This window comes from Marichromatium sp. AB32 (assembly GCF_003718675.1).
GTDB lineage: Bacteria > Pseudomonadota > Gammaproteobacteria > Chromatiales > Chromatiaceae > Marichromatium > Marichromatium gracile.
The window spans coordinates 1-55,899 of the sequence record NZ_RHFJ01000020.1 but is presented as its reverse complement, the minus strand read 5'-3'; the positions used below and the strand labels follow the sequence as shown (position 1 = coordinate 55,899).

Here is a 55,899-nt window from a genome sequence, read left to right as displayed (position 1 = left end):
GACGAACGCCTCGGCCAGATGCAATGATCCGGTCAGACAGACAAGATTGCGCGTGGAGTCCAGATACCGACCAGGCTCGGCATACCAGGCCGCATGCACCAACATCTCCCCCCCGGCCAGCGCGGTCTGCAGCGTTTCCACCGAAGCGGTGAAGAGATCCTCGATCTCGATCAGTTCGACGCCGCGGGCCGGGAACAAGGCCGCGGCACGCGCAGGATCACGCACCAGCAGGCGCACCCCGACACCTCGCTCGAGCAACGCCTGGACGATGCGGCGTCCGACAAACCCGCTCGCCCCCGTCACGATGACCCGTTCATTCATGGTGTGTCGCCTCAACACTCGCAGAGTCGGGGCACCGCGACGACGAAGCGCGCGCCCCACTCGCGGACATAGCCGAGCTGCGCGGTGAGTTCATCGCGCAGGTTCCAGGGCAGCAGCAGCACCCGGTCGGGACGGGTCTCGCGCAGACGCGACTCGGCGACGATGGGGATGCGGCTGCCGGGGAGATGGCGGCCCAGCTTGCCGGGGCTGCGGTCGACCACATAGTGCAGCAGATCGGGACGCACCCCGGCGAAGTTGAGCAGGGTGTTGCCCTTGGCCGCGGCGCCGTAGCCGACCACCTGGAGCCCCTGGCGCCGCGCCCGGATGAGATAGTCGAGCAGCTCGAGACGCAACCGCTCGGCGCGCGCCTGCAGCCCCTGGTAGGTCGCCGCCCGCTCCAGCCCGGCGGCCAGCTCCTCGGCGCGCAGCGCCGCCACCCGGGGCGTGGTCGGACGCGCGCCGTGGTCGGCACGCTGGGCGAACACCCGCAGGCTGCCGCCGTGGGTCGGCAGGGTCTCGACATCGAACACCGCCAGGCCGTTGGCCGCGCACACCCGCCCCACCGCGCCCAGCGACAGATAGGAGTAGTGCTCGTGATAGAGGGTATCGAACTGGTTGCCCGCGATCAGCCGCAGCAGGTGCGGGAACTCGAAGGTCGCCACCCCGTCCGGGCGCAGCAGCAGGGCGATGCCGGCGACGAAATCGTTGATCGCCGGGACATGGGCGAGGACGTTGTTGGCGACCACCAGATCCGCACCCCAGCCCTCGGCGAGCAGCCGCGCGGCGAGCGCGCGGTCGAAGAAGGCCTCGACGATCTCCAACCCGCGCTCGCGCGCCGCGGCGGCGACCGCCGCGGTCGGCTCGATCCCCAGACAGGGGATGGCGCGCGCCTGCAGGTGCTGGAGCAGATAGCCGTCGTTGGCCGCCAGCTCCACCACCCGCGAGTCGCCGTCGAGCCCGAGACGCTCGACCATGGTCGCGACATAGCGCTCGGCATGGGCCACCCAACTCGTCGAAACGCTGCTGAAATAGGCGTAGTCGGCGTCGAACAGGGTCTCGGGGCGGGCGAAGTCCTCGGTCTGCACCAACCAGCAGCGCTCGCACACCAGCACCCGCAGCGGGTACCAGGACTCGGGGCGGTGCAGCGCCGCGGCGCTCAGATAGGCGTTGGAGGGCGGCGCGCTGCCGAGGTCGACGAAGGGCAGGCGCAGCGGCGCGCCGCAGTGACGGCAGTTCACGGCGCAATCCCCCGAAACTCGTCGTCGAGCAACGCCAAGGCGCGATCGCGCGCCGAGCGCTCGCCGAGCGGCAGCGGCCAGGGGATGGCCAGACGCGGGTCGTCGACGCGCACCCCGCCCTCGGCCTCGGGGACATGGGGCGCGGTGTGCAGATAGAGCAGCTCGCAGTCCTCCGTCAGCGTCTGAAAGCCGTGGGCGCAACCCTCGGGGATCACCAGCGTGGTCGGGCGCTCGGCCTCCAGCCGCTCGGCGTGCCACTGCAGGAAGGTCGGCGAGCCGGCGCGCAGATCGAGCGCCAGGTCCCAGACCGCGCCGCGCAGACAGGTGACGAACTTGGTCTCGGCGTGCGGCGGGCGCTGGTAGTGGAGCCCGCGCACCGTGCCGCGCGCGCGGGTCAGCGAGCGGTTGATCTGGACGATCGGACGCCCGCCGCCGAGCGCTGCCAGATCCATCGCGCAATAGAGCCGCTCGAAGACGCCGCGCGCATCGGCGAGCGGCGTCCGCGCGATCACCTCGACCCCGGCGATCGCGGTCGGGTGACGCACCAGGCGCGCGCTCATCGCGGTGGCTCCGTGGCCATGTAGTCGGCGATCTGCGCCAGGGTGCGCACCTGCATGTCCTCCCCGGCGCGCCAGGCGCGGTGCCAGTCGAGGGTGCGCGCCAGCGCCTGCTCCAGCGGCCAGCGCGGACGCCAACCGAGCGCGGCGCGCGCCTTGCTGCTGTCGAGTCGCAGCACCGATGCCTCGCGCGGCTGAGGACTGTCATCGAGCCGCCACTGCGCCCCCGGCACGGCGGCGCACAGCCACTCGACCAGCCAGCGCACCGGGCGCGCGTCCGCGGCCTCGGGACCGAAGTTCCAGGCGCCGATGTACTCGCCATCGTCCGCGCACAGCCGCTCGGCGAGATCGAGATAACCGGCGAGCGGTTCGAGCACGTGCTGCCAGGGCCGGATCGCCCCGGGCGCGCGCAGCACCACCGGCTCGCCGGCGTCGATCGCGCGCAACACGTCGGGGACCAGCCGCTCGGCGGCCCAGTCGCCGCCACCGATGACGTTGCCCGCACGCACGGTGGCGAGCGCCGTCCCGGCCTCCTCGAGGAAGGCGCGACGATAGCTCGCGCTGACCAGCTCGGCGCAGGCCTTGCTGCTCGAATAGGGGTCGTGACCGCCGAGGGCGTCGTCCTCGCGATAGGGCCAGACCCAGTCGTGGTTCTCGTAGCACTTGTCGCTGGTCACCACCACCACGGCGCGCACCCCGGGGTGCTGGCGCACGGTCTCGAGCAGGTCGACGGTGCCCATCAGGTTGACCGCGTAGGTCTCGACCGGGTCGCGATAGGCCGCGCGCACCAGCGGCTGGGCGGCGAGATGGAACACCACCTCGGGCGCGGCGGCATCGAAGGCGGCGGCGAGCGCGGCGCGATCGCGCAGGTCGGCGATGTGCTCGCCGGCGAGGCGCTCGCCGACCCGCGCCGCCCGGTACAGGCTCGGCGTGGTCGGCGGCGCCAGCGCATAGCCGTGCACCCGGGCGCCGAGCCGTGCCAGCCAGAGCGCGAGCCAGCCGCCCTTGAATCCGGTGTGGCCGGTGATGAATACCCGCCGTTCTCTCCAGAACTGCTGTTCCATCGTCGTCACCAGGTCTTCCAGGGCGCCGCCCCGGAGCGCCACAGCGCCTCGAGCTGGGTGCGGTCGCGCAGCGTGTCCATCGGCCGCCAGAAGCCCTGGTGCTCGAAGGCCATCAGCTCGCCCATGGCGCTGAGCCGCGCCAGCGGCTCGCCCTCCCAGCCGGTCTCGTCACCGGCGATCAACTCCAAACAGGCCGGCGAGAGCACGAAGAAGCCGCCGTTGATCAGCCCGCCGTCGCCGCGCGGCTTCTCGGTGAAGGCGGCCACCCGCGCGCCCTCGCGCTTGATCGCGCCATAGCGCCCGGGGGCCTGCACCGCGGTGACCGTGGCGAGATGGCCGTGGTCGCGATGGAAGGCGACCAGCGCGCCGATGTCGACATCACTCAGGCCGTCGCCATAGGTGAAGCAGAAGGGCGCCTCGGCGTCGAGATAGTCGGCCACGCGCTTGAGTCGGCCGCCGGTCTGGGTGTGCAGCCCGGTGTCGACCAGGGTCACGCGCCAGGGCTCGGCCTTGCGCTCGTGGACCTCCATGCGGTTGTTGGCGATGTCGAAGGTGACGTCGGACATGTGCAGGAAGTAGTTGGCGAAGTACTCCTTGATGACATAGCCCTTGTAGCCGCAGCAGATCACGAAGTCGTTGATGCCGTGAACGGAGTAGTGCTTCATGATGTGCCAGATGATCGGCATGCCGCCGATCTCGATCATCGGCTTGGGGCGCAGGTGCGACTCCTCCGAGATCCGCGTCCCGAAACCGCCTGCCAGAATGACCGCCTTCATCAGTGCTCCTCAATCAGGGTGTCGACCGCAACCGACGCATGCTGCGAATAACGGCACGACCGGCGACGAGATGAGCGATCGCCTCGGACGCCCGCCTCTATCTGGCCCCCATGATAACCAGCACGACGGGGATCGCACAGCATCGCGCGCGCGATACATCACTCCAGCCGCAGCAGTTGCTCGCGGTAATAGCGCAGCTCCTCGATCGACTCGCGAATGTCGTCGAGGGCGAGATGGCGCGAGGCCTTGCGCACCCCGGCGGCGACCTCCGGGGCCCAGCGCTGGGCGAGGATCTTGAGGGTGCTGACATCGAGATTGCGATAGTGACAGAACCCCTCGAGCCGGGGCATCCAGCGGGCGAGGAAGCGACGGTCCTGACAGATGCTGTTGCCGCACAGCGGCGAGGCACCGGCCGGCACCAGGTCGGCGAGGAACTCGAGGGTGGCGCGCTCGGCGGCGGCCTCGTCCTGTGCGCTCAGCCGCACCCGCTCGATCAGCCCGGAGGCGCCGTGGTGTTCGCGATTCCATTCATCCATGCCGGCGAGCTGCGCCTCGGACTGGTGGATCGCGATCACCGGCCCCTCGGCCAGCACCTTGAGCTGGGTGTCGGTGACGATGGTGGCGATCTCGAGGATGCGATCGGTGTCGGGGTCGAGTCCGGTCATCTCCAGGTCGATCCAGATCAGGTTCTGCGGGCTCTTGGTCATGAGCGTTCCTTGAGCAATGGGGCCTGTCGCAAGGCCGGGTGACGGAATCAAGCCGCAGTGTACTGCAAGGAGCGGCATCGTGCGGAGCGCCGGCGCTTTCCCTAGAATAGCCCCACCCCAGCCAGGAGCCCGAGCATGCACACCGACCACCCGCAGCCTCCCCGCCCCACCCCGCGCCAGCCGCGTCGGGTCGCCCGATGACCCGGCGGCGGCTGTCGAAGCGACAGATCGAGCGCATCCGCGCGATCCAGGAACGGCGCCGCGAGCGCCTTGCCAACCGTCCCGAGCAGGCGCTCGCCGACTGCGAGGCCGAGATCCCGCCCGAGGAGGGGCTGGTGGTGGTGCGCCACGGCGCGAGCCTGGTGGTCGAGGACCATGCGGGCGAGCTGCACCTCTGTGTCGCGCGCCAGCACCTCGGCCACCCGGTGTGCGGCGATCGGGTGGTGTGGCAGCGCGGCGAGCCCGGTCGTGGGCTGGTCAGTGCCATCCTCGAGCGCCAGACGGTGCTCAGCCGCCCCGACTACAGTGGTCGCGACAAGCCGATCGCGGCCAACCTCACCCGACTGGCGGTACTGATCGCCCCCGAGCCCGAACCGAGCGGCTATCTGGTCGACCAGTACCTGGTCGCCGCCGAGGGCATCGGCGTCGAGCCGATGCTGGTGGCCACCAAGATGGACCTGCTCGACGCCCCGGCGCGCGCGGCCTTCGAGCAGCGCTATGCCCATTATTGCGCGATCGGCTACCGCACCCTGTGGATCAGCCTGGAGCAGCCCGAAACGCTGGCCCCGCTGGTCGAGGCGCTGCGCGACCAGACCAGCATCCTCGTCGGTCAGTCCGGGGTGGGCAAGTCCTCGCTGGTCAAGGCGCTGCTGCCCGATCGCGACATCCAGGTCGGGCGCCTCTCGGCGGCCACCGGGCTGGGGCGTCACACCACCTCGGCGGCGAGCTGCTACCGCCTGCCCGGCGGCGGCGTGCTGATCGACTCGCCCGGGGTGCGCAGCTTCCGCCTCGGCGCCATCGGTCTGGCCGAGCTGCAGTGGGGCTTTCGCGAGTTCCGCCCGCACCTCGGCGGCTGTCGCTTCGCCAACTGTCGTCACGATCAGGAGCCGGGCTGCGCCATCCGCGCCGCGGTCGAGCGCGGCGAGATCGCAGCCGCGCGGCTGGACAACTTCCATCATCTGGCGCGGGGGGCGGGCGCATGACCCACTGGCTGTTCAAGTCCGAGCCCGGGGTCTTCGGCATCGACGACCTGGCCGCGCGCGGGGTCGAGCCCTGGGACGGGGTACGCAACTATCAGGCGCGCAACCTGCTGCGCGATCGCACCGCCGTCGGCGATCCGGTGTTCTTCTATCACTCCAACTGTGCCCGCCCGGCGATCGTCGGACTGGCCGAGGTCGCCAGCAGCCCGCGCCCCGACCCTACCGCCTTCGATCCCGCCTCGCCCCATCACGACCCCAAGGGCGACCCGGCGACACCGCGCTGGTATCTGGTCGACGTACGCTATCGCCGTCATCTCGCCCGCCCGATCACGCTGGCCGAACTCAAGACCCACGCCGAGGGCGCACTCGCCGGGCTGGCGCTGGTGCACCGCGGCAACCGCCTCTCGGTGATGCCGTTGAGCCCGGCGCAGTTCGACTTCATCCTCGCGCTCGAACACCGCCCGGCGCCCTGAGCCCGGGCGCCGGGGGCGGCGGCTCAGATCACCCCGCGCGCGGCGAGCAGCTCGACGACCTGCTCGGCTAGGGTCTCGGGGTCGGAGCCGTTGGCATCGAGGCGCAGCTCCGGGGCCTCGGGCGGCTCGTAGGGGCTGCCGATCCCGGTGAAGTTGGGGATCTCGCCGGCGCGCGCCTTCTTGTAGAGGCCCTTGGGGTCGCGCGCCTCGCAGGTGTCGAGATCGGCATCGACGAAGACCTCCAGGAACTCGCCGTCATCGAGTCGCTCGCGCGCCAGCCGCCGCTCGCTGCGAAACGGCGAGATGAAGCTGACACAGACGATCAGCCCGGCCTCGACCATCAGCCGCGCCACCTCGGCCACCCGACGGATGTTCTCCACCCGGTCCTCGGCGGTGAAGCCGAGATCGCGGTTGAGCCCGTGGCGGACGTTGTCGCCGTCGAGCGTCATGGTGTGACGGCCCATGGCGTGGAGGCGCTGCTCGACGAGATCGGCCACCGTCGACTTGCCCGCGCCCGACAGCCCGGTGAACCAGAGCACGCAGGGCTTCTGTCCCTTGGCCGCGGCGCGCGCGCTCTTGTCGATCTCCATCGCATGGTGGTGGATGTTGGCCGCGCGGCGCAGCGCGAAGTCGATCATGCCGCAGCCGACGGTGGCGTTGCTGATGCGATCGACGAGGACGAAGGCGCCGGTCTCGCGGTTGTCGACATAGGGGTCGAAGGGCACCGCGCGATCGAGCGCGAGGTTGCACACCGCAACATCGTTGAGCGCGAGGTGCTTGGCCGCGGTCTGCTCCAGGGTGTTGACGTTGACCTTGTGCTTGATCTCGGTGACCTGGGCGTTGAGCGCGGCGGTGGCGGTGCGCAGCAGATAGGGCCGACCGGGCAGCAGCGGCTGCTCGTCCATCCACACCAGGTGGGCGGCGAACTGGTCGGCGACCTCGGGGCGCGCCTCGGCGCCGGCGATCAGGTCGCCGCGCGAGACGTCGATCTCGTCGTCGAGCACCAGGGTCACCGCCTCGCCGGCACCGGCCCGCTCGCGCTCCCCGTCCATGGTGACGATGCGCGCGAGCGTCGAGCGCTTGCCCGCCGGCAGCACCACCAACGGCTCGCCGACGCGCACCTCGCCGCCGGCGACGGTGCCGCTGAAGCCGCGGAAGTCGAGGTTCGGCCGGTTGACCCACTGTACCGGCATGCGGAAGGGCCCGGCGCGCAGGTCGCGCTCGACATCGACCCCTTCCAGATAACCGAGCAGGGTCGGCCCGTCGTACCAGGGCATGCGTTCGGAGGCGGCGGTGACATTGTCGCCGGTGAGCGCCGAGACCGGGATGCAGGTGACCGCATCGATCCCGAGCCGCGCGGCGAAGGCGCGATAATCGGCGCTGATGCGCTCGAAGGTCTCGCGGTCCCAGTCGACCAGATCCATCTTGTTGACCGCCAGCACCAGATGGCGGATGCCGAGCAGCGAGACGATATAGCTGTGGCGCCGGGTCTGGGTGAGCACCCCCTTGCGCGCGTCGGCGAGCAGCACCGCGGCCTCGGCGGTGGAGGCGCCGGTGGCCATGTTGCGGGTGTACTGCTCGTGCCCGGGGGTGTCGGCGACGATGAACTTGCGCCGATCGGTGGTGAAGAAGCGGTAGGCGACATCGATGGTGATGCCCTGCTCGCGCTCGGCGGCCAGACCGTCGACGAGCAGCGCCAGATCGAGGTTGCCGCTGCCGGTGGTGCCGAAGCGCGCCGAGTCGTTCTCGAGGCTGGCGAGCTGGTCCTCGAACAACAGCTGGCAGTCGTAGAGCAGCCGTCCGAGCAGGGTCGACTTGCCGTCGTCGACCGAGCCGCAGGTGATGAAGCGCAGCAGCGTCTTGTCTTCCTGGGCGCGCAGATAGGCCTCGACCTCGGCGGTGGCGCCGGCGTGTTCCGGTGTCTGGGTCATCAGAAGTAGCCCTCCTGCTTCTTGGCTTCCATGGAGGCGCCGGCGTCCTGGTCGATGACCCGGCCCTGTCGCTCGCTGGTGCGCGCCAGCAGCATCTCGCGGATGATCTCGGGGAGCGTCTGCGCGCTGCTCTCCACCGCGCCGGTGAGCGGGTAGCAGCCGAGGGTACGAAAGCGCACCATGCGCGCCTCGGGCCTCTCGCCCGGGGCCAGCGGCATGCGCTCATCGTCGACCATGATCAGGGCGCCGTCGCGCTCGACCACCGGGCGCGGCGCGGCGAAATAGAGCGGCACCACCGGGATCTCCTCCTGATAGATGTACTGCCAGATGTCGAGCTCGGTCCAGTTCGACAGCGGGAAGACGCGGATGCTCTCGCCCTTGTTGATGCGGCCGTTGTAGAGGTTCCACAGCTCCGGGCGCTGGTTCTTGGGGTCCCAGCGGTGGCTGCGGGTACGGAAGGAGAACACCCGCTCCTTGGCCCGGCTCTTCTCCTCGTCGCGCCGCGCGCCGCCGAAGGCGGCGTCGAAGCCGTAGAGATCGAGCGCCTGCTTGAGCGACTGGGTCTTCATCACGTCGGTGTGCACCGCCGAGCCGTGGGTGAAGGGGCCGATGCCCTGCGCCACCCCCTCCTGGTTGATGTGCACCAGCAGATCGAGCCCGAGTTCAGCGGCACGCCGGTCGCGGAAGGCGACCATCTCGCGGAACTTCCAGGTGGTGTCGACATGCAGCAGCGGAAACGGCGGCTTGGAGGGATAGAAGGCCTTGAGGGCCAGGTGCAGCATCACGCTGCTGTCCTTCCCGATGGAGTAGAGCATCACCGGGTTGCGGAACTGGGCCGCGACCTCGCGCATGATATGGATGCTCTCGGCTTCGAGGCGTTGCAGATGCGTCTGATATGACATGGCTTCCCTGATCTCGTGCACGGATCGTGAGCGCCGACGGCGCACACAGGGCCCAATGGTAACGGTTCGGTGTGAACTGGAGAAAACCGTGACCGATTTCAAATCCCGCAAGGCACCGCTAGAGCAGCCGCTGCGCCTCGCCGCCGCGCAGCCCGAGCACCTGGCGCCCGAGCGTCAGCGCCTGCTCGGCGAAGGCGTCCGGGCCGTCCCAGGCCAGCCCCTCGGCCATCACCTCGTCGAGCAGCGCGCTGACCACCCGCAGCCGGTCGCCCTCACCACCGCGCTCGGCGCAGACATAGAGGCTCGGCTCGCCCTGACCGGCGGGGACGAAGGCGAGGATGAAGCGATAGGGACGCGGATCGGCGCTATCGATCTCGCCGAGCAGGGTCGCCTCGCAGCCGTCGAGGCGGTAGCGACGCTTGGGAATCGCGGTACGGATATGGGGTCGGTGCTCCATCGCCGGTGCTCCTCTCTTTGGTGACGGGGCTCAGCGCCCCCGGTAGAAGCGATTGGGGCGGACCATCACGGTTTCGATCCGGCGGCTGATATCGCGCAGACTCAACCGACGCACCGGCTGGCGACTGGCGGTACGCGCCGCCTCGGCGGTGTCGAGACGCGCCTTGACCACCCCGGCGAGGCGCTCGGCCAGCTCCGGGCGCGCGGCGACGATACGACGCACGCAGTCGAGATCGACACGGATCAGACTGACATCGCTCTTGGCGGTGAATTCGAGGAAGGAGGGATCGTTGGTCAACATCGAGGTGATGCCGAAGTGCTTGCCCGGCCCCAGCGTCTCGGTGACCTTGCGGCTGCGGTCCGGGAGGGTGACCACCGCCTCCACCAGACCACCGGCGACGACGTAGAAGGCATCGCTCTGAGCGCCGTCGGCGAGGATCACGTGACCGCTGTCGTAGTGACAGTAGACCCCGCGCGCGGCGACCTCCTCGAGTTCGTCGGCGGTGAGCAGGCCACTCACATCCAGCCCCTTGAGCGCGAGCAGGATGCTCGGCGGCTCGGCGTGACTGACATGGGCGCGACGGGTGCGCATCTCGCGCACCTCCGGGGCCATCTCGATGCCCGCGTCCTGGAGGCTGCGATGGATCTCGCGAAACAGCTCCTCGCGGGCGCGGAACATCGCCGGATAGTTCTTCAGATGCACCCAGACCATGTAGACGTAGGGCACCGTGGTGGCCTCGCTCAGGCGCACCACCGGATAGGGGAACTTGAGCACGCTCTCGCAGCGCATCGCCGCCTCGAGCATCAGCGCGGTGGCAAAGCGCGGATCGATCTCGGCGGGCAGCTTGACGAAGTACCAGGGGGCGTAGAGGTGCTGGTCGTCGTGCAGGTTCTTGATCGGCTGCCCGGCCATCTGCGAGTTGGGGATGATGTGGGTGGAGTTGTCCCAGCCGCGCAGCCGGGTCGAGCGCCAGTTGAGATCGATCACCTGACCGACGATGCCGTTGTTGAGCTCGACCCAGTCGCCGAGCCGGAAGGGCCGCTCGACGCCGAGGGCGATGCCCGAGAACAGGTCGCCCAGGGTCTTCTGCAGCGCCAGACCGAGCACCGCCGCGGCGACGCCGGTCGAGACCCAGATGCCGGTGAAGGAATAGCCGCGCTGCCACAGATAGATCGCCAGCCCGAAGAGCATCATCGCCACATAGATCAGACCGACCACCAGCTTGGGGACGCGCTCGGAGAGATCGTCGTCGGCGCGCACCAGCAGCACCACCTCGATCAGCCGCGCCACCGCCCAGCCGGCGGCCAGATGTGCCACCAGCAGGGTCAGCGAGCGGATGCCGGCATCGACGTCGGGCACCTCGAGCACCGCCGCGCCGAGCCTCAGCAGGGTACCGGCGACGATCACCATCCCCGGCAGCACCAGCAGGTCGAGCAGCGCCACCAGCGCGGGGAAGCGGCTGGCCACCGGGCGGTTGTCGACCCGCCAGGTGACGACGCGCGCCACCAGGAAGGCGAGCAGCACGCCGAGGAAGAGGTGCCAGTTGTCCTGCGCCAGGGAGTCGAACAGTGCGGTCATGTCGTGGGTCAGCCTGGATCTTGCGTGGGCTCGGGTCGGTCCGCCCGCCGCCGGGCGAGCCCGGCAACCGACGGCGCATCCGACCGGCGGGATCGTGCATGCGCACGGCGCCGCCGCCCGAGGGCGGCGCCGTCGCGAGCGCCCCGGAGCGGGCGCTCGCCTGGGCCGTTCAGCCCTTGCGCGCCTTGGCGAAGGCCTCGGCCATGGCGCCGCCGAGCGCGGCAGCGCCCTGCCCGGCGCCGCGCTGACGCCGCTCGCCGCCCTGGCGGCGCTCTCCACCCTGACGCGGCTTGTCCGACTTGGCCTTGGGCCGGGCCGGGCGCTGGCCCGACCTGGCCGCCTCGCCCGCGGCACGCGCCGGCGCCTTGCCGCGCCCGCTCGCCCCGCCCTTGGTGCCATCCTCGTCGCCGAGGCGCCGGGTGAGGGCGATGCGCTTGCGCTCGAGATCGACCTCGAGCACCTTGACCTTGACCAGATCGCCCGACTTGACCACCGCATGCGGGTCCTTGACGAAGCGATCGGCGAGCGCCGAGATGTGCACCAGACCGTCCTGGTGCACGCCGATGTCGACGAAGGCACCGAAGTTGGTGACATTGGTCACCGTGCCCTCGAGCACCATCCCCGGCTTGAGATCGGCCAGGGTCTCGACGCCCTCCTTGAACTGCGCGGTCTTGAACTCCGGGCGCGGGTCGCGACCGGGCTTCTCCAGCTCGGCGAGGATGTCGCGCACCGTCGGCAGGCCGAAACGCTCGTCGGTGAACGCGGCCGGGTCGAGCGCGCGCAGCGTTGCGGTGTCGCCGATCAGCGCGCCGATCTCCTTGCCGGTGTGCGCGACGATGCGCCGCACCACCGGATAGGCCTCGGGATGCACCGCCGAGGCATCGAGCGGCTCGTCGCCGTCGGGCACCCGGAGGAAGCCGGCGCTCTGCTGGAAGGTCTTGTCGCCGAAGCGCGACACCGCCATCAGCGCCTTGCGGTTGGCGAAGGCGCCGTGGTCCTCGCGGAACTGGACGATGTTCTCGGCCAGCCCGCGGTTGAGCCCCGAGACCTGGGCGAGCAGCGGCACCGAGGCGGTGTTGAGATCGACACCGACGGCGTTGACGCAGTCCTCCACCACCGCGTCCAGGGTGCGCGCGAGCTGACCCTGGTTGACGTCGTGCTGGTACTGGCCGACGCCGATCGCCTTGGGCTCGATCTTGACCAGCTCGGCGAGCGGGTCCTGCAGCCGCCGCGCGATCGACACCGCGCCGCGCAGCGAGACGTCGAGGAGCGGCAGCTCCTTGGAGGCGAACTCCGAGGCCGAGTAGACCGAGGCGCCGGCCTCGCTGACCACCAGCGAGCGCAGCCCCAGCTCGGGGTGACGCTCGATCAGCTCGCGCACCAGCCGGTCGGTCTCGCGCGAGGCGGTACCGTTGCCGATGCTCACCAGCTTGACCGCGTTCTGTCGCGCCAGCTCGGCGAGCCGGGCGATGGCGTCGTCCCACTGCTTGCGCGGCGCGTGCGGATAGATGGTGTCGGTGTCGACCACCCGCCCGGTGGCGTCGACCACCGCCACCTTGACCCCGGTGCGCAGCCCCGGGTCGAGCCCGAGGGTCGGCAGCCGCCCGGCCGGCGCGGCCAACAGCAGCGCCTTGAGGTTGAGACCGAAGACGCGGATCGCCTCGCCCTCGGCGGCCTCCAGCAGCCGCCCCTTGAGCTCCAGATCGAGTCGGGTGAGGAGCTTGACGCGCCAGCACTTGCGCACCGTCTCGACCAGCCAGTCGTCGGCGGCGCGGCCCTGCTGGGCGATGCCGAAGCGCGCGGCGATGCGCGCGCGGCAGGGGGCGTCGGGGTCCTCGCCGGGACCCGACAGCAGCTCCAGCGCGAGCACCCCCTGGTTGCGACCGCGAAACAGCGCCAGGGCGCGGTGCGAGGGGATCTTGGCGATCGCCTCGCGATAGTCGAAGTAGTCGGCGAACTTGTTGCCCTCCTGCTCCTTGCCCTCGAGCACCCGCGAGACCAGGATGCCCTGCTCCCACAACCGGTCGCGCAGCTCGCCGGCGAGTTCGGCGTCCTCGGCGAAGCGCTCCATGAGGATCTGGCGCGCGCCCTCGAGTGCGGCCTCGGCATCGGCCACCCCGCGCTCGGCCTCGACATAGGCCGCGGCGCACTGCTCGGGCACCTGGGTGGGATCGGCGAGCAGCGCCTCGGCCAGCGGCTCGAGCCCGGCCTCGCGGGCGATCTGCGCCTTGGTGCGACGCTTCGGCTTGTGCGGCAGATAGAGGTCCTCGAGCCGCTGCTTGGTCTCGGCCGCGACGATCTCGGCGTGCAGCTCGGCGGTGAGCTTGCCCTGCTCCTCGATGCTCTTGAGCACGGTAACGCGGCGCTCGTCGAGCTCGCGCAGATAGACCAGCCGCTCCTGCAGATGACGCAGCTGGACGTCATCGAGACCGCCGGTGACCTCCTTGCGATAGCGCGCGATGAAGGGCACGGTGGCGCCCTCGTCGAGCAGCCGCACGGCCGCCTCCACCTGCTCCGGTCGGACCGCGAGTTCCTGGCTGATGGTCTCGGTGATGCTGATCATTGACTCTCGTTCATCGTTGCGAAAAGGGAAAACCGGGCGCGGCGTCACGACCACGCCGGCGTCGCGCCCGTGGCATCATACCCGAGCACAGCGGCGGCGATCTCCCGGCGCCGCGCGACAGGACCCGAACGATGACCGACGAAGACCTCCACTGGCAACCGGCGAGCACCGCGCCCGCACTCGGCGACGACGAGATCCATCTGTGGCGGATCGATACCGGCGAGCACCACGGCCAGGCGCTCGAGACGGCGCGCGCCGTGCTCGAGACGGCGCACCTGGCGCGGCTCGCGCGCATCCGCGACCCGGCCCAGCACGCCCGCGCCGTTCGCGCCCAGGCCGGGCTGAGACGGGTGCTCGGGCACTATCTGGGCGAGCCGCCGCAACTGGTCAAGGGCGCCAACGGCAAGCCCTATCTCGACGCGAGGCAGGCGGCGCTCGCCTTCAATCTCACCACCAGCGGCGAGCTGGCGCTGCTCGGGGTGCGCCGCGGCAGCGGGCCACGGGCCGAGCTCGGCGTCGACTGCGAGTGGATCCGCCCGCGCGCGCGGCTCGCGGCGGTGGCGCGGCGGATGTTCGACCCCGCCACCTGCGCGGCGGTGCTCGCCCACCCCGAGGAGGCGCGGCTGGTGCCCTTCTGTCGCGCCTGGACCGCGCTCGAGGCCGATGCCAAGTGCGACGGGCGCGGGCTGATGCGCCCGCGCGCGGCGGCAAGCCCACTGCCGCGCATCGCCCACTGCCGCCCCGCCCCCGGCTACATCGCCGCGCTGGCCAGCCCGACCTTGCCGCCGCGCGCGCGCTGGCGCGCGCTGGCGCTCGTCGATGACTGATCGGCAGTATACTGCCGCCCCCGTATCCAGGAGTTACCCTTGGTGGACACCCTAGAGATCATCCTCCTCGCCCTGGTGCAGGGCGTCACCGAATTTCTCCCCATCTCCAGCTCCGGGCACCTGATCCTCACCCCGCTGCTGTTCGGCTTCGAGCTGCAGGAGCTGGCCTTCGACGTCGCCCTGCACCTCGGCACCCTCGGCGCCGTGACCCTCTACTTCCGCCGCGAGATCGCGCGCATGACGGTCGCCGTGCTCGGCTCGCTGCGTCACCGTCGGTTCGATGATCCCGACGCCCGGCTCGGCTGGATGATCGTGCTCGCCACCGTGCCGGTGGTGCTGCTCGGGCTGCCGCTCAAGCTGGTGCTGGAGTTCCTCCGCGACGACCCGACGCTGATCGCCAAGGTGATCGCCGCCACCAGCATCGGCTTCGGCCTGCTGCTGTGGTGGAGCGACTGGCGCGGCGCGCGGCGGCGCGACGAATACAGCCTGGGCTGGCGCGGGGCGCTGGTGGTGGGGGTGATGCAGGCGCTGGCGATCATCCCCGGCACCTCGCGCTCGGGCATCACCATCACCGCCGGGCTGCTGCTCGGGCTGACCCGGCGCGCCGCCTCGCGCTTCTCCTTCCTGCTGGCGATCCCCACCATCCTCATGGCGGGCACGGTCGAGGGTATCGAGCTGGCCGGACAGGGCGCTGCGGTCGACTGGATGGGGTTGGCGCTCGGCGCGGTGTGGTCGATGCTCTTTGCCTATCTCACCATCCATCTGTTCCTGCGCTTCATCGAGCGCGTCAGCATGTTGCCCTTCGTGCTCTACCGCGTGGCGCTCGGCGGGCTCATCCTGCTGCTGGTGTGGTAGCGTCGGGGAGCGGGCCGCCATCCGGTGACCACGCGCCAACCGCCCCGAGGAGAAGGCATGACCCGACCCGAGCCCCGCTCGCTGCTCGAGCATCACCGTCCCGACTACGCCGGCGGCGGCATCGTCAACCTGATGAGCACGCTGATCGCCGCGCGCGGCGGCCAGCCGGAGACGCCGACGCTCACCGCCCTGCCCCCGGCGCGACTGGCCGACACCCGCAACCTGGTGCTGCTGGTGATCGACGGGCTGGGCGCCGACTGGCTGCGGCGCCACGCCCCCGAGGGGCTGCTCGCGCGTCATCGCATCGCTACCCTGAGCACGGTGTTCCCGGCGACCACCGCCGCGGCCATCACCACCTATCTCACCGGCGACGCGCCGCTGCGTCACGGGCTGACCGGCTGGCACACCTATCTGCGCGAACTCGGCTGCGTGATGGCGGTGCTGCCCGGCACCCCGCGCTACGGCGGGGTCTCCTACGCGCGCGCCGGGATCGACCCGGCGCGGCTGTTCGGCACCCGCCCGGTGTTCGACCGCATCGCCACCCGTTCGAGCGTGATCGCGCCGCAGTTCATCATCGACTCCGACTTCAACCGCGCCCACAGCGGGCAGGCCGAGCGGCTCGGCTTCCAGGGGCTCGACGACATGTTCGGCCAGGCCGCGCGGGTGATCCGCGCCGCCCCCTGGCGTCCCGGTCGGCGCCGTCACGACGCCGCCCCGCGCTATCTCTATCTCTACTGGCCGAGGCTCGACACCATCGGTCACCAGCAGGGTATCGAGAGCGCGGCGGCGGTCGGTCATCTGGCGCAGATCGAGGCCGCGCTCGCGCGCTTTCTCGAACAGATCACGGGGACCGACACCCAGGTGCTGGTGTGCGCCGACCACGGCCAGGTCGACAGCACCCCCGAGACCCGTGTCGATCTCGACGACCACCCGGAGCTGGCCGAGTGTCTGGCGCTGCCGCTGTGCGGCGAGCCGCGCGCGGCCTTCTGCTATCTGCGCTCGGGGCGCGAGCGCCAGTTCCTCGACTACTGCGAGGCGCATCTGGCCGAGCGGGTGGAGGTGGTGCCGAGCAACCGGCTGATCGAGCTGGGGATGTTCGGCAGCGGCGAGCGCAACCCGCGACTGGCCGAGCGGATCGGCGACTACTGTCTGCTCGCGCGCGACAACGCGATCGTCGTCGATCGCCTGCCGAACGAGCGCCCCCACCCGGTGGTCGGGGTGCACGGCGGGCTGAGTCGCGCCGAGCTGGAGGTGCCGCTGGCGCTGCTGCGCCCGGACTGAGCGCCGGGCGCGGGCGGGATCACATCAGCCCGAGCTGGAGCCGGGCCTCGTCGCTCATCCGCTCCTGGGTCCAGGGCGGATCCCACACCAGCGCGACATCGACCTCGCCGACGCCCTCGACCCGCGCCACCGCCTGTTTGACCATCAAGGGCATCATCCCGGCGACCGGACAACCGGGGGCGGTGAGGGTCATCTCCACGGCCACCGCGCCGTCGGCGGCGATGTCGATGGTGTAGATCAGGCCGAGGTCATAGATGTTGACCGGGATCTCCGGGTCGTGGACGCCGCGCAGGGCGGTGACGATCGACTCGCGCAGGGCCTCGGCGTCGACGACCGCCGGCGGTGCGTCCTCGACCTCGGTGGCGTCACGCCCGGCGTCGGCGGCGAGCGCCGCCACCTCGTCCTCGTGGTCCTGCTCGCGTTTGCCGAATCCGGCGAGGCGGGCCAGTCTGTTCATGGATGCGAACCTCTTCGACTGCAGATGATGCCGACGGGCCGGCGCCCGCGCGGGCGCCGACACCGCTCAGTCCAGGGGCGCGGCCTCGAGCCGGTCGCCGACCAGGGCCGCGATCTCGGCGCGCAGCGCCTCGTCGCCGAGCCGCCCGATGATCTCCTCGGCGAAACCGAGACAGAGCATGCGCCGGGCGCTGGCCTCGGGGATGCCGCGGGCGCGCAGATAGAACAGCATCTGCGGGTCGATCTGACCGACCGTGGTGCCGTGGCTGCACTTGACGTCGTCGGCGTTGATCTCGAGCTGCGGCTTGGTGTCGATCTCGGCGCGCTCGGAGAGCATCAGATTGCGGTTGGACATCGCCGCGTCGGTGCGCTGGGCGTCCTGGGCGACGAACACCCGACCGTCGAACACCGCGCGTCCCTGACCGTAGAGGATGCCCTTGAACAGCTCGACGCTGGTGCAGTCGGGCACCGCGTGGTCGACATCGAGGTGATAGTCGATGAGCTGACCGTCGCCCGAGAGATAGAGCCCGTGGAGCACGCACTCGGCCCCCGGCCCGGCGAAACGGGTGTTGATGTCGGTGCGCGCCCAGCGCCCGCCGAGACCGATGTTGAGCCCCTGATAGCGGCTGCGCGCCTGCTGGTGCAGATAGAGCGTGCTGAGATGGAACGACTCGGCCGAGTCGTGCTGGATGCGCTCATGATCGAGCCGCGCCTCGGCCGCGAGGTCGATCTCGAGCACGGCGTTGGTGGCGTGCGCGATGCTCGGCTCGGCCCCGACATAGCGCTCGACGAGCCGTGCCTCGGCGCCCTCGCCGAGCACGATCAGGTGGCGCGGCTGGGCCAGCGTCGGGCGCTCGCCGGTGGTGACGTGGAGCAGTTCGAGCGGGCGCTCGAGCCGCGCGCCGGGCGCAAGCAGCACCACCAGCCCGTCGGCGCCGCCGGCGGCGTTGAGCGCCGGGAAGAGCGCGGCGGGATCGTCGGCGAGCGCACCGAGATGGGGGCGCACCGCCTCCGGATCCTCGGCGATCAAGCGCGCCAGCGAGTCGATCCGCACGCCCTCGGGGAGCGCGCCGAGCCGGCCGTGCTCGGGGGCATACCGGCCATTGACCAGCACCACCCGATCGGCCTCGAGGCCCTCGACCAGCAGCGGCGCCAGCGCCTCGGCGGCGAGCACCGCCGCGCCCTCGTCGAACGCCTGCTCGAACAGTCGGCGCGGGTTGGTGTAGCGCCACGCCTCCTGCTTGCTCCCCGGAACACCGAGCGCCGTCGCCCGCTCGCGCGCACTCGTGCGCCAGGCCTCGAGCCACGCCGGGCCGCCGTTCGGGGTGGCGGCCCCGAGCCAGGTCGCCAGCTCGCCACTCATGCCGCCGCGCCCTCGTCGGTGATCCAGCCGTAGCCGTGCTGCTCGAGTTCGAGCGCCAGCTCCTTGCCGCCGGAGCGGATGATCCGGCCCTTGTAGAGGACGTGGACGAAATCGGGCTCGATGTAGTCGAGCAGACGCTGGTAGTGGGTGACCACGATCATCGATCGCTCGGGGCTGCGCAGCGCGTTGACGCCCTCCGAGACCACCCGCAGGGCGTCGATGTCGAGTCCGGAGTCGGTCTCGTCGAGGATCGCCAGCTTGGGCTCGAGCAGCGCCATCTGGAAGATCTCGTTGCGCTTCTTCTCGCCGCCGGAGAAGCCGGCGTTGACCGCGCGCTTGAGCAGCGAGTCGTCGAGGTGCAGCACCTTCAGCTTCTCCTTGATCAGGCGCATGAAGGAGACCGCATCGAGCTCGTCCTCGCCACGCGCCTTGCGGATGCTGTTGAGCGCGGACTTGAGGAAGTAGGTGTTGTTCACCCCCGGCAGCTCGACCGGGTACTGGAAGGCGAGAAACAGCCCGAGCTGGGCGCGCTCCTCGGGCTCGAGCGCGAGCAGGTCGCGCCCCTCGAAGCTCGCCGTGCCGCCGGTGACGGCATAGCCCTCGCGGCCCGAGAGCACATGCGCGAGCGTGCTCTTGCCCGAGCCGTTGGGGCCCATGATGGCGTGCACCTCGCCGGGGCCGATGCGCAGGTCCAGCCCGCGCAGGATCTCTTTGTCGCCGACGTTGGCCCGCAGGCCAGTGACAGATAGCATCGTCCTCTCCCAATCGTCCGGAACCCGCGCGGGTTCCCTGTCCGAATCTTGCGTGTTGTTTCGCCGAGCCCGCGCGGCGCTAGCCGACCGCACCTTCCAGGCTGATGCTGAGCAGCTTCTGCGCCTCGACCGCGAACTCCATCGGGAGCTCGTTGAAGACTTCCTTGCAGAACCCGTTGACGATCATCGACACCGCATCCTCCTCGCTGAGCCCGCGGGCGCGGCAGTAGAAGAGCTGGTCGTCGCTGATCTTGGAGGTGGTCGCCTCGTGCTCCATGTTCGCCGAGGGGTGTTTGACCTCGATGTAGGGCACGGTGTTGGCGGTGCAACGATCGCCGATCAGCAGCGAGTCGCACTGGGTGTGGTTGCGCGCGTTGGCCGCGCGCTGACCGATCCGCACCAGCCCGCGATAGGTCTGGCGCCCCTCGCCCGCCGAGATGCCCTTGGAGACGATGGTCGAGCGGGTGTTGGGACCGATGTGGATCATCTTGGTGCCGGTGTCGGCCTGCTGGCGACCCTTGGTCACCGCCACCGAGTAGAACTCGCCGACCGCGTCCTCGCCGCGCAGCAGGCAGCTCGGATACTTCCAGGTGATCGCCGAACCGGTCTCGACCTGGGTCCAGGAGATCTTCGAGCGCGCGCCGCGGCAGTCGCCGCGCTTGGTGACGAAGTTGTAGATACCGCCGCGTCCCTGGGCGTCGCCCGGATACCAGTTCTGCACCGTCGAGTACTTGATCTCGGCGTCATCGAGCGCGATCAGCTCGACGACGGCGGCGTGGAGCTGGTTCTCGTCGCGCTGCGGTGCGGTACAGCCCTCCAGATAGCTGACGTAGCTGCCCGCCTCGGCGACGATCAGGGTGCGCTCGAACTGCCCGGTGTTGCGGGCGTTGATGCGGAAGTAGGTGCTCAGCTCCATCGGGCAGCGCACCCCCTCGGGGATGTAGACGAAGGTGCCGTCGCTGAACACCGCCGCGTTGAGACAGGCGAAGTAGTTGTCGGTGTGCGGCACCACCGAGCCGAGGTACTGCTTGACCAGCTCGGGGTAGGCGTGCACCGCCTCGGAGATCGAGCAGAAGATCACTCCGGCCTCGGCCAGGGTCTCGCGGAAGGTGGTGGCCACCGAGACGCTGTCGAACACCGCATCGACCGCCACCCCGGCGAGCGCCTTCTGCTCCTCGATGGGGATGCCGAGCTTCTCGTAGGTCTCGAGCAGCGCGGGATCGACCTCGTCGAGGCTCTTGGGGCCGTCCTCGGGGCGCTTGGGCGCGGAGTAGTAGGAGATCGCCTGGAAGTCGATCGGCGGATGATCGACATCGGCCCAGTTCGGCGGCGTCATGGTCAGCCAGTGGCGATAGGCCTTGAGCCGCCACTCGGTCATGAACTCGGGCTCGCCCTTGCGTGCCGAGATCGCGCGCACCACGTCCTCGTCCAGCCCCGGCGGCAGGGTATCGGACTCGATCTCGGTGGTGAAACCGTGCTCGTACTCGGATCCGACGATGTCTTCGACGGCTGGGGTTGAGGTCATCGCTCCAGGCTCCGCTTATTCTCAGTAATTTGCTCAGTTATTAATATACGCCGCCAAGGGCACGAATCAACACCCCGCGCAACGCGGCAGTTCGTCTCGTCGACCTCGGGGGGCTGGACGGTGCCGGACATCGGCCCGCGTGCGGTGATGTCCACCGGATATTGCAGATAAACGGCGATTATATTCCAACTCGATGGCTGCTTTCACATCGAACTTGCAAATGCGAGGCGTTCACGTGGCAGCGGCTTCCCCGGCGGGGGCGCTCGAACCGGGTCGGGGACCCAACCATACAGCGACGCGCACCGGCCTGTCTCGTCCGCCATGCACCGGCATCGACCAGGCTCCGCCCGATCCGTGGGCAAGGACGCCTCCCCCGAGCGCACCGCAGCGCGCACGGTGCGTTCGCGCTGTTCTCCGAAGCAAGCGACGGGCCAGCGCCGGCGACGAGGGTCAGTCGGTGCCGAGCAGCCGCTCCAGGTGGGCGACGATGCGCTCGCCGGCGCGCCCGTCCCAGCGCTCGGGAATCTCGCCGCGCGGCCAGCGACCATCGAACAGTCGCGCCAGCGCCGGGCCGAGACGCTCGGGATCGGTGCCGACGAGCAGGTTGGTGCCGATCTCCACCGTCTCCGGGCGCTCGGTGGTATCGCGCAGGGTCAGGCAGGGCACCCCGAGCACCGTGGTCTCCTCGGTGATGCCGCCGGAGTCGGTGATCACCGCGCGGGCGTGACGCACCAGATGGTTGAACTCCAGATAGGGCTGGGGCTCGATCAGGTGCAGGGTCTCGGGCACCGCGTCGAGCCGCTCCAGGGTGCGCGCGGTGCGCGGATGCACCGGGAAGACCACCGGCTGCCCGCGGGTATGCTCGGCCACCGCGCGGAGCATGCGCGCGAAGGCGCCGTCGGCGTCGACATTGGCCGGGCGGTGCAGGGTGAGCACGAAATACTCGCCCGGCCTCAGCCCCAGATCGTCCCAACACGGCGGCGGACGCAGCCGGTCGAGATTGGCCAGCAGGGTGTCGATCATGGTGTTGCCGACGAAGAAGATCCGCTCCTCGCCCACCCCGGCGGCGCGCAGATTGGCGTTGGCGTGCGCGCTGGTGGTGAAGAACCAGTTGGTGATCGCATCGGTCACCATGCGGTTGATCTCCTCGGGCATCCCCCAGTCGCCGGAGCGGATGCCGCCCTCGACGTGCGCCACCCGCACCCCGAGCTTCTGCGCGGCGATGGCGCAGGCCATGGTCGAGGTGACGTCCCCCACCACCAGACAGAGCGCGGCGGGGTGCTCGAGCAGCAGCCGCTCGTAGCGGGTCATGATCGCCGCGGTCTGCTCGGCCTGGGTACCGGAGCCGACCTCGAGATTGATATCCGGCGCGGGGATCCCGAGTTGTTCGAAGAAGTCGCCCGACATCCGCCGGTCGTAATGCTGTCCGGTGTGCACCAGACGATACTCGAGCCCGCCGCCGTCCGCGCGCCGCTGCTCCAGGGCGCGGATGATGGGCGCGATCTTCATGAAGTTCGGGCGTGCACCGGCGATGATGTCGATCAGGGGCATGGATCCGGTCCCTCGTTGGCGATGAGGCGCGACAGTACGGGCCGCGCGCACAGAGCCTAACGCGCCGCTCGCGGCCCGTCACCCGCCGCCGCCCGCGCCTCTCGCCACGCGCTACCGGGCAAAGCTTGTCCACTCCAAAAAGACTTCAACATCGGCGGACACTTAAGCGCGTCGCGCACAGGTTATCCACAGATGGAACCACAGCAACTGTGGATAACCGAATCGTCATCCACACCCGGCCCCCGACCGTGACAGGAGCGAGCCATGCGCCCAGACCCATCCACCGCCCTGCTGATCGACATGGACGGCGTGCTCTACCAGGGCGAGCAGGCCATCGCCGGCGCCGCCGAGACCCTCGACTGGCTGCGCGCCAACGCGGTGGCCCACCGCTTCGTCACCAACGCCAGCTCGCGCCCGCGCGCGCAGCTTGTCGCGCGCCTCGCCGGTCACGGCATCACGGTCGAGGAGACGCACATCCTCACCCCGCTGGTGGCCGCCGCCGACTGGCTGCGCGAACAGGTCGACGGCCCGGTCGCGGCCTTCGTCCCCGACGCCACCCTGGCCGACCTCGACGGGCTCGCCCTCGCCCGCGACCCCGAGCACGACCGCGCCGGCGCCGTGGTCGTCGGCGATCTCGGCGCCGGGTGGGACTTCGCCACCCTCAACCGCGCCTTCCGCTTCCTCATGCAGCCCGACGCCCCGCCCCTGCTCGCCCTCGGCATGACCCGCTACTGGCGCGCCGAGGACGGGCTGCGCCTCGACACCGCGCCCTTCGTGATGGCGCTGGCGCATGCCAGCGGGCGCGAGCCCCAGGTCTTCGGCAAGCCCGCCGCGGCCTTCTTCGAACGCGCCCTCGCGGCGCTCGGCGCCAGCCCCGCGACCACCTGGATGATCGGCGACGACCTGCGCGGCGACGTCGGCGGCGCCCAGGCCGCCGGGATGCGCGGCCTGCTGGTGCGCACCGGCAAGTTCCGCGCCGACGAGCTGGCGACGAGCGACATCCGCCCCGAGGCGGTGCTCGACTCCATCGCCGAGCTGCCGCGCTGGTGGAGCGGGGGCGACTGAAGCGGTTTGCCCGGGGACGATTTTGTGCGATGGTCGGGGTAACAGCGGGCTCCGGCCCCATCGTCAGATCATCGAGTCAGACCCCATGAAACCGGCTCCATCGCCACAGGTCCTGGCCAACCCGCGCTTCCGTCGGCTGTTCACCGCCCAGGTGATCGCCCTGGTCGGCACCGGGATGAGCACGGTGGCGCTCAGCCTGCTCGCCTTCGCCCTCGGCGGCGCCCAGGCCGCGGTCATCCTCGGCGCCGCGCTGGCGTTGAAGATGGTCGCCTATGTCTTCTTCGCCCCGGTGTTCGGGGGGCTGGCGCACCGCCTGCCGCGCCGCCCCTTCCTGGTGACCATGGACCTGATCCGCGCCGCGGTGCTGCTCGCCCTGCCCTGGGTCGACGCGTTGTGGCAGGTGCTCGCGCTGATCTTCCTGCTCAACCTCTGCGCCGCGGGCTTCAAGCCGGTGTTCTCCGCGACCATCGCCGACCTGCTCCCCGACGAGGCCGAGTACACCCGCGCCCTGGCGCTCTCGCGTCTGGCCTACGATCTCGAGGCGCTGCTCAGCCCGCTGCTCGCCGGTGCGGCGCTGCTGTTGATCAGCGACGACGGGCTGTTCGCGCTCAACGCCCTCGCCTTCCTCGTCTCGGCGGTGCTGGTCGCGCGCACCCTGCTGCCCGCGGCCAGAGCGCCGGAGCGCACCGGCACGCTCGGCGCCGAGATCCTCTTCGGCGTGCGCGCCTATCTCGCCACCCCGCGTCTGCGCGGGCTGCTCGCGCTCTATCTCGCGGTGGCCGGTGCCAGCGCCATGGTGATCGTCAACACCGTGGTCTATGTGCGCGACACCCTCGGTGCCAGCGAGTCGATGGTGGCCATCGCCCTGGGCGCGACCGGCGCCGGCTCGATGCTCACCGCGCTGGCGGTGCCGCGACTGCTCGAGCACATCAGTGAACGGCGGTTGATGCTCGGCGGCGCGGCGCTGCTCGGCGCCGGGCTGCTGCTCGTCGCCAGCGGCCCCGGCCTCGGCGGGCTGCTCGCCATCTGGGTGCTGGTCGGCGCAGGTCTCTCACTGGTGCAGACCCCCGCCGGTCGGGTGATCAACCGCTCGGCCGCCGCCGGTGATCGCGCCGCCTACTTCTCGGCGCACTTCTCGCTCTCGCACGCCTGCTGGCTGGTGTTCTATCTGCTTGCCGGCGCGCTCGGCGCCAGCCTCGGCACACCCGCCACCGCGCTCCTGCTGGGACTGGCCGCGCTCGCCTGCACCGCGCTCGCCGCCCGGCTGTGGCCGCGCGACGATCGCGCGGTGCTCGAACACCACCACCGGGCGCTCGACCACGACCACCTCCATACCCACGACAGCCACCACGATCATCCACACGCGGGCTGGGAGGGGCCGGAGCCGCACCGCCACCGGCACCACCACCGGGCACTGCGCCACGCCCACGACTTCGTCATCGACACCCATCACCCGGTCTGGCCCGACGCGCGCCCGGCCTGACCCACACCGGAGAGACCATCATGCTTCACCCTCACACCATCGGCATCGTCGGCACCGGCCAGGTCGGCATGGCCGCCGCCTTCTCGCTGTTCCAGCAACGCATCGCCAACGAGCTGATCCTGGTCGACCGCGACCAGGCGCGCGCCGAGGGCGAGGCGATGGACCTGATGCACGCCCAGGGCTATGTCGGACGGCGCCGGGTGCGCGCCGGCGACTATGCCGATCTGGCGCGGGCACAGATCGTCATCGTCACCGCCGGGGTCGCCCAGCGCCCCGGCGAGAGCCGACTGGAGCTGCTGCAACGCAATGTCGCGGTGTTCCGCGAGATCGCCGAGCAGCTCGACCGCCACGCCCCGGAGGCGCTGCTGCTGATCGCCTCCAACCCGGTCGACCTGCTCACCTACGCCATGGAGCAGCTCTCCAGCCGTCCGCGTCACCGTGTCATCGGCACCGGCACCATGCTCGACACCACCCGGCTGCGCACCCTGCTCGCCGAGCACTTCCAGGTCGACCCGCGCTCGGTCCACGCGCTGATCCTCGGCGAACACGGCGATTCCGAGTTCGCGGTGTGGAGCCAGGCCAACATCGGCGGCACCCCGATCCGCGGTCACGACATCCTCGGCAAGCGCTGCGACCGCTCCTGCCGCGACGCCCTGCTCGCCAAGGTGCGCGGCGCCGCCGGCTCAATCATCGAGCGCAAGGGCTACACCAACTGGGCCATCGGCCTGGTCATCGCCCACCTGGTGCGCACCATCCAGGAGGACCAGGGCAGCGTGCTCCCGGTCACCACCCGACTCGACGGCGCCTACGGTCTCCACGACATCTGTCTGAGCATCCCGGTGCGGGTCGGCATCGAGGGCGCCGGCGCGCCCCTGCCGCTCCCGCTCGACGACGAAGAACGGGCGGCGCTGGCGCATTCGGCGGAGGTGTTGCGAGGGTTCATTGATGGGCTGGGGTTGGGGATATAAACATCTCTCCAGCCCTTGCTCCAGCTATGCTGCGAGGTCAGAAACCCACAGCTTGGTCGATGCCTCCCCGTCTCCTGATCAGGGAGAGGGCCACACGGACGGCCCAACCGTGAAAGCCTGCTTTATACCTGACATCGCCGAAATCAAGGAACTTGAGCAACACCAAAATACCAGCTCTCTGATTACAGGGTATTCGCGGGCCTTCCACAAGTAATGCTGAAACATGGAGAAAGACATGATCGTGAATGGCGTGAACTTCAACATCACAAACGCAGAGCTATTCAAGCATAGCGTCGAAGGCATTCAAAAGAGTATCGCCACACCAAAAAGCTTCTTCTGCTCCGACAACATTATCTCTTGGAACCGAAACCTTAGCTTCATGACTGATAGCTCATTCATGCAGCTGGTACAGCGCCATGCCACGTCAGACATCGAGATGGCCATAATCTGGAGAACATACGTTCTTTGCTATTTCGCAAGACTCGCAACACATCTTCCTGGAGATTTTTTAGAGGTCGGCGCTTACCAGGGAAACACGGCCAATGTTATTGCCGACTGGATCGACATCGAGTCGAGCGACAAAAAATACTGGCTTTATGATGCTTTCGAGCACACTGGAATCGAAGCAAACCACGCCCTGCCAGGGCACAGCCCGGAGCTATTCGAAGAAGTCAAGAAAAGATTCCGCAATTACAAAAGCATCCATGTAATCAAGGGACACGTCCCTAACTCATTTAGTCAGGGATTCCCAGAAAGCATCGCTTTTGCGCATATCGACCTAAATCAAGCACCAGCAGAAGTTGCCACACTCGAACGTGTCCTACCAATACTGACCCCTGGAGGCATCATCGTGCTAGATGACTACGGATGGCACGGATACCGCGCTCAGAAAGAGGCCGAAGACCCGCTACTCGCGCGCTTCGGCCTTAGTGCTCTCGAATTACCGACAGGGCAAGGCCTCGTCATAAAGCCGCTGTAGACGGATGAAGACATGAACCTGAGATTGCCACCCAAGATCCGAGCGACTAGCGGCTCCTGGTGAAAAGTCACAAAACGCCACCTGACCATTCACCGACCTCCAGCATTCGCGGGAGAAGGCCGGGGCGGCCTCGCCCACCAGCGGGGTCAGCGCCGGGATCAGCCCGTGGGTGTCGATCAGGGTGCCGTAGACGTCGAAGGCGAGGGTCTGAGTCATGGTCGTCTCCTGCTGGTGTGGTTCAGTGCGCGCCGGCCTCCAGGTCGATCAACGCCTGCTTGATGCGCAAGCCGTGGGCGAAACCGGCGAGCCCGCCGTCGGCGCCGATCACCCGGTGACAGGGGATGATCAACGGGATCGGGTTGCGGCCGATGGCCGCGCCCACCGCGCGGGCCGCGCCCGCCCGTCCGATCGCGCGCGCGATCTCGCCATAGGTGGTCAGCGTGCCGTAGGGGATCTCGCCGAGCCGGGCCCAGACCCGACGCTGGAAGTCCGTGCCGGTGGGGTGGATGGGCACCGTGAACGCCGTCCTGTCACCGTCGAGATAGGCCCTCACCTCGGCCCGGGCGGCGGCGAAGCGCTCGGGGCGATGATGCCAGTCGGGATCGATGCTGAACGCGCGCGCGCCGCTGTCGAGGTGCAGCTGTGTCAGTCCGCGCGCGTCGCCGACGAGGACGACGGCGCAGAGTCGGGTGTCGAATCGGGTGTAGTCCATGGTTCGGCTCCAGGGTGAGCGGGTGCGCGCGGGCGCGGCGCCGGGTCAAGGCTCGGCGGGCGCGGCACGCACCGCGTTGGTGTTCCACAGGCAGAGCGCGGCATAGGCCCGGTAGGGCCGCCAGCGCTCGGCGTGACGCAGCGCCTCGGCGCGTGTCATCGGGCGCTCGCGCGTCAGCGTCTTGACGATCCCCAGATCGGTGACCGGAAAGCTGTCGACCAGCCCCAGACCGCGCATCGCCACATAGTCGGCGGTCCACTCGCCGATGCCCTTGACCGACAGGATGTCGCGCTTGAAGGAGTCGGCCGGCTGATGAGGCGAGAGCGAGAACACCCCCGCCTCCAGCGCCCGACAGAGCGCGTGGACGGCGGCCTGACGCGCCCTGGCGAGCCCGATCGTGGAGAGATCCAACCCCGCCAGCCGGGCGCGATCGGGGAAGAACCAGTCGAGCCCCTCGGGATAGTCCGCCGGGGTCGGCTGCGCGGCGCGCACCGCCAACCGCGCCGCCAGCTCCCCGGCGAAGCGCACCGAGACCTGCTGACCGAGGATCGCCCGCACCGCAAACTCGAACGGATCGAAGGCGACCGACAGCCGGGGCACGGCGCCGTCCTCCAGTCCCGGGCGCAGCAGGTCGTCGGCGGCGAAGCGCGCCTGGATCTCGGCGAAACGGCTCTCGAGATCGAACATCCGCCTGACCCGCGCGGCGATCTCCATCGCGCAGGCGATGTGCGCGGAGTGGATACGCAGCGCCAGCGCCGAGCGCGCCGGGTCGTCGGTCACCACGAAATAGCCCTCGGCGACCTCCGCGCGCCCGAGCAGGGCGACGCGGAAGGTGCGCGCGTACTGTGTCGTGGTGACGACCTCGACGCCGCGGATGGCGCGGCGGCGGAGGAAATCGAGGACCCGACCGAAGTCGAATCCGGGGTCGTAGTCGAGGGCATAGGACAGACAGCCGTCCTCGAAACCTTGGTGTCGTCTCATCTCGCGTAATGCCCCTGGTGTCTGACCGAAGACCTTCCCGAACACCTCGTTGAACTGCCGCACCGAGCCGAACCCCGAAGCGAAGGCGATGTCGGTGATCAGAAAGGTCGAGTCGAGCAGCAGCCCCTTGGCCAGCACCGCCTTCTGCAAGGCCCCGACCTTGACCGGCGGGACGCCGAGAAAACGCACGAACAGGGCACGGAGCTGGCGGGCCGAGAGCAGCAGCTCGGCGGCCAGGTCGTCGACGCCGTGGTGGTGCAGATAGCCGCGCTGGATCAGGTCCAGCGCCATGGCGACGAGCTGTCCGCCCTCGACGTGGGCGTGGCGCGTCCACGAACGCATGTCCGGGCGGCAGCGCAGACAGGGCCGGAAGCCCTGCTCGACGGCCTCGAACAGGGTCGCGAAATAGGCCACGTTCTCCTCCAGCGCCCGCGGCGCGGGACAGGAGGGGCGACAGAAGACGCCGGTGGTCCTGACCCCGAAGTAGAAGCGACCGTCGAAATCGGCATCCCGGCGCAACCGCGCGCTGCGGTAGAGTGCGAGATCATCGGGTGCAATGGTCGAGGTCATGTTCGCTCCGAGCGCGGATGTGCTGGTGCTCGGCGAGAATTCTCCGACCGGGCGGCGACGACGGACAAGCGATTTTCGGAACTCGCTCTCACCCCCGCGCCCGCGACGGCGCGACACGACAACCACCCGGCAACCCACGGCGATGAATCATCAGACCACCCCCCACGGCGCCTTCATCATGGTGCTGCTCGCCAACGCCGGCTTCGCCTTCAAGGGCATCTTCGCCAAGCTCGCGCTGGCCAGCGGGATCACCCTCGGCGGGATGCTGATGCTGCGCATCGCCCTGGCCATGCCGCTCTACTGGATCGCCGCGCGCACGCTCTCGCCCGTCGCCGCGCCGCTCACCGGGCGCGACTGGCGCGACGGGCTGCTCATCGGGCTGCTGTTCACCCTGGCGACGGTGGCCGACTTCGTCGCCATCGACCGACTCGGCGCGGGCCCCTCGCGGATGCTGCTGTTCACCTATCCGCTGATGGTGCAGCTGCTCGTCGCCTGGCGCGCGCGGCGCTGGCCCACCCGGCGCGAGCTGTCGGTGTTCGTGGTCTGCTACGGCGGACTGGCGCTGCTGTTCGCCCCCCGGGGCCTCGCCGGCGATCTCGGCCCGGCCGGGTGGATCGGCATCGCCTGCGGGCTCGTCTCGGCGGCGAGCTATGCCTGCTTCCTGGTGTGGGTCCAGGACACCGCCCGACGCATCGGCTCGGCGCGCTGCACCGCGCTCACCAACACCAGCACCTTCCTGGTGTTCTGCGGCTATGCGCTGCTCGGCGCCTCGCCCGCGGACTTCGCCATCCCGGCCGAGGGCCTCGGCTGGGTGGCGCTGATGGTGGTGATCGCCACCGTGCTCCCCTTCCTGCTGCTGTTCGAGGGCATCCGCCACACCGGCGCGGCGCGCGCCAGCCTGATCGCGCTGAGCGGCCCGGTGATCACCCTGATCGCCGCCTGGGCGATCCTCGACGAACGCCTGCTGCCGCTCCAGGGTCTCGGTCTGGTACTGATCATCGGCGCCATCGGCTCTCTCCAGCTCGGCGGCGACGCGCTCGCGCGGCTCGTCCGTCGCCTGCGACCGTCGTCGCGCCCTGACGGCGGGCGAGCGATACGATAGGGACGCACCCGATCAGCCGGACCACACCGAGGACGACAGCCATGAAGGCGCTCGCGACACCCATCAGACAGGCAGCGGCCAGCGACCGCGAGGACCTCGCAAGGCTGCACATCGCATCCATCCAGGGTCTGTGCGCCGGGCACTACGAGGCCGAGGCGCTGCGCGCCCGGACCGCCCTGCTCACCCCGTCCGTCTATGATCAAGCGCTGGCGGAAAAACTGGTGCTGGTCGCCGAGCAGCCCGGACACGGAGCGGTCGGGCTGGCGATCCTCGATCCCGAGGCGGCGGAGATCAGCGCCCTCTACGTCCACCCCGAGGCCGTCGGCAAGGGGGTCGGCACGGCACTGCTCGAGGCGATGGAGCAGCGCGCCGGGGCGGCCGGCATCCTCACCCTGACGACCCGTGCGACGCTGAACGCACGGGGCTTCTACGCCGCGCGCGGCTATCTCGACGTCGGCCCCGGCCACCATCGACTACCGGGCGGCGTGCGACTCCCCTGTGTCGCCATGACCAAGACGCTCGGCTGAAACCGGACCGTGCCCGGGCGGCGAGGCCGGACGCATCTGCTAAGGTTCAGGGGCGTGCCCCTGCATTCCATACCCATTGAACCGGCACGCGCGTCCATCGCCCGCCAATTCAGGAGCAGGAATCCAGCCATGATGAGCCAGATGAAGATGCTTGCCGTTGCACTCACCCTGTCGCTGATCGCGCCGACGCTGGTCGCGGCCGACGATCAGGCGCTGCGCGCCAAGGCGCAGACGGCGAGGTTGCAGCCCATCCCCGAGGTCATCGAGGACCCGGTGGACAACCCGGTGACGCCGGAGAAGGTCGCGCTGGGCAAGATGCTGTTCTTCGATCCGCGCCTCTCGGCAAGCGGGCTGATCAGCTGCAACACCTGTCACAACCTGGGGATGGGCGGCGACGACAACCTGCCGACCTCGGTCGGTCACGGCTGGCAGCGCGGGCCGCGCAACGCGCCGACGGTGTTCAACGCCATCTTCAACGTCGCGCAGTTCTGGGACGGTCGCGCCGCCGACCTCAAGGCCCAGGCCAAGGGACCGATCCAGGCCGCCGTCGAGATGGCCAACGAACCCGCACAGGTGGTCGCCACGCTGCAGAGCATGCCCGAGTACGTCGAGCACTTCGCCGCCGCCTTCCCGGACGCGCCCGAGCCGGTCACCTTCGACAACACCGCCAAGGCGATCGAGGCGTTCGAGACCACGCTGGTGACGCCCGACGCCCCCTTCGACCGCTTCATGCGCGGCGAGGACGACGCGCTGAGCGCCGAGCAGAAGGAGGGGCTGGCGCTCTTCATCAACCGCGGCTGCACCGCCTGTCACGGCGGCGTCAACCTCGGCGGTCAGGGCTACTTCCCGTTCGGTCTGCTCAAGCGCCCGGGGGCCGACATCCTGCCGCCGACGGACAAGGGACGCTTCGAGGTCACCCGCTCGGCGACCGATGAATACGTCTTCCGCGCCGCGCCGCTGCGCAACATCGCGCTCACCGCGCCCTACTTCCACTCCGGCGCGATCTGGGACCTGAAACAGGCCGTCGCGGTGATGGGCACGGCGCAGCTCGGCAGCGAGATCGGCGAGGGCGAGGCGACCAAGATCGCCGCCTTCCTCGAGGCCCTGACCGGCGAGGTCCCCACGATCACCTATCCGATCCTGCCTGCCGAGACCGAGACCACGCCCAAGCCCCAGCCCTGAGCACCACCCAGCGCCGCGCCCCTCCGCCGCGAGGGGCGCACGCCGACCCTCCCCGCCCGGCGGCGGCCGATTTGACCCGCATCAAGGCCGCCGCCGCACCGTCCTCGCTAGCCTGATCGACGCTGCCTGCGGCCCCGCGCCGCGCCCAGCCGACAACCGCCGCCGCGCGGCGGCTCATCCAGCGATCGAGATCCCCCATGCCCACACCCGCCGTCCTCGGACAGGGCTTTCGCCCCTTCTTCCTCGCCGCCACCCTCGCGGCGATCGCCGACATCGTGCTCTGGCTGGCGATGCTCCACGGGTACTGGCCCTGGCCGCACCACCTCGGCGGGGTCGGCTGGCACGCCCACGAGATGCTCTTCGGCTATTTCGCCGCGGTGATGGCGGGCTTCCTGCTCACCGCCGCGCGCAACTGGACCGGGGTCGCCACCCCCACCGGGGCCACGCTCGCCGCGCTGCTCGCGCTCTGGCTCGCCGGACGGGTCGCGCCCTGGCTGGGCGGGCCGCCGCTGCTCGCCGCCGCGCTCGATCTGGCCTTCCTGCCGGCGCTCGCCGTGGCGCTGCGCGACGCGCTGTGGCACGGGCCCAACCGCGCCAACCGTGCCTTCATGGCGCTGCTCGCGGCGATGTCCCTGGCCGGGGCGATGGCGCACCTCGGCGCGCTGGGCTGGCTCGCCGGGGGCGAGACGCGCGGTCACCGGCTGATGCTCGATCTGGTGGTGATCCTGCTGGTGCTGATCTCCGCGCGGGTGATGCCCTTCTTCATCGAGCGCGGGCTCGCCGGGGCGCGACCGCGCACCTGGCCCGCGCTCGAGCGCGCGCTCCCGGCGCTCGGCCTCGCCCTGGCGCTGACCGACCTGATCGCGCCGCTCGGCGTGCTCGCCGGGGCGCTCGCCATCGCCCTCGGCGGCGCGCTGCTGGTGCGTCTCGCCGGCTGGCACGACCGACGCCTCTGGCGCACGCCGCTGCTCGCGGTGCTCTATGTCGGGCTGCTGTGGCTGGCGCTGGGGCTGGTGCTCGACGGACTCTCGGCGCTCGGCGCACTCGCCCCGCGCGGCGCGCTGCACGCGCTGACCGTCGGCGCGATCGGGGTGGTGACGCTGGGGATGATGGCGCGGGTCACGCTCGGGCACAGCGGCCGTCCGATGCGCGCCGGGCCAGCGACGCGCGTCGCCTTCGCACTGATCAACCTCGCGGCGCTCGCGCGTGGGCTGGGGCCGGTGGTACTGCCGGAGGGCTACAGGCTCTGGCTGGTCGTCGGCGGCGCGTGCTGGATCGGCGCCTTCGCACTCTTTCTGTGGGTCCACGCGCCGATGCTGGTCAGACCGCGGGCCGATGGTCTCATGGGCTGTCGCGCCGGCGCGAAGGACGCCCCGAAGCAGCCATCGGCCGGCGCGCGCGCACCCCTCACACCCGGAACTTCTGCATGATCCGCGTCATCGCGCCGTGAGAGGACTCCAGATCGGCGATCAGCGAGCGCAGATCGGCCATGGCGCTGGCGATCTCGCCCGACTCGCCCTTGACCGTCGCGACCTCGGCGGCGATCTCCTCGGCGGCGGCGTGCTGACGCTGCGCGGCCTCGGCGACCAGCTCGATCTGCTCGCGGATGCCCTCGATCTGGGCATGAAGGTTGTCGATGTTGCCGAGCGAGCGCGCGCTGCGCTCCGAGGTGCGCTGGCTGGTGTCGCGGATCTCTTCCATGATCTGGCGCAGCGCCTCGGCCTCGCTCCTGATCGCGGCGAGCACCCCGCCGATCTCACCGGTGGCGGTCTGGCTGCGGATGGCCAGTTGCCGCACCTCGTCGGCGACCACCGCGAAACCGCGCCCGCTCTCGCCGGCGCGCGCGGCCTCGATCGCGGCGTTGAGCGCGAGCAGGTTGGTCTGCTCGGAGATGGCGTTGACGCTGTCGAGGATCCGCGCGATCGACTGGCTCTTGTCGTTGAGGCTCGCCGTCGAACCGAAGGCGCGCTCGTTCATCCCCGCCAGCGCCTCGATCGCCTGCTGGGTGCCCTGGGTCATCTCTCGCGCCTCCCGCGACAGCTCGGTGAACCGCACCGTGCTGTCGAGCGCGCCCTCGGCGGCCTCGGTGATCCGCCCGGAGGTCTCATTGAGCGACTGAGTCACCCCGGAGATGCCATGCACCGCGCCATCGGCACTGGCCACCTGGGCCACCACCTGGTCGGAGACGCTCTCGACCTTGTGGATGCTCGCGCTGGTGGAACGGTCGCTGACCACCAGCTGCTCGACCACCTCGCGCAGGTTGGCCACCATGCGATCGACCGCGCGCAGGATCAGCCCCAGCTCGTCGCGCGAGTCGTCGGCCAGACGCAGCGACAGATCGCCGGTCGAGGTGATGCGATCGAGCGCCTGTCTGACACGATCGATCTTGCCGGTGAGCTTGCGCGCCACCGCCACCGAGACCAGCGCGACCAGCGCCAGCAGCACCCCGAAGACGACGAAGGAGGCCGCCACGGTCAGCTGCGCCCGCGACTGGCGCTGCTCCATGGCGGCGAGGATGCCTGTCCTGACCGCGTCCATCAGCGCCTTGACCTCACCGATATAGCGCGTCGCCGCAGCAAACCAGTCCCCCGGCGACGGGTACTCGCCGGTGAGCGTGCCCGACTCGGCGAGCAGGCGATTCTGCACCCGATCCATCATCTGCGCGGTGTCGGAGTCGACCACGACGTTGAACTGGCGCTGCAACCCAGGGTCGGTCTCCGTGCTGAACTGCCCCACCGCGCGGCGCAGATCGGCGACATAGAAGCGCAGCGCCTGCTGCGCGGCCGGGGTGATCTCGCCGGCCGAGAGCACGCCGTTGACCTTGCCGCGGAGCTGGCCGAGCTTCTCCTTGACCCAGGCGAGGTGCCAGGACATCAACAGCTGGCGACGGGCCAGATCGTCACCGATATGACCGATGCACTTGACGAAGAGATCGAGGGCGTTGGCGTTGATATCGGAGTAGAAGCCGAAGGCCTCGGCGCCGCGGCGCGCGTCGACCTGGGTGCGGATACGCGAGCGCCCGGCGGCAAGCTCCACCAGCCGGCGCAGGCCATCGACCAGATCGCCGTAGCCGAGCCGCGCGGGGTCGATCAGCGCCTCGACCCGGGCGAGCGCCGCGTCGGCACGCTCGCGCTGGGCGAGGATCTTCTGGTGCAGCGCGGCGTCGCCCGAGCCGATATAGCCGGCCGAGAGTCCACGCTCGACGGCGAGGTTGTGGGCGACCGCCTCCACCGCATAGGCGACGTCGACGAGATGACGGTTGTGCCGGGCCTGCGCCACCTGATCGAACTGACGCGAGATCACCAGCCCGGAGAGCGACAGCAACGACAACAGCGCGATGGCGAGGATGACGGCGAGCGCGACCTTCAGGCTCAGATGCTTGAACATGGAGCGATTCATCCCTTGACTGATGAGGCAGGCGCGCGCGCCACACCAGTGACCCCGGAGGCGGAGACGGCGGCCAATTCATCATCGGCGGGAGGGGCCTGGCACGCGACTCGGTGAGACCTATCTGTGTACGGATGCTCGCAGTCACAAGGTCGTGCCGGACGGCGGCGGACAACTGACCTTCGCCCTCCCGATCATTGACCAAGGGGGGGTGCGACGGCAGGACGACGGTCTCGGCCCCGCGCCTGGGCGGCGCGGCGGACCACACGGAAAGGACACGAAAAGTCAATCCATCGCGCGTCTGTCCGTGCGGACGGCGCCGCACGGACAGCGCGGGCGAGGTCAGTCGGGCCTAGTCGGTCGCGGCCAGCTCCAGCATGACCTCGTTGCGACGCAGGAAGCCCGGGGTGAGGGGGTCGTTGTAGTAGGCATAGGTCGGCGCGCCGGCGACGGCGAGGCCGCGCGTCTCGAGCCAGGCGCGCAGCCTCGACTCCTGCTCGGCGATCAACGCATCGGTGGCGCGTCCGGAGAAGCGGATCACGGCCACGCGACGCGGCTCCAGCGCGCGCAGCCGCACCGTCTCGCCCGCCGGTGCCGGCAGGCTGTCGAGGTCGTAGCGCGCCGGCATGATGAAGCGCACCGCCCACTGACCCGCCGCGTCGGTCGGGGTCTGGGTGACCGGAACCGTCATCGCGATCGGCTCGTCGGCGGGCGTCTGGGTCACCGGGGCGGTCATCGACACCGACTCGCCCTCGCGCTCCTTGGCGAAGATATAGCCGGCCAGCGGCCCGAAACCCGCGCTCAGCGCCGCGCGCCGGTCGCCGTCGCGGCGCACCTCGGCGACGATCAGCGCCGGGTAGTCACGGATCTCGATCGTCTCGTCGCGCTCGACCACCCGGTAATCCGGGGTCTCGACGTTCTGCACCACGAACACGAACACCGCCATGGCGACCACGCCGAGCACGGCCATGGCGCCGATCAGGATCAGCACGAACTTCATTGATCAAACCTCCGGGGTCGGAAACAGGGGGGATTCAACGCTCGCCGGACTCGGGACCCAGCCCGCCGATGCGCAACAACTGGCTGACCAGCTCGCCGGTGTCGTCGTCCGCACCGAGCTGCTCGGCCGGGGTCCAGGAATAGTCGGTCTCGAGCCGGTAGGAGCCGACGAACGCGTGCGGCACCGCGCCGCCCCAGTCCTCCGGCGAGAGCATCGAGAAGAAGGTGCGACCATCGGCGCGACGATAGAGGTGATAGGTCTTGCCGGGGATACGCTTGAAGGCGCACTGGGCCTGGTTGAGCGCCTGCTCGACCTGGGCGTCGGCCAGCACCTTGCGCGCCTCCTGCTGGAGCAGCTTGATCTGATCGGCAATGACGCGCAGCTTGGCCCCGGTGCGGGCACCGAGCATCGCCTCGGCCCGCTCGACCTCGGCGGTGAGCTCGCGGGTATCGAAGGCCGGGGCCAGCCGGCTGACCGGATAGGGGGCGCTGCGCTCGTCTCCGGTGTGCAGCACCGGCTTGTGGTCGTCGCTCATGCAATCTCCTGAATCACTGATCTCACCGGCAACAGATGGCGCTGGCGGACGAAGAACTCCAGCCACATCCGAGGCCCGGTGGTGCACATCGAGGGTCGATGCCGGGTATTCTACCCACCAATCCAGCCCCATCGCTTCGAGCCGGCCATACCATGCACGCCCCTGAAGAGACCCGCCACGCCCAACGCATCAGCACCGCACTCAGCGCGCGCATCGACGCGGAGATCGCCGCCAGCGCCGACGCCCTGCTGCCCTTCGACCGCTTCATGGAGCTGGCGCTCTACGCCCCCGGGCTCGGCTACTATGTCGCCGGCGCGCCCAAGTTCGGCCGCGGCGGCGACTTCATCACCGCCCCCGAGTACTCGCCGCTGTTCGGCCAGTGTCTTGCCGCGCAGTGCGCCGAGGCGCTGGCGCGGCTCGGCGGCGGCGACGTGCTGGAGTTCGGCGCCGGCAGCGGCGCGCTCGCCAGCCAGGTCATCACACAACTCGCCGCGCTCGACCGGCTGCCCGAACGCTATCTCATCCTCGAGCCCAGCCCCGACCTGCAGGCCGCCCAGCGCGAGCGCCTCGCCACCCTGCCCGCGCCGCTGGCCGCGCGCTGTCACTGGCTCGAGCGGCTGCCCGAGGGGTTCAACGGGGTGGTCATCGGCAACGAGGTGCTCGATGCCATGCCGGTGCACCGCTTCGCCATCGGCGCCGCGGGCGAGGTGCTCGAGGTCTTCGTCACCGGCGAGGACGGGCAGTTCCGCGAGGTCCAGGCCGCGGCGCGATCGCCGGGGCTGGTCGAGGCGGTCGAGGCGCTGCAGGCGGCGGGGCTGGCCCGCGCCCCCGGCTACGGCTCCGAGATCAACCTCCGGCTCGGTCCCTGGTTCGCCGCGCTCGACGGCGCGCTCGAACACGCCCTGGTGCTGCTCGCCGACTACGGCTATCCGCGTCCGCTCTACTACCACCCCGAGCGCGACATGGGCACGCTGATGTGCCACCACCGCCATCGCGCCCATGACGACCCCTACCGTCACCCCGGGCTGCAGGACATCACCGCCCATGTCGACTTCAGCGCCGTGGCCGAGGCCGCGACGCGCGCCGGCTTCGGGCTGGCCGGGTTCACCACCCAGGCGCATTTTCTCATCGGTTGCGGCATCGACACCCTGCTCGCCGCCGCCCCCGATCCGCTCGATCTCGCCCAGCAGGCCAAGCAATTATTGCTGCCCGACGCCATGGGCGAACGCTTCAAGGTGATCGGGCTGACGCGCGGACTCGACGGTCCGTGGCGCGGCTTCGGCGAGCGCGATCTCGGCGATCGACTCTGACCGGTGCGGCCACGGCGGGCTATGATGGCGGCTTTGTCGCCGTCACAGGACCCGCACCATGCCGCTCGTCGAAGTCATCGCGCTGATCGCCCTCGGTCTCTGCTCCGGCCTGCTCGCCGGGCTCTTCGGGGTCGGCGGCGGGGCGGTGATCGTCCCCGCGCTGATGCTGCTCTTCCCGCTGTTCGACCTCGGCGGCCCCTGGCTCGCGCACCTGGCCGTCGGCACCTCGCTGGCGACCATCATCGGCACCGGGATCGCCTCCACCCTCGCCCACCACGGTCGCGGCGGGGTGCGCTGGGAGCTGGTCGCGCGTCTGGCCCCGGGGATCGTGCTCGGCGCCTGGATCGGCGCGGCGCTCGCCGGGGTGCTGCCCGAGGTCTGGCTGCGGCGGCTGTTCGCCGTCTTCCTCGCGGTGATGGGGCTGCGCATGGTGCTGCGCGCACGTGCGCCGGCGGGCGATCGCCCGCTGCCGGGCTGGCGCGGCATGCTCGGCGCCGGCGGCGGCATCGGCGGGCTCTCGGCGCTGGTCGGGATCGGCGGCGGCACCCTCACCGTGCCCTTTCTCGGCGCCCACGGGGTGGAGATGCGCCAGGCCGTGGGCACCTCGGCCGCCTGCGGACTGCCGATCGCCATCGCCGGGATGATCGGCTTCGTGGTGGTGGGCTGGGGACGCGAGGGCCTGCCGGTCGGCAGCACCGGCTTCGTCTACTGGCCGGCGGTGCTCGCCATCCTGCTGGCGAGCATCCCCAGCGCCCCGCTCGGTGCGCGGCTCGCCCACACGCTGCCGGTGGCGCTGCTCAAGCGGCTGTTCGGCGCGCTGCTGCTGTTGATCGCCACCCGGCTCGCGCTCGGCGGCTGAGTCCCGCTCAGCGCTCGGCGCCGAGCACCAGACGACGGTAGAGAAAGATCTGGCCGCTGGCGTCGCGCAGCGCCAGCCGGCCACGGTCGAGCGCGAACTCGAAGCGATGATCGAACTGGGCGCGCGGGTTGGTCAGCTCCAGCCAGCGCTCGGCGATGCGCAGCTCGCCGTCGATATAGCCGCCGTGGGCCGAGTAGAGCCGGTAACGATCGCCCTGCACGATCAACAGACTGCCGTCGCTGCCCTCCCACTCGCCATCGAGCGAGGTCACCCCGGCCGCCTCCCCGAGCGAGCGCGCAAACCGCTCCATGCCTCCGGCGCCGGGCATCCCCAAGGTATCGAAGGCCGAGGGCCAGCCCGGCACCCCGGCCTGCCCCGACCAGCCGCCGCGCTGCGGCGCGAACAACCCCATCGCCTCCATCATCTGCGCCATGGCATCGGCCATCGCCTCGCGCGAGATCCCCCCCGAGGCCAGCGCCAGCGGCGCGACGGCCAACGACGCGCACAGCGCGCAGACCCACGAGGAACGACGGAGGGACAGCATGGACATGGACAGGGAACGACAACGGTGACCACGGAAGGCGCGCTAGTGTAGCAGACGGGACCGGCGCGGCGGGCTGTCCAGCCACCAGCCGCCAGCCGCCAGCCGCCAGCCGCCAGTGGGGAGGGTTGGCGCACTGACGACGGCAGAGGCCGATGTCTTGCGGCGACGGTGGGGGAAGAGCGCCCGCTGGAAGCTGGTAGCTGACGGCTGACGGCTGACGGCTGGTCGCTGACGCCCCGCCTCATTCGTCCGCCGGCGCGACCCGGGGCGCCAGCCAGTCGCGGACCCGGGGGCGGTCGCTGTCGAGTCGGGCGGCGTAGATGGCGCGGTAGGTGAGCACCCGCTCGACATAGCCGCGGGTCTCGACGAAGGGGATGGTGGCGATCCAGCGGTCGGTGGCGAGCGCGCGCGTCGGGCGCCACCGCGCGACCCGCGCGGGGCCGGCGTTGTAGGCGGCGGTGGCCAGGGCGACATGCTCGAAACGCCCCTGCATCCGCGCCAGATAGGCGCTGCCGAGACCGATGTTGCGCCCCGGGTCGAGCAGCGCCCAGCGCGACTCGAGCGGCGTGCCGAGCGCTTCGGCCATGTCGCGCGCGGTGCTCGGCAACAGCTGCATCAGCCCGACGGCGCCGGCGTGCGAGGCGAGCGTGCGCGCGAACACGCTCTCCTGGCGGATCACCGCGAACACCCACGCCGGGGCGAGCCCCTGGGCGCGCGCGGCGGCCTCGACCTCGGCGCGATGGGCGAGCGGGAAGCGCAGCGCCAGATCGTCCCAGTAATCGGTGCGCGCCAGGGTGCGGATCGCCTGATCGTGCCAGCCGAAGACGTCGGCGACATAGGCCGCGGCGAGCAGGTCGGCGCGGTCGAGGTCGCGGGTCAGCGCGCGCCACTCGCGGCGCATCTCGGTGTCGCGCCCGAGGGCGTCGAGTTCGCGCATCCGCCGCACCGGCGCCAGCGCGGTGAGGCGGGCGATGCGCGCGGGCTCGGCCGGGGTCACCCGGTGGTGCATGCGATAGGGCAGGTCGAGTCGGTCGGCGGCCATGAAACCCCACAGGCTGCGCGCGCGGGCGGCGCGCGCGAACAGCGCCCGCGCCGCCTCCGGGTGCCCCAGCTCGGCCTCGGCGCGGGCCTGCCAGTAGAGCCAGCGATCGGTCTTGACCTCGCCCTCGGGCATGCGCTCGACCCAGCGCGCCACCCAGTCCCACTCGCCTCGCGCGAGCGCCGCGCGCAGCCGTCTCTCCTGCGCATCGAGCGTCTCGGGCAGGGCGCGCAGCCCGTCCCACAGGGCGAACCCGCCGGCGGCATCGCCGCGCTCCACCAGCGCCTCGCCGAGCGCGGCGCGGACCCGGTCGGCGGCCTCGGCGTCGAGGTCGAGCGCCGCGCGCCACCGCGCGAAGGCAGTACGCGCGCGCTCGGCATCGCGCGCGGCAAGCCGTGTCAGCACGTCGGCGAGGAGCACCGCGCGCAGCGGCTGCGGGGGCAGCGCGGCGCCGGTGTCAGGCAGCCGCTCGGGGGCGGCGCGCAGCGCCAGCCAGCGTTCGAGCCAGGGGCGCTCGCGCGCCGGCAGATCGGCGCCGAGATGACGCGCGAGTCCGTCCTGGCCGGCCTCGAGCGCAAGCCGGATGCGCGCCCACACCCGCTCGGGGGTCAGTCCCCCGGCGGCGCGCCAGGCATCGAACACCGGGTCGCAGGCATCCGGCTGAGAACGCCCGCTGCGCCACAGCGGCTCGACCTCGGCGAGTGCGCGCGCGCTCGCGCCGGTCTCGATCAGCGCGCGCAGATAGAGACAGCGCCGCTCGACATCCTCCTCGGGCCGATAGAGCCTGCGGTAATCGGCCCAGCGCCCGGCCGCGGCGAGGCGTTCGAGATAGGCGCGGCGCAACCGCCAGGCGAGCTGGCTCTCGGGCTCGACGGCGAGGAAACGCTCGATGGCCGCGTCCGGCGTGTTGTCGAGGTCGGCGGTGAGCTCGGCGAAGCGCAGATAGGGATGGAGCGGATAGTCGCGCAACGCCCGTTCGAGCCGGGCGAAGGTCTCGCCATCGCCCTGCTCGAGCGCGCGCTCGGCGGCGAGGAAATCGGCGCGTGCCTGGAGCGTGTCGAGACCACGCGCCTGCGCCGCGCCCACCGCCAGCATCAGCACCAGCAAGGGCGCGCGCCAGAGACGACGAGGCCAGCGACGGGCAACCGGCGCCACCACGCTCACCCGCGCATCCGGGAGGGCGCGACGGCGCGGGCGTTGCCCTCTCGCCGACAACGACGATAATGGAACAGGGGATGCGGTCGCGCATCACGATCGATTCGCACGGTAACGGACTCCCGCGCCAGCGCATCAGTCAACGGGCATGGTCCCGGGCGACGGCGCCCGGAGTCGCTAGCATAACCAAGCCCGACCAGCAGCGTCGATGGGTCCCGATCGGGAGAAACCGACATGCCACAGACTCGACCACCCGCCGTTGCCGGGCGCTTCTACCCGGCCAGCCCCGAGGCGCTCGGCGCCGAGATCGACAGCTATCTCGCCGTCGCCGCCACCGGCCCGACGCCCAAGGCGATCGTCGTCCCCCACGCCGGCTATCGCTACAGCGGCGCGATCGCCGGACACGCCTATGCGGCGCTCGGCGAGGCGCGCGCGCGCATCCGCCGGGTGGTGCTGCTCGGCCCGGCGCACCGGGTGGCGGTGCGCGGCATCGCCACCAGCGCGGCGACGGCCTTCGCCACCCCGCTCGGCGAGGTCGCGCTCGATCAGGTCGCCATCGCCCAGGCGCTGGCCTTCGACTGGGTGCACACCCTCGAGGCCGCGCATGCCGAGGAGCACAGCCTGGAGGTCCAGCTGCCCTTCCTGCAGCGCGCGCTCGACGACTTCTCGCTGGTCCCGCTGGTCGTCGGCGAGACCCCGACGGCCGAACTCGTCGCCCTGCTCGAGGCGCTGTGGGGCGGCGCGGAGACGCTGATCGTGGTCAGCTCCGATCTCAGCCACTACCAGCTGCGCGCCGAGGCCCAGGCACTCGATCGCGCCACCTCGACGGCGATCGAGCGGCTCGACGCCGCGGCCATCACCCCGGATCACGCCTGCGGCTGCTATCCGCTGCGCGGCCTGCTGGCGCTCGCCCGACGCCACGGGCTGGCCGCGCACACCCTGGCGCTCGGCGACTCGGGCGCGGTCTCGGGGACCCCGCAACAGGTCGTCGGCTATGGCGCCTATGCCTTCCACTGAGCGCGCACTCGACGCCGCGGCCCGCGCCCTGCTGCTGCGCGTGGCGCTGCAGGCCATCGACCACGGGCTCGCGGGCGGCGCGCGGCTCGACCCCGACCCCGCGCGCTACCCGCCGCCGCTGCGCGCCGAGGGCGCCTGCTTCGTCACCCTCGAGCACGCCGGTGCGCTGCGCGGCTGTGTCGGCAGCCTCGAACCGCGACGGGCGCTGGTGCGTGATGTCGCCGCCAACGCCCACGCCGCCGCCTTCGCCGACCCGCGCTTCGCGCCGCTGGACGGCGCCGAGCTGGACGGGCTGCACCTGGAGATCTCGGTGCTCTCCCCGCCGGTCGCGATCGACTGCACCGACGAGGCCGGGTGCCGCGCCGCGCTGCGCCCCGGTGTCGACGGCGTGGTGCTGCGCGCGGGACGGCGCCGCGCGACCTTCCTGCCCGCGGTCTGGGCGCAACTGCCCGAGCCCGCCGCCTTCCTCGCCGCACTGCGTCTCAAGGCCGGGCTCGGCGCCGATGACTGGCCGCCCGAGCTGCGTCTGGAGCGCTACACCACCGAGCACTTCGGTGCCACCGTCGCAGCACTGCGCGAGACCCCGGCCCCACCGTCCTAGCCCGTCTCAGTGCCCGGCGGTGCGCGAGAACAGGTTGATCACCAGCACCCCGGCGAGGATCAGCCCCATGCCGAGGATCGCCGGCCAGTCCGGGACCTGACCGAACACCAGGGCGCCGATCACCGCGATCAGCACGATCCCCATCCCCGCCCAGATCGCATAGGCGACACCGATGGGGATGGTACGCAGCACCAGCGCCAGACAGTAGAAGGCGGCGGCATAGCCGATCACCACCACCAGACTCGGCACCAGCCGGGTGAAGCCGTCGGAGAACTTCAGCGCCGAGGTCGCGATCACCTCGGCGATGATCGCCAGCCCGAGATACACATAACCCATACGTAGACTCAAGCATCACAGTGCCGCGCCGGCCCCGCCGTGCGGCGGCCCGGTCGAGCATCGGTTCAATGGATCGGGGTCCGGTCGAGGACCCCGGAGAGCATGCCCGTGCGAGCGCGCGCTCAGCCCGGCAGCAGCGTCTGCAGCCGCATGCGGTCTTCGAGCAGGATCGGACGCGCGGCGCCATCGGGGCCGAGCAGCGCATCGATGCGCGCCACCGCCGTCGGGTCCTCGGGCAGCGCATAATGATCGAACACCGAGCCGATCAGCTCGCTGCGATCCTCGAAGCGCCAGCAGCCACTGAACCCGGCGTCGTAGGCGAGGCGCAACGGACAGCGCGCCACCGCGCGCTGCGCCGCGGCGACCTCGGCACCCTCGTCGACGAGTTGGGCGAACACCCGCTCGAGCCGCCCGCTCTCGTCGGGCTCGATCACCAGCACCCGCCCGCCCGGGGCCAGCACCCGCGACGCCTCGGCGAGCGCCCGCGCGGGATCGCGATGATGGTGCAGCGACAGGGTGAAGACCACCAGATCGAAGCGCGCCGGGGCGAACGGCAGGCGCTCGCCGCTCGCCGCCACCAGCGCCTGAGCGGGCAGGCGCGCGCGCGCCGCATGCAGCGCCGACTGTACCGGATCGAGCGCCACCAGCGTACCGGCACGCGCGGCCAGGCGCGCGCTGACCCGGCCACTGCCGCAACCGATCTCCAGTACCCGCGCAGTCGCGAGATCGGCCTGCTGTTCGATCTGCTCGAGCATCCGTCGGTCGGTATCTCTCTGCATCACCCCTCCACGCTCGAAGTCGTTCAACCGCCCGCCACCCGCGTCTCGATCCACTGTCGCGCCTGCTCGCGCAACGCCACCGCGGCGCCCCAACCGGCGCCCTCGGGGACCAGCGGCGGCCCAATATACACCCTCACCCGCCCGCGCCGCGGTGAGAAAAGGCGGGCGCCGGCGAGCAGCTCGCGGGTGCCGTCGAGCGCCACCGGCACCAGCGGCGCCGCCGTCTCGGCGGCCAGCGCGAAGGCGCCCATGCGGAAGGGCAGCAGGCCGGGGCGGACGCGGAAGGTCGCCTCGGGAAAGAGCGCCAGCGGACACCCGGCGGCGAGCCGCGCGCGCAGCTCGGCGAGCGCCGCGCCGCCGGCGCGGACATCGAAGCGATCGACCAGCACGCAGTCGAGCCGCCGCAGGAAGTAGGCGGCGAGCCGGTTGCGTCCCAGCTCGCGTTTGGCGACGAAGCACAGCGGACGGCCGATCGCCTCGGCCAGCACCAGGGCATCGACATAGCTCTGGTGGTTGGCCACCAGCACCCAGGACGCGCCCGGCGGGGGCAGCCGCTCGCGCCCCGCGACCTCCAGGCGCACGCCGACGAGCCGGCGCAGCAACCCGGCGGCACGCCGCGCCACCGCCCAGCGCAGCCCCCGCCCCGGCAGCAGCGCCACCGCCAGCCAGCACGGCGGCGCGATCAGCGCCAGCATCAGCCAGACATGGACGGCGTAGAGCCGCTGCGGCAGCGTGCCGAGGTCGGCCAGCATGCGCACCCGCAGCCCGGCGAGGGTGACCCGCGCGAGCTGCCACCAGGGCGAGGCCGGCGTCGTCTGGATGCGCCCGGCGAGATAGCGCGCGCGGGTGTCGCCGCGCCGCAGCTTGCCGCTGGAGGTCTTGAGCACCGCACGCGGCGGCGCGAGCACGATCTCGTCCGGCGGCGCGCCGAGCACCTCGCCGGCGCGCGCGAGGATGCGCTGGCGCAGCAGCGCGCGCCGCCCGGGGTCGCGCTCCTTGGTCTCGGCGACCACCACCAGGCGCTCGCTGCCCTGCCCCGAATCGCGCGCGGCGAAGGCCACCACGCAGCCCTGGCGCACCCCGCGCAGGGCGCCGATGGCCTGCTCCAGCTCGTAGGGGTAGAGGTTGCGCCCGCCGCGGATGATCAGATCCTTGACCCGGCCGGTGAGATGGATCTCGCCGTCGGCGAGATAGCCGCGATCGCCGGTCTCGTGCCAGCCGTCATGAATCAGCGCGGCGCTCGCCTCGGGGTTGCGGTAATAGCCCCGGGTCGCCGAGGGCCCCTGGAACTGCACCAGCCCCTCGTGACGCTCGGGCAAGGGCACGCGCCGGGCGTCGACCACCCGCAGCCGATACCCCGGCAGCGGCCGACCGCAGCCGACCACGCGCTGCGCGCCGGGGTCGTCACAGTCGACGCGCAGCGCATAGCCGCTCTCGGCGAGGCGCTCGCGATCGATGCAGTCGATCCTCGGCCCCCGGGTCGGCGGCGGGAAGCACAGCCCCACCGCCGCCTCGGCCAGCCCATAGACCGGGGCGAGCGTCTCGGCGCGCAGCCCGCAGCGGGCGAAGCGCGCGGCGAAGCGCTCCAGGGTCTCGGCGCTCACCGGCTCGGCGCCGTTGAAGGCGCGGCGCCAGCTGCCGAGGTCGAGTCCGGCGAGCTGCTGCTCGCCGATGCGACTGAGACAGAGCTCGTAGGCGAAGTTGGGCGCCGCCGAGAGGGTGGCGCGATGATCGGCGATCGCCTGCAGCCAGCGCCGGGGCCGGGCGAGAAAGGCCAGCGGCGAGAGCGAGACCAGCGGGATGGCGAAATAGAGGCTGCCGAGCCAGGCGCCGATCAGCCCCATGTCGTGATAGAGCGGCAGCCAGCTGACGAAGCGGTCCTCGGGGGTGATCGCCACCGCCTCACCCATGGCGCGGATGTTGGCGAGCAGCTCGGCGTGGCTGAGCATCACCCCCTTGGGCGCGCCGGTGCTGCCCGAGGTGTATTGCAGGAAGGCGAGGTCGTCGGCCGTCGCCGCCGGCGCCTCGATCACGCTCGGCTCGCGCTCGAGTCCGTCGAGGGTGAGCACCGCGCCGAGCGCCGGCAGCTGCAGCCGCAGCACCGCCGCGACCCGCGCCGCCGCGCCCTCGGTGAGCATCGCCACGCAGCCGGCGTTGGCGAGGATGCGGGCATGCCGGCGCAGATGATCCTCGATGAGCTGGGGACGCGCCGGCGGGTAGATCGGCACCGGCACGGCACCGGCGCGCAGCACGCCGAAGAAGCTGAAGAAGTAATCCGGCCCGCTCGGCAGCATCAGCGCCACCGTCTCACCAGGACGCACCCCGGCGCCGCGCAGCCGGTTGGCCACCCGTGCCGCGCCCTCGGCAAGCTCGCGATAGCGGATCGGGTGGACGCGGTCCTCGGCGTCGTACCAGTGGATGTGCACCCGCTCGCCCTGACGCGCGCAGTGCCAGTCGAGCACCTCGAGCAGGGTTTCGGCCTCCGCCGGGGTGCCGGCGTGGGCGTCGGGGTCGGGCACCAGGCGCAGGGTCGGCCCCGGCCCCACCGCGCCGCGCGCGCACGCCAGCGCCTGCAGTTCGGCGACGGTGGCGGCGAGCAGCGCGCGCTCGGGCAGCTCGATCCCGAGTCCCTGCTCGATGCGGGCGTTGAGCTCGGCGCGGCTGAGGCTGTCGAGCCCGAGGTCGGTCTCGAGCCGGGTGTCGGGCCCGATGGTCTCGGGGGCGATGGCCAGGCGCGAGTCGCGGGCGAAGGCGCGCACCAGCGCCAGCAGCGGGTCGGCGGGGTCGGACATGAGGCTTTTCGCTCCTGGCGCCGCGCGCGGCGCCCGGCATCAGTCGTGGATGGGCTCGGCGGGCGCCGCCAGCAGTCCCTCGCGCACCAGCACCGCGTGCACCCGGCGGGCGCTGCGCGCGAGCGCCGAGAGCTCGGCAAGCCCCGGGCGGGCACCGGCGGCCAGGCGCCACTCCCAGTCGTCGAGCTGTTGCTCGATGAACTCCAGCAGCTTGGGCGCGCAGCCACCGGCGCAGGCGCCGTGACAGACCCGGGCTGCGGGGTCGTCGAGCGGCAGCTCGCGGCGGATGCGCGCGATCAGCGCGCGCATCGCCGTGGGGCTATCGGGTGGCATCGGCGCGGCGGCGCCAACCGGCGCCCTTGAGCCACTCGCGCAGGGACTGCATGACGAAATAGGTCACCGGGATCAGCAGGATACCGACCACGGTGGCGGCGAGCATGCCGCCGAACACCGCCGTGCCCAGCGCCACCCGCGAGCCCGCTCCGGCCCCCGAGGCGAACACCAGCGGGAGGATGCCGAGGAGGAAGGAGAGCGCGGTCATCATCACCGCGCGAAAGCGCAGCCGCGCGGCCTTGACCGCGGCATCGTAGATCGACAGCCCCTCGACCTCGCGCTGCTCCTTGGCGAACTCGACGATGAGGATGGCGTTCTTCGCCGCCAGCCCGATCAGCATCACCAGCCCGATCTGGGTGTAGAGGTTGACGTCGAGCCCGGCGGCGCCGACCGTGGCGAGGGCGCCGAACACCGCCACCGGTACCGCCAGCAGCACCGCCAGCGGGATCGACCAGCTCTCGTACTGGGCGACGAGGAAGAGATAGACGAACAGCAGCGCCAGACCGAAGATCAGCGGCGCCTGCCCGGCGGCCTCGATCTCCTGGTAGGACATGCTCGTCCACTCGTAGCCGAAGCCGCTCGGCAGGGTCTCGTCGGCGGTGCGCTCCATCGCCGCGATCGCCTGCCCCGAGCTGTAGCCGGGGGCGGCCGCGCCGGAGATATCGGCCGAGCGGAAGAGGTTGTAGCGGGCCATGATCTGCGGCCCGGTGATGGTCTCGACCTCGGCCAGGGTGGCCACCGGCACCATCTCGCCGTCGCTGCTGCGCACGAACAGACGGAGGATGTCGCTCGGGGTGTCGCGGAACTCCCCTTCGGCCTGGGCCATCACCCGCCAGGTGCGGCCGAACTTGTTGAAGTCGTTGATGTAGACCGAGCCGAGCTGGGCCTGGAGGGTGGCGAACAGCTCGTTGAGCGGCACCTGCAGGGTCTCGACCTTGTCGCGATTGACCTGGAGGAAGAGCATCGGCACGTCGGCGCGGAAGGTACTGAAGGCGCTGCCGATCTCGGGCTGGCTGTTGGCTGCGACGATGAAGCCGCGCATCGCCGCGGCGAACGCCTGCAGGTCGCCGCCGCTGTAGTCCTGGAGCACGAAGGAGAAGCCGCCGGAGTTGCCAAGGCCGGGGATCGCCGGCGGCACGAAGGGGATGACGTTGGCATCGATGGTGCGCGCGGCCACGCCCTGGGCGGCGGCGACGATCGCCGGCAGGCGCAGCCCGGTGTCCTGGCGCTCGTCCCAGGGCGCGAGCACCGGGATCACCAGCGCGCTGTTGGAACCGAAGGCGCCGTTGAGCATCGAGTAGCCGGACACCGAGATGACGTTGGTCACCCCGGGGATCTCCAGCAGTTGCTGCTCGACACGCCCGAGCACGGTCTCGGTACGGGTGAGCGAGGCGGCGTCGGGGAGCTGCACCTCGATGAAGAAGTAGCCCTGATCCTCTTCGGGCAGGAAGCCGCTGGGCAGGTGGGTGAACAGCCAGCCGGTGGCGGCGATCAGCCCGACATAGAGCAACGAGATCAGCGCGGCGCGGCGCACCGTCATCTTCACCGCGGCGGTATAGCCCGCGGTGAGCCGGCCGAACAGCCGCTCGAACCAGTTGAGCCAGCGCAGCGGCTTGCGCCCCGGGCGCAGCAGCACCGAGCACAGCGCCGGGCTCAGGGTCAGGGCGTTGATCGAGGAGATCGACACCGCCACCGCGATGGTCACCGCGAACTGCTGGTAGAGCTGGCCGGTGATCCCGGGCATGAAGCCGACCGGCACGAACACCGCGAGCAGCACCAGGGTGGTGGCGATCACCGCGCCGCCGACCTGATCCATCGCCTTGGCCGTCGCCGCCTTCTGGTCGAGCCCCTCCTCGGCCATCAGCCGCTGCACGTTCTCGACCACGATGATGGCATCATCGACGACGATGCCGATGGCCAGGATCAGCGCGAACAGCACGATGGTGTTGAGGGTGAAGCCGAGCACCGCGAGCACCGCGAAGGTGCCGATCAGCGACACCGGGATGGCGATGCCGGGGATCAGCGTGGTGCGCCAGTCGCCGAGGAACAGGAACACCACCAGCACCACCAGGCCGACGGCCTGATAGAGCGTCACCTTGACCTCGTCGATCGAGGCCGAGATGAAGTTGGTGGTGTCGTAGAGGATGGCCTGCTCCATGCCATCGGGGAAGCGCTCGGCGAGTTCGGCAAGCTGCGCGCGCACCGCCGCGGCGGTGGCCAGGGCGTTGGCGTCCGGGGTCTGGTAGACGGCGAGCACCACCGAGGGGCGCCCGTCGAGCCGCCCCGAGGCGGAATAGGCCTGGGCGCCGAGCTCCACCCGGGCGACGTCGCCGACGCGGATCGCCGAGCCGTCGGGATTCATGCGGATGATGATGTCGGCGAACTCCTCGGGCTCGGTCAGCCGCCCCTTGGTGGTCACCGTGTACTGGAACTGCTGATCGACCGGCGCCGGCGGCGCGCCGATCTGACCGGCCGGCACCTGCACGTTCTGCGTCGCCACCGCGTTCTGGAGATCGGCGACGCTCACCCCCAGCGCGGTCATGCGATCGGGCTTGAGCCAGAAGCGCATGCCGTAATCCATCACCCCGAGGATCTCGGCCTTGCCGACCCCGTTGACGCGCCCGAGCGCATCCTTGATGTTGATGGTGGCGTAGTTGTTGAGATAGAGCGCGTCGAGGCTCAGATCGGGCGAGTAGAGATTGACGATCAGCAGCATGTTGGTCGACTGCTTCTCGGTCTTCACCCCCTGGCGGCGCACCTCCTCGGGCAGCTTGGGCTCGGCCTGGGCGACGCGGTTCTGCACCTTGACCTGGGCCATGTCGGCGTCGGTGCCGATCTCGAAGGTGACGGTGAGGCTGTAGCGCCCGTCGTTGTCGGACTTCGAGGACATGTAGATCATGCCCTCGATGCCGTTGACCTCCTGCTCGATGGGGGCGGCAACCGTCTCCTCGACGACCTCGGCGCTGGCCCCGGCGTACTGGGTGCTGACGCTCACCGTCGGCGGGGTGATCTCGGGGAACTGCGCCACCGGCAGCCCGAGCAGCGCCAGCACCCCGGCCAGCGAGATCACGATGGAGATGACGAAGGCGAACTTCGGCCGGTTGATGAAGAACTTGGACAGCGTCATCGCAATGCTCCGGTCGGTTCGCCCATGGGCTCAGTCGCGCGCGGCGGGCGCGGCGTCGTCGCCATCGCCGCCACCGTTCTCGCCGCTCGAACCCGGCCCGGTCGCGGCGAGCGGGTCGCCGGGCGGCGTGGTGGTCTCCGGGCGCACCTGGATACCCGGGCGCACCTTCTGGATGCCGTAGAGCACGATGCGCTCGCCGGACTCGAGCCCCTCCTCGATCACCTGACGGGTACCGAAGCGCTGCCCGGTCTTGACCCGGCGGCGCTCGACCTTGTCGTCGTCGCCGACCACCAGCACATAGCTCCCGCCCTGGTCGGTGAGCAGCGCCGCCTGCGGCACCACCACCGCCGAGACCGCCTCGCGCCGTTCGATCACCACGGTGACGAACTGCCCGGGCAGCAGCAGCTGGTCGGGGTTGGGGAACTGGGCGCGGATCAGCACCGTGCCGGTGGTCTCGTCGACCTTGTTGTCGAAGAAGTCGAACCAGCCGTCGTGGGGATAGAGCGAGCCGTCGGGCAGGCGGATCTGCGGCACGAAATGCTGCTTGCCGGGGGCGGCCAGCTCATCCGGGTCCTGTCCCTGACGTGCCCGCGCCCCGGCCTGCGCCAGCTCCAGGTACCAGGTCTCGGCGATCGAGAAGGCGACCTTGATCGGGTCCATGCGGTTGATGGTGGCCAGCACCCCGGAGGCGGGTTCGACCAGGTTGCCGACATCGAAGGCGGCCAGGTCGATGCGCCCGGCGATCGGCGCGCGGATCTCGGTGTAGTCGACGTTGAGCTGGGCCTTCTGGATGTCGGCCTGGGCGGTCTCGACCGCCGCCTCCTGCACCAACACCTCGGCCTGGGCCTCGTCGACCTTCTGCTGGCTGACGTTCTTGGCCTTGGCCAGCTCCTGATAGCGCGCGAGATCGACCTGGGCGCGGTTGAGCGAGGCCTCGGCGGCGCTCAACTGCGCCTCGGCCTGGGCGAGGCTTGCCTGATACTGCTCGGGCTCGATGCGAAAGAGCAGATCATCGGTCTCGACCTGGCCGCCCTCCTGGAAGGCGCGCTCGAGCAGGAAGCCGGTCACCCGCGCGCGCAGCGCCACGGTATCGGCCGCGCGGGTCTTGCCGACGAACTCGAAATAGGGATTGACCCGCTCCTCGGTGACGGCGATCACCCCGACCGAGGGCGGCTCGGCGGCGGGCGGCGCATCACCGCCGGGGACACAGCCAAGGATCAGCAGCGAACACAACGACAACACCGCCCCCGAGCGACGGGCAGACCGGAGCGGCACGGCGCCGCGCGGCATCGAAACCATGGAACATCCTCCGCGCGAGGTGGCATGGGGGCGCCGGGCAAGGCGCCGGGTGCAACCGACCGAGCCAGACCGGCATCGGGGAAGTCGCACACTCACTGGGGACAAGGTTAGCCCGCCACCGCAGCAACGCAATAACCTTTATTTTCGCGCATGACGCGATCGCACATCGCGCCCTTATGAAAACAACCGCTTAGCCTCATGACGGCATGCGCCGGGCTCGGACGAACGCGCTCAGCCCGTCTCGGCAGCGCCGAGAGCGCTAACCACTCGCCCCATGCAACCCACAAGATCGGGGCGGTTTTGCTAGACTGACGCGACCCAAAATCCAACCTGCCCAGACCACCGAGACCATGCGCCTGCTGACCCTGCTGCTCGTCGCCCTGTTCGCGCTCTCGACCACTGCCTGCGGTGGCGCCGCGCGGGCCCAGAAACGCGCCTACAAGGCGCAGGAGACCGTCGCCAAGGAACGCCTGCGACTGATCGATGAGTATCAACGCTGTGTCGACAAGGCCGGCACCGACGCGCTCAAGCGCGAGGGCTGCGAGAGCCATCTCAAGGCCGCCCAGGCGCTCGACTGAGCGCGACGTCGAGACCGACCGCGGACACCCGGCGGCGGCGCCCCGGCGCGGCGGTGTTTGCCGTCCGACAACTTCGGTTGTAGGCTTGTACGAATGCGTTGGCGCAACCGGCTTGGCCAGCGGCGCTGCGCGCAGTCGCCGACCCGGCGCGAGCCGGTCGCACGCGGCGGCACATCGCGGCAGATGACCTCGCGGCCCGTGCCGACACCGCCCGGGCGCTAGCCCTTAGGTGGCGCATCACTGCCGAGCGGCGAAGAGCCGGCAGGCCCCGCAGCGACCACGCCGCCCTCCCCGTCGTCGTCCACCGCCGACGCGCCGCCCAGGCACCACCGGGCGCGCGCCGCGTCCGTGCGCAGTGCGACGGTGCTCGACGGCGGGCGGTCGGGCGCGGCCGATCTCGAACTACTGAACCAGATTGCGGACCCCCTGGCCCGCAAGGAGTGAGCCCCCTCATGCAGGGACGCCTGTGGCCCTTGGAAATCGTGCGTCTCGACCCCGTCGATCTGGGCGAGAACGACCTGCGCGCGATCGGCGTCGGCATCGACGGCCTGACCTACGCCATCAAGCGCAGCAGCGACGCCGCGCTGCTCCCCGCCACCGAGCTGATCTGCACCCGCCTGGCGCTGGCCTGCGACCTGCCGGTGCTCGGCGGCGAGATCGCGCAACTGCCCGACGGCACCATGGCCTTCGCCTCGCCCTGGGAGGGCGGCACCCTCGCCACCCAGGAGGCGCGGGTGTTGCTGATGACCAAGGGCGGGGTGTCGAGCCAGGTGCTTTCGGCGATCCTCGCCTTCGACCTCTTCGTCGGCAACCAGAACCGTCATCTCGGCAACTTCCTGGTGCGGCGCGACCCCAACCACAGCGTCGCCGCGGTGGTCGCCACCGACTTCAGCCGCGCCCTGCTGATGGCCGGCTGGCCGGTACCGATGCTCTCGCCGACCTGCAACACCCTGGTGGTGGCGCACGCGCTGATGCGCCTGCACGGCTTCGATCGCGACGCCGCGCTGCGCGTCACCGGCCGGCTCTACTCACTCCCCAACGATACCCTCGAACGCTGCTGTCGCGACCTGCCGCCGCACTGGCTGCCGCACGGCATCGCGGTCAAGCTCGACGACTGGTGGCGCAACCAGCGCATCGCCCGGCTCGAGCAGGTCGCCACGGTGATCGATCATGCCTTCTGAACGTCTCAAGTACGCCGTCATCCGTGTCGTCCCCGACACCCGCCGCGGCGAGACCGTCAACATCGGCGTGGTGGTGTTCCGCCCCGCGGGACTCGACGTGCGCCTGCTGCCCTCGCTGCACAAGGTGCGTGCGCTCGACCCCAGGTTCGACGAGCAGATGCTGCGCGACTACCCGCCCTACTTCTCTGCCCTGATCGAGGGCATCGAGCGCCCCGAGCAACAGCACCAGGTGCTCGCCAACCTCGGCAGCATCCGTCTCTCGGCGCTCGGCGAGTTCCATCTCGAACAGGGCCAGGACTACGAGCAGCAGGTGCAGTCGATCCTCTCCGATCTGGTCAAGCCGCCGCTCAAGCACAAGCGCGTCGAGCCCGTCACCCGGCTCGAGACCGTCATCCGCCAGCAGTTCGAGGTGCTGCAGCTGCTCGCCAAGCAGGAGGACGACATCGACCGCGGCATGGTGGTGCCCAAGTACCCGATCGAGGGCCACGGCAACCTCTATGTCGACTTCGCGCTGCGCAAGGAGCGCTGGATCGTCACCGAGACGATCGACTTCAGCGGCTCGCCGAGCACCCTGCGCGGGGCCAAGTTCAAGGCCTCGGCGCTCAAGGCGCTGACCCTCGACGCCGCCGCGCGCAAGCTCAAGGGCGAGACCGTGCCGCTGGTCGTCTACCAGGCGGCTACCGACGAGATCCTCGAGGCGGTGCAGCCGAGCATCGACCTGCTCTCGGACTACGCCCAGCAGCTCTACAACTACGCCGACGCCGACGAGCGCGCCGCCTACTTCGACCGCATCGCCTACGCCGCCGGCCAGATCAAGGCCCCGCCCTACTGAGCGCGGCGCTAGTCCGCCCCGCCGACCTCGGCCCGCGCCCGCTGCTGCTCGCGCAGCAGATGGGCCAGCTCGTCGTCGATCGCCGCCTTGCGCCGCGCCTGCTGCACCGCACCCTCGCGCCGCACCGACTGCTCCAGCGCCACCGCCATCTCCATCGGCGAGCGATGGTCCAGCGCGCGCGACTGCGCGATCAAGCGATCGAGCGACAGATCCCCGGTCTCCGGCACCCGCAACAGGATGCAGGCCAGCTCGTGCCGGGTGAAAAGCTCATTCATACCTCTACCTCGTTAGCAACCGCGCCGTCCCGTGCGCCACCGTCGATGGGCATCGAACGACACCCGAGCGGGGCATTCTAACCGCTGGCGCCAGGGGGGAATGCAATCGGCTTCCAGCGATCAGCCACCAGCCATCAGCGACCAGCGACCAGCGACCAGCGACCAGGCGGCAGGCGGCAGGCGGCAGGCGGCAGGCGGCAGGCGGCAGGCGGCAGGCGGCAGGCGGCAGGCGGCAGGCGGCAGGCGGCAGGCGGCAGGCGGCAGGCGGCAGGCGGCAGGCGGCAGGGATTGAACCGCAAGGGACCGTCTTGCCCGTCAACCGCCGGTCATGTGCGTCAGCCCTCCTTACTGGCGGCTGGCGGCTGGCGGCTCTGACCGCTGGAAGCTGGTCGCTCGGCCGCCCCGCGGATACCGAATCGCGGTGCCCGGTGCTTTACTCCGGCGGGGGTAAGCTGCGATCCTTGATTGCCGGTTCCCGTGGAACAGCCCCAGCCTCATGGACGACCCGACCGCGCCGATCGAACACTTCTCGCAACTCGCCCCGCTGCTGCGTCACCCGCTGGTACTGGCCGGGTTCGCGCTGCTCCTGTTCTTCTTCGGGCCGGGTCACGCGCTGCTCAAGCGCGGGATCATCCCGCCATTACCCGCCAACACGGCCGGGACCATCCTGCAACGGCTGCTGCAATACGGCTTCGTGCTCGCGCTGGTGACGATCGTCTTCGCCCTCGCACTGCAACTCGTCCGCCCCGACCAACAGCCCTGGCTCTATGGCTTCTTCCCCGCAACCCTGGTGATCGTGCTCGGTTTCGTCCTGCTGCTGCACAAGGACCGTCGCACCACCGCCCCTGTCCCCTTCCCCAAAAATAGGTCCAGCGAAAAGTAGAGACCGACGGCATGATGGTGGCCGAGCAGAGGAGAGCCCACATGCGCAAGAGCAAGTACAGCGAGCAGCAGATCGTTGACGCACTGCGTCGT

Annotated in this window: 52 protein-coding genes (1 of these 52 only partly in view); 21 read left to right on the top strand and 31 right to left on the bottom strand. The window is 70.6% G+C overall.

Going from position 1 to position 55,899, the window contains the following annotated elements; genetic code table 11:
• The 6 genes from EBL85_RS08315 to orn form a co-directional block, all read right to left on the bottom strand.
• Positions 1 to 321: the start of an NAD(P)-dependent oxidoreductase gene (locus tag EBL85_RS08315; protein ID WP_123142660.1), read on the bottom strand. Its footprint begins 516 nt before the window's first position; the window shows 321 of its 837 coding nt (coding positions 1-321); the start codon lies at positions 319 to 321; its stop codon lies off the left edge, out of view.
• A gap of 11 nt (positions 322 to 332) precedes the next feature.
• The gene (locus EBL85_RS08310; protein ID WP_123142659.1) at positions 333 to 1,559 is read right to left on the bottom strand and encodes a class I SAM-dependent methyltransferase; all 1,227 of its coding nucleotides are present in this window, start codon (positions 1,557 to 1,559) and stop codon (positions 333 to 335) included.
• Positions 1,556 to 2,119 carry a dTDP-4-dehydrorhamnose 3,5-epimerase family protein gene (locus EBL85_RS08305; protein ID WP_123142658.1) on the bottom strand — a complete coding sequence of 188 codons (564 nt, stop codon included), beginning with the start codon at positions 2,117 to 2,119 and terminating at the stop codon, positions 1,556 to 1,558. The genes EBL85_RS08310 and EBL85_RS08305 overlap by 4 nt, the downstream gene beginning before the upstream one ends.
• On the bottom strand, positions 2,116 to 3,180 hold the full coding sequence (rfbG, locus tag EBL85_RS08300) for a CDP-glucose 4,6-dehydratase (RefSeq protein WP_165913458.1): 1,065 nt from the start codon (positions 3,178 to 3,180) through the stop codon (positions 2,116 to 2,118). The genes EBL85_RS08305 and rfbG overlap by 4 nt, the downstream gene beginning before the upstream one ends.
• A 5-nt stretch (positions 3,181 to 3,185) precedes the next feature.
• Positions 3,186 to 3,956, bottom strand: a complete 771-nt coding sequence (gene rfbF, locus EBL85_RS08295) for a glucose-1-phosphate cytidylyltransferase (RefSeq protein WP_123141669.1) — start codon at positions 3,954 to 3,956, stop codon at positions 3,186 to 3,188.
• Positions 3,957 to 4,114: 158 nt separating this feature from the next.
• Complete coding sequence (gene orn, locus EBL85_RS08290; protein WP_005224831.1) at positions 4,115 to 4,663, bottom strand: oligoribonuclease; 549 nt, start codon at positions 4,661 to 4,663, stop codon at positions 4,115 to 4,117.
• Positions 4,664 to 4,860: 197 nt separating this feature from the next.
• Here orn and rsgA point away from each other — a divergent pair, with 197 nt between their 5' ends.
• The gene (rsgA, locus tag EBL85_RS08285) at positions 4,861 to 5,865 is read left to right on the top strand and encodes a ribosome small subunit-dependent GTPase A (protein ID WP_123142656.1); all 1,005 of its coding nucleotides are present in this window, start codon (positions 4,861 to 4,863) and stop codon (positions 5,863 to 5,865) included.
• Entirely contained in the window at positions 5,862 to 6,335 is a 474-nt protein-coding gene (locus tag EBL85_RS08280; RefSeq protein ID WP_123142655.1) for an EVE domain-containing protein, read from the top strand. Before rsgA ends, EBL85_RS08280 begins: the two co-directional genes overlap by 4 nt.
• 23 nt (positions 6,336 to 6,358) lie before the next feature.
• Here EBL85_RS08280 and cysN read toward each other — a convergent pair whose 3' ends face one another.
• The 5 genes from cysN to EBL85_RS08255 all read right to left on the bottom strand — a co-directional run bounded on the left by cysN (position 6,359) and on the right by EBL85_RS08255 (position 13,766).
• Positions 6,359 to 8,266: a sulfate adenylyltransferase subunit CysN gene (cysN, locus tag EBL85_RS08275; protein ID WP_123142654.1), complete on the bottom strand. Its 1,908-nt coding sequence runs from the start codon at positions 8,264 to 8,266 to the stop codon at positions 6,359 to 6,361.
• Positions 8,266 to 9,168 carry a sulfate adenylyltransferase subunit CysD gene (gene cysD / locus EBL85_RS08270; protein WP_062273774.1) on the bottom strand — a complete coding sequence of 301 codons (903 nt, stop codon included), beginning with the start codon at positions 9,166 to 9,168 and terminating at the stop codon, positions 8,266 to 8,268. Before cysD ends, cysN begins: the two co-directional genes overlap by 1 nt.
• A 118-nt stretch (positions 9,169 to 9,286) precedes the next feature.
• Complete coding sequence (locus tag EBL85_RS08265) at positions 9,287 to 9,625, bottom strand: hypothetical protein (protein ID WP_123141673.1); 339 nt, start codon at positions 9,623 to 9,625, stop codon at positions 9,287 to 9,289.
• A gap of 30 nt (positions 9,626 to 9,655) precedes the next feature.
• On the bottom strand, positions 9,656 to 11,203 hold the full coding sequence (locus tag EBL85_RS08260; protein ID WP_123141674.1) for a mechanosensitive ion channel family protein: 1,548 nt from the start codon (positions 11,201 to 11,203) through the stop codon (positions 9,656 to 9,658).
• Positions 11,204 to 11,372: 169 nt separating this feature from the next.
• A complete protein-coding gene (locus EBL85_RS08255) occupies positions 11,373 to 13,766 on the bottom strand; it encodes a Tex family protein (protein WP_123142653.1) in 2,394 nt (797 codons plus the stop codon).
• A 131-nt stretch (positions 13,767 to 13,897) separates the two neighbouring features.
• Here EBL85_RS08255 and EBL85_RS08250 point away from each other — a divergent pair, with 131 nt between their 5' ends.
• From EBL85_RS08250 to EBL85_RS08240, 3 genes are read left to right on the top strand one after another with little or no spacing between them, the layout of a single operon-like run.
• Complete coding sequence (locus EBL85_RS08250) at positions 13,898 to 14,593, top strand: 4'-phosphopantetheinyl transferase superfamily protein (protein WP_123142652.1); 696 nt, start codon at positions 13,898 to 13,900, stop codon at positions 14,591 to 14,593.
• 42 nt (positions 14,594 to 14,635) lie between these two features.
• Positions 14,636 to 15,448: an undecaprenyl-diphosphate phosphatase gene (locus EBL85_RS08245; protein ID WP_123142651.1), complete on the top strand. Its 813-nt coding sequence runs from the start codon at positions 14,636 to 14,638 to the stop codon at positions 15,446 to 15,448.
• A gap of 57 nt (positions 15,449 to 15,505) precedes the next feature.
• On the top strand, positions 15,506 to 16,729 hold the full coding sequence (locus EBL85_RS08240) for an alkaline phosphatase family protein (protein ID WP_123142650.1): 1,224 nt from the start codon (positions 15,506 to 15,508) through the stop codon (positions 16,727 to 16,729).
• Between the two features lie 19 nt (positions 16,730 to 16,748).
• On the opposite strand, the gene EBL85_RS08235 is transcribed toward EBL85_RS08240, so the two are convergent.
• The 5 genes from EBL85_RS08235 to wecB form a co-directional block, all read right to left on the bottom strand.
• Entirely contained in the window at positions 16,749 to 17,186 is a 438-nt protein-coding gene (locus EBL85_RS08235; protein WP_123141678.1) for an SUF system Fe-S cluster assembly protein, read from the bottom strand.
• Between the two features lie 66 nt (positions 17,187 to 17,252).
• The gene (gene sufD, locus EBL85_RS08225) at positions 17,253 to 18,548 is read right to left on the bottom strand and encodes a Fe-S cluster assembly protein SufD (protein WP_123141679.1); all 1,296 of its coding nucleotides are present in this window, start codon (positions 18,546 to 18,548) and stop codon (positions 17,253 to 17,255) included.
• Positions 18,545 to 19,300, bottom strand: coding sequence for a Fe-S cluster assembly ATPase SufC (sufC, locus tag EBL85_RS08220; RefSeq protein WP_123141680.1), 756 nt, complete (start codon positions 19,298 to 19,300; stop codon positions 18,545 to 18,547). Before sufC ends, sufD begins: the two co-directional genes overlap by 4 nt.
• Before the next feature lie 79 nt (positions 19,301 to 19,379).
• Positions 19,380 to 20,825, bottom strand: a complete 1,446-nt coding sequence (sufB, locus tag EBL85_RS08215) for a Fe-S cluster assembly protein SufB (protein ID WP_123141681.1) — start codon at positions 20,823 to 20,825, stop codon at positions 19,380 to 19,382.
• A 450-nt stretch (positions 20,826 to 21,275) separates the two neighbouring features.
• Entirely contained in the window at positions 21,276 to 22,376 is a 1,101-nt protein-coding gene (gene wecB, locus EBL85_RS08210; protein ID WP_123142649.1) for a non-hydrolyzing UDP-N-acetylglucosamine 2-epimerase, read from the bottom strand.
• Positions 22,377 to 22,640: 264 nt separating this feature from the next.
• Between wecB and EBL85_RS08205 the strand changes: the two genes are divergently transcribed.
• From EBL85_RS08205 to EBL85_RS08190, 4 genes are all read left to right on the top strand, one after another.
• Positions 22,641 to 23,441, top strand: coding sequence for a TIGR01458 family HAD-type hydrolase (locus EBL85_RS08205; RefSeq protein ID WP_123142648.1), 801 nt, complete (start codon positions 22,641 to 22,643; stop codon positions 23,439 to 23,441).
• 85 nt (positions 23,442 to 23,526) lie between these two features.
• Positions 23,527 to 24,924, top strand: coding sequence for an MFS transporter (locus EBL85_RS08200; RefSeq protein WP_123142647.1), 1,398 nt, complete (start codon positions 23,527 to 23,529; stop codon positions 24,922 to 24,924).
• A gap of 20 nt (positions 24,925 to 24,944) precedes the next feature.
• Complete coding sequence (locus EBL85_RS08195) at positions 24,945 to 25,892, top strand: L-lactate dehydrogenase (RefSeq protein ID WP_123142646.1); 948 nt, start codon at positions 24,945 to 24,947, stop codon at positions 25,890 to 25,892.
• 223 nt (positions 25,893 to 26,115) lie between these two features.
• Positions 26,116 to 26,871 carry a class I SAM-dependent methyltransferase gene (locus EBL85_RS08190; protein ID WP_223806098.1) on the top strand — a complete coding sequence of 252 codons (756 nt, stop codon included), beginning with the start codon at positions 26,116 to 26,118 and terminating at the stop codon, positions 26,869 to 26,871.
• On the opposite strand, the gene EBL85_RS17620 is transcribed toward EBL85_RS08190, so the two are convergent.
• The 3 genes from EBL85_RS17620 to EBL85_RS08175 are packed head-to-tail and all read right to left on the bottom strand — an operon-like array spanning position 26,833 to position 29,134.
• On the bottom strand, positions 26,833 to 27,087 hold the full coding sequence (locus EBL85_RS17620) for a hypothetical protein (RefSeq protein ID WP_190288058.1): 255 nt from the start codon (positions 27,085 to 27,087) through the stop codon (positions 26,833 to 26,835). The two genes, EBL85_RS08190 and EBL85_RS17620, sit on opposite strands and share 39 nt — an antisense overlap.
• Before the next feature lie 22 nt (positions 27,088 to 27,109).
• On the bottom strand, positions 27,110 to 27,583 hold the full coding sequence (locus EBL85_RS08180; RefSeq protein ID WP_123142644.1) for a methylated-DNA--[protein]-cysteine S-methyltransferase: 474 nt from the start codon (positions 27,581 to 27,583) through the stop codon (positions 27,110 to 27,112).
• Positions 27,584 to 27,628: 45 nt separating this feature from the next.
• On the bottom strand, positions 27,629 to 29,134 hold the full coding sequence (locus EBL85_RS08175) for a DNA-3-methyladenine glycosylase 2 family protein (RefSeq protein ID WP_123142643.1): 1,506 nt from the start codon (positions 29,132 to 29,134) through the stop codon (positions 27,629 to 27,631).
• A 142-nt stretch (positions 29,135 to 29,276) separates the two neighbouring features.
• On the opposite strand from EBL85_RS08175, the gene EBL85_RS08170 reads away from it, so the two are divergent.
• The 4 genes from EBL85_RS08170 to EBL85_RS08155 all read left to right on the top strand — a co-directional run bounded on the left by EBL85_RS08170 (position 29,277) and on the right by EBL85_RS08155 (position 33,375).
• Positions 29,277 to 30,236, top strand: a complete 960-nt coding sequence (locus EBL85_RS08170) for a DMT family transporter (RefSeq protein ID WP_123142642.1) — start codon at positions 29,277 to 29,279, stop codon at positions 30,234 to 30,236.
• Between the two features lie 41 nt (positions 30,237 to 30,277).
• Positions 30,278 to 30,763, top strand: coding sequence for a GNAT family N-acetyltransferase (locus tag EBL85_RS08165; RefSeq protein ID WP_123142641.1), 486 nt, complete (start codon positions 30,278 to 30,280; stop codon positions 30,761 to 30,763).
• 129 nt (positions 30,764 to 30,892) lie between these two features.
• A complete protein-coding gene (locus tag EBL85_RS08160) occupies positions 30,893 to 31,945 on the top strand; it encodes a cytochrome-c peroxidase (protein WP_123142640.1) in 1,053 nt (350 codons plus the stop codon).
• Positions 31,946 to 32,142: 197 nt separating this feature from the next.
• Positions 32,143 to 33,375, top strand: coding sequence for an NnrS family protein (locus EBL85_RS08155; protein WP_123142639.1), 1,233 nt, complete (start codon positions 32,143 to 32,145; stop codon positions 33,373 to 33,375).
• Here EBL85_RS08155 and EBL85_RS08150 read toward each other — a convergent pair.
• The 3 genes from EBL85_RS08150 to EBL85_RS08140 form a co-directional block, all read right to left on the bottom strand.
• On the bottom strand, positions 33,353 to 35,332 hold the full coding sequence (locus tag EBL85_RS08150) for a methyl-accepting chemotaxis protein (protein WP_123142663.1): 1,980 nt from the start codon (positions 35,330 to 35,332) through the stop codon (positions 33,353 to 33,355). The two genes, EBL85_RS08155 and EBL85_RS08150, sit on opposite strands and share 23 nt — an antisense overlap.
• 352 nt (positions 35,333 to 35,684) lie before the next feature.
• Positions 35,685 to 36,332, bottom strand: a complete 648-nt coding sequence (locus EBL85_RS08145) for a heme-binding protein (protein ID WP_123142638.1) — start codon at positions 36,330 to 36,332, stop codon at positions 35,685 to 35,687.
• 34 nt (positions 36,333 to 36,366) lie between these two features.
• Positions 36,367 to 36,867, bottom strand: coding sequence for a DUF2452 domain-containing protein (locus tag EBL85_RS08140; RefSeq protein ID WP_123141514.1), 501 nt, complete (start codon positions 36,865 to 36,867; stop codon positions 36,367 to 36,369).
• Between the two features lie 152 nt (positions 36,868 to 37,019).
• Here EBL85_RS08140 and EBL85_RS08135 point away from each other — a divergent pair, with 152 nt between their 5' ends.
• Together EBL85_RS08135 and EBL85_RS08130 are read left to right on the top strand one after the other, a co-directional pair.
• Positions 37,020 to 38,177 carry a class I SAM-dependent methyltransferase gene (locus EBL85_RS08135; RefSeq protein WP_123142637.1) on the top strand — a complete coding sequence of 386 codons (1,158 nt, stop codon included), beginning with the start codon at positions 37,020 to 37,022 and terminating at the stop codon, positions 38,175 to 38,177.
• Between the two features lie 58 nt (positions 38,178 to 38,235).
• The gene (locus EBL85_RS08130; protein WP_123141512.1) at positions 38,236 to 39,036 is read left to right on the top strand and encodes a sulfite exporter TauE/SafE family protein; all 801 of its coding nucleotides are present in this window, start codon (positions 38,236 to 38,238) and stop codon (positions 39,034 to 39,036) included.
• Between the two features lie 7 nt (positions 39,037 to 39,043).
• Here the strand turns inward: EBL85_RS08130 and EBL85_RS08125 are convergent, their stop codons facing one another.
• Positions 39,044 to 39,586 carry a hypothetical protein gene (locus EBL85_RS08125; RefSeq protein ID WP_132229271.1) on the bottom strand — a complete coding sequence of 181 codons (543 nt, stop codon included), beginning with the start codon at positions 39,584 to 39,586 and terminating at the stop codon, positions 39,044 to 39,046.
• 235 nt (positions 39,587 to 39,821) lie between these two features.
• Positions 39,822 to 41,783, bottom strand: coding sequence for a transglycosylase SLT domain-containing protein (locus EBL85_RS08120; RefSeq protein ID WP_123142636.1), 1,962 nt, complete (start codon positions 41,781 to 41,783; stop codon positions 39,822 to 39,824).
• A gap of 225 nt (positions 41,784 to 42,008) precedes the next feature.
• On the opposite strand from EBL85_RS08120, the gene amrB reads away from it, so the two are divergent.
• On the top strand, positions 42,009 to 42,791 hold the full coding sequence (amrB, locus tag EBL85_RS08115) for an AmmeMemoRadiSam system protein B (RefSeq protein WP_123142635.1): 783 nt from the start codon (positions 42,009 to 42,011) through the stop codon (positions 42,789 to 42,791).
• On the top strand, positions 42,778 to 43,392 hold the full coding sequence (gene amrA / locus EBL85_RS08110) for an AmmeMemoRadiSam system protein A (protein WP_338086187.1): 615 nt from the start codon (positions 42,778 to 42,780) through the stop codon (positions 43,390 to 43,392). Before amrB ends, amrA begins: the two co-directional genes overlap by 14 nt.
• Before the next feature lie 6 nt (positions 43,393 to 43,398).
• On the opposite strand, the gene EBL85_RS08105 is transcribed toward amrA, so the two are convergent.
• The 6 genes from EBL85_RS08105 to EBL85_RS08080 all read right to left on the bottom strand — a co-directional run bounded on the left by EBL85_RS08105 (position 43,399) and on the right by EBL85_RS08080 (position 52,058).
• Entirely contained in the window at positions 43,399 to 43,728 is a 330-nt protein-coding gene (locus tag EBL85_RS08105) for an SMR family transporter (RefSeq protein WP_123141507.1), read from the bottom strand.
• A gap of 122 nt (positions 43,729 to 43,850) precedes the next feature.
• A complete protein-coding gene (locus EBL85_RS08100; RefSeq protein WP_148040525.1) occupies positions 43,851 to 44,507 on the bottom strand; it encodes a class I SAM-dependent methyltransferase in 657 nt (218 codons plus the stop codon).
• A 23-nt stretch (positions 44,508 to 44,530) separates the two neighbouring features.
• Entirely contained in the window at positions 44,531 to 47,299 is a 2,769-nt protein-coding gene (locus EBL85_RS08095; RefSeq protein ID WP_123142632.1) for an AMP-binding protein, read from the bottom strand.
• 39 nt (positions 47,300 to 47,338) lie between these two features.
• The gene (locus tag EBL85_RS08090) at positions 47,339 to 47,608 is read right to left on the bottom strand and encodes a hypothetical protein (RefSeq protein ID WP_223806097.1); all 270 of its coding nucleotides are present in this window, start codon (positions 47,606 to 47,608) and stop codon (positions 47,339 to 47,341) included.
• Positions 47,609 to 47,618: 10 nt separating this feature from the next.
• On the bottom strand, positions 47,619 to 50,759 hold the full coding sequence (locus tag EBL85_RS08085) for an efflux RND transporter permease subunit (protein ID WP_123142631.1): 3,141 nt from the start codon (positions 50,757 to 50,759) through the stop codon (positions 47,619 to 47,621).
• A 30-nt stretch (positions 50,760 to 50,789) separates the two neighbouring features.
• Positions 50,790 to 52,058, bottom strand: coding sequence for an efflux RND transporter periplasmic adaptor subunit (locus EBL85_RS08080; RefSeq protein WP_223806096.1), 1,269 nt, complete (start codon positions 52,056 to 52,058; stop codon positions 50,790 to 50,792).
• A 350-nt stretch (positions 52,059 to 52,408) separates the two neighbouring features.
• Here EBL85_RS08080 and EBL85_RS08075 point away from each other — a divergent pair, with 350 nt between their 5' ends.
• The 3 genes from EBL85_RS08075 (at position 52,409) to EBL85_RS08065 (ending at position 54,649) form a co-directional block, all read left to right on the top strand.
• Positions 52,409 to 52,636 (top strand): hypothetical protein, encoded by a 228-nt coding sequence (locus tag EBL85_RS08075; protein ID WP_123141501.1) that lies wholly within the window; start codon positions 52,409 to 52,411, stop codon positions 52,634 to 52,636.
• Between the two features lie 452 nt (positions 52,637 to 53,088).
• A complete protein-coding gene (locus tag EBL85_RS08070; protein WP_123141500.1) occupies positions 53,089 to 53,817 on the top strand; it encodes a hypothetical protein in 729 nt (242 codons plus the stop codon).
• Entirely contained in the window at positions 53,807 to 54,649 is an 843-nt protein-coding gene (locus tag EBL85_RS08065) for a DUF3037 domain-containing protein (RefSeq protein ID WP_123141499.1), read from the top strand. The genes EBL85_RS08070 and EBL85_RS08065 overlap by 11 nt, the downstream gene beginning before the upstream one ends.
• Before the next feature lie 8 nt (positions 54,650 to 54,657).
• Here EBL85_RS08065 and EBL85_RS08060 read toward each other — a convergent pair whose 3' ends face one another.
• The gene (locus EBL85_RS08060; protein ID WP_062273843.1) at positions 54,658 to 54,924 is read right to left on the bottom strand and encodes a hypothetical protein; all 267 of its coding nucleotides are present in this window, start codon (positions 54,922 to 54,924) and stop codon (positions 54,658 to 54,660) included.
• 496 nt (positions 54,925 to 55,420) lie between these two features.
• On the opposite strand from EBL85_RS08060, the gene EBL85_RS08050 reads away from it, so the two are divergent.
• Entirely contained in the window at positions 55,421 to 55,807 is a 387-nt protein-coding gene (locus EBL85_RS08050) for a hypothetical protein (RefSeq protein WP_123142628.1), read from the top strand.
• Positions 55,808 to 55,899 lie beyond the last annotated feature (92 nt).

Coding starts and splice junctions, on each gene's coding strand:
- EBL85_RS08075 (WP_123141501.1), top strand. CDS start 52,409: ATGCGCCTGCTGACCCTGCTGCTCGTCGCCCTGTTCGCGCTCTCGACC.
- cysD (WP_062273774.1), bottom strand. CDS start 9,168: ATGTCATATCAGACGCATCTGCAACGCCTCGAAGCCGAGAGCATCCAT.
- EBL85_RS08260 (WP_123141674.1), bottom strand. CDS start 11,203: ATGACCGCACTGTTCGACTCCCTGGCGCAGGACAACTGGCACCTCTTC.
- EBL85_RS08160 (WP_123142640.1), top strand. CDS start 30,893: ATGATGAGCCAGATGAAGATGCTTGCCGTTGCACTCACCCTGTCGCTG.
- EBL85_RS08095 (WP_123142632.1), bottom strand. CDS start 47,299: ATGTCCGACCCCGCCGACCCGCTGCTGGCGCTGGTGCGCGCCTTCGCC.
- EBL85_RS08195 (WP_123142646.1), top strand. CDS start 24,945: ATGCTTCACCCTCACACCATCGGCATCGTCGGCACCGGCCAGGTCGGC.
- amrB (WP_123142635.1), top strand. CDS start 42,009: ATGCCACAGACTCGACCACCCGCCGTTGCCGGGCGCTTCTACCCGGCC.
- sufC (WP_123141680.1), bottom strand. CDS start 19,300: ATGCTATCTGTCACTGGCCTGCGGGCCAACGTCGGCGACAAAGAGATC.
- EBL85_RS08190 (WP_223806098.1), top strand. CDS start 26,116: ATGGAGAAAGACATGATCGTGAATGGCGTGAACTTCAACATCACAAAC.
- EBL85_RS08155 (WP_123142639.1), top strand. CDS start 32,143: ATGCCCACACCCGCCGTCCTCGGACAGGGCTTTCGCCCCTTCTTCCTC.
- EBL85_RS08090 (WP_223806097.1), bottom strand. CDS start 47,608: ATGCGCGCGCTGATCGCGCGCATCCGCCGCGAGCTGCCGCTCGACGAC.
- EBL85_RS17620 (WP_190288058.1), bottom strand. CDS start 27,087: ATGACTCAGACCCTCGCCTTCGACGTCTACGGCACCCTGATCGACACC.
- EBL85_RS08150 (WP_123142663.1), bottom strand. CDS start 35,332: ATGTTCAAGCATCTGAGCCTGAAGGTCGCGCTCGCCGTCATCCTCGCC.
- EBL85_RS08235 (WP_123141678.1), bottom strand. CDS start 17,186: ATGAACAGACTGGCCCGCCTCGCCGGATTCGGCAAACGCGAGCAGGAC.
- EBL85_RS08130 (WP_123141512.1), top strand. CDS start 38,236: ATGCCGCTCGTCGAAGTCATCGCGCTGATCGCCCTCGGTCTCTGCTCC.
- EBL85_RS08170 (WP_123142642.1), top strand. CDS start 29,277: ATGAATCATCAGACCACCCCCCACGGCGCCTTCATCATGGTGCTGCTC.
- EBL85_RS08305 (WP_123142658.1), bottom strand. CDS start 2,119: ATGAGCGCGCGCCTGGTGCGTCACCCGACCGCGATCGCCGGGGTCGAG.
- EBL85_RS08135 (WP_123142637.1), top strand. CDS start 37,020: ATGCACGCCCCTGAAGAGACCCGCCACGCCCAACGCATCAGCACCGCA.
- EBL85_RS08125 (WP_132229271.1), bottom strand. CDS start 39,586: ATGTCCATGCTGTCCCTCCGTCGTTCCTCGTGGGTCTGCGCGCTGTGC.
- EBL85_RS08250 (WP_123142652.1), top strand. CDS start 13,898: ATGACCGACGAAGACCTCCACTGGCAACCGGCGAGCACCGCGCCCGCA.
- EBL85_RS08070 (WP_123141500.1), top strand. CDS start 53,089: ATGCAGGGACGCCTGTGGCCCTTGGAAATCGTGCGTCTCGACCCCGTC.
- sufD (WP_123141679.1), bottom strand. CDS start 18,548: ATGAGTGGCGAGCTGGCGACCTGGCTCGGGGCCGCCACCCCGAACGGC.
- EBL85_RS08145 (WP_123142638.1), bottom strand. CDS start 36,332: ATGAAGTTCGTGCTGATCCTGATCGGCGCCATGGCCGTGCTCGGCGTG.
- EBL85_RS08280 (WP_123142655.1), top strand. CDS start 5,862: ATGACCCACTGGCTGTTCAAGTCCGAGCCCGGGGTCTTCGGCATCGAC.
- EBL85_RS08205 (WP_123142648.1), top strand. CDS start 22,641: ATGCGCCCAGACCCATCCACCGCCCTGCTGATCGACATGGACGGCGTG.
- EBL85_RS08255 (WP_123142653.1), bottom strand. CDS start 13,766: ATGATCAGCATCACCGAGACCATCAGCCAGGAACTCGCGGTCCGACCG.
- EBL85_RS08200 (WP_123142647.1), top strand. CDS start 23,527: ATGAAACCGGCTCCATCGCCACAGGTCCTGGCCAACCCGCGCTTCCGT.
- rfbF (WP_123141669.1), bottom strand. CDS start 3,956: ATGAAGGCGGTCATTCTGGCAGGCGGTTTCGGGACGCGGATCTCGGAG.
- EBL85_RS08165 (WP_123142641.1), top strand. CDS start 30,278: ATGAAGGCGCTCGCGACACCCATCAGACAGGCAGCGGCCAGCGACCGC.
- EBL85_RS08265 (WP_123141673.1), bottom strand. CDS start 9,625: ATGGAGCACCGACCCCATATCCGTACCGCGATTCCCAAGCGTCGCTAC.
- EBL85_RS08105 (WP_123141507.1), bottom strand. CDS start 43,728: ATGGGTTATGTGTATCTCGGGCTGGCGATCATCGCCGAGGTGATCGCG.
- wecB (WP_123142649.1), bottom strand. CDS start 22,376: ATGCCCCTGATCGACATCATCGCCGGTGCACGCCCGAACTTCATGAAG.
- EBL85_RS08065 (WP_123141499.1), top strand. CDS start 53,807: ATGCCTTCTGAACGTCTCAAGTACGCCGTCATCCGTGTCGTCCCCGAC.
- EBL85_RS08240 (WP_123142650.1), top strand. CDS start 15,506: ATGACCCGACCCGAGCCCCGCTCGCTGCTCGAGCATCACCGTCCCGAC.
- EBL85_RS08080 (WP_223806096.1), bottom strand. CDS start 52,058: ATGGTTTCGATGCCGCGCGGCGCCGTGCCGCTCCGGTCTGCCCGTCGC.
- orn (WP_005224831.1), bottom strand. CDS start 4,663: ATGACCAAGAGCCCGCAGAACCTGATCTGGATCGACCTGGAGATGACC.
- rfbG (WP_165913458.1), bottom strand. CDS start 3,180: ATGGAACAGCAGTTCTGGAGAGAACGGCGGGTATTCATCACCGGCCAC.
- EBL85_RS08085 (WP_123142631.1), bottom strand. CDS start 50,759: ATGACGCTGTCCAAGTTCTTCATCAACCGGCCGAAGTTCGCCTTCGTC.
- cysN (WP_123142654.1), bottom strand. CDS start 8,266: ATGACCCAGACACCGGAACACGCCGGCGCCACCGCCGAGGTCGAGGCC.
- EBL85_RS08060 (WP_062273843.1), bottom strand. CDS start 54,924: ATGAATGAGCTTTTCACCCGGCACGAGCTGGCCTGCATCCTGTTGCGG.
- EBL85_RS08100 (WP_148040525.1), bottom strand. CDS start 44,507: ATGCAGAGAGATACCGACCGACGGATGCTCGAGCAGATCGAACAGCAG.
- EBL85_RS08140 (WP_123141514.1), bottom strand. CDS start 36,867: ATGAGCGACGACCACAAGCCGGTGCTGCACACCGGAGACGAGCGCAGC.
- amrA (WP_338086187.1), top strand. CDS start 42,778: ATGCCTTCCACTGAGCGCGCACTCGACGCCGCGGCCCGCGCCCTGCTG.
- EBL85_RS08180 (WP_123142644.1), bottom strand. CDS start 27,583: ATGGACTACACCCGATTCGACACCCGACTCTGCGCCGTCGTCCTCGTC.
- EBL85_RS08175 (WP_123142643.1), bottom strand. CDS start 29,134: ATGACCTCGACCATTGCACCCGATGATCTCGCACTCTACCGCAGCGCG.
- EBL85_RS08050 (WP_123142628.1), top strand. CDS start 55,421: ATGGACGACCCGACCGCGCCGATCGAACACTTCTCGCAACTCGCCCCG.
- sufB (WP_123141681.1), bottom strand. CDS start 20,825: ATGACCTCAACCCCAGCCGTCGAAGACATCGTCGGATCCGAGTACGAG.
- rsgA (WP_123142656.1), top strand. CDS start 4,861: ATGACCCGGCGGCGGCTGTCGAAGCGACAGATCGAGCGCATCCGCGCG.